Genomic DNA, 56,226 nt, shown 5'->3' on the forward strand with positions numbered 1-56,226 from the left:
ACGCGCCCGCCTTCATCCGCAACGGCCGCCTCGACATCCTCGCCACCAACCGCCTGGGCAGGGCCCTGTATTCGCCGCTGTTCCAGGACCCCGCCCGGCCGGTCAACATGGCCCGCTACCAGTTCCTCAACCCCGGTGCCGAGCAGTACATGACCGAACTGGAGCACCAAAGGGCCGCAGCCGCAGCTCTCTTGCGCACCGAGGCCGGACAAGACCCGTACAACCGCGACCTCAGCGACCTGATCGGCGAACTCTCCACCCTCAGCGAGGACTTCCGTTCGCTGTGGGCCGCTCACAACGTGCGCCTGCACCACACCGGCCTCAAACGCTTCCGCCACCCCGCCGTCGGCGACCTCACCCTCGCCTTCGAAGCCCTGCCCGTACCGACCGACCCCGGCCTGACCCTCACCGCCATGAGCGCCGAACCCGGCACCCCATCGGCCGACGGCCTCAAACTGCTGGCCAGCTGGGCCACCACACTCGACGGGAACCACCAACCGGACAACGAACCCATCGACGACCAAGGCACCGCACACCTGCCCTGAGCGTTCGCCCGGCAGCACGGAATCACTTTTCCTCCTTTCAGGACAAGGAGTCCTGCACCGCACCTGCGGTGATCGCGATGCCGATGTCCTGCGAGAACAGTGCCCTTGTACAGCCCCAACGGGTTGAGATGGGCACGCAAGACGGTAGCGTCCTCGGCGTGCTGGACGGTCCTGATGTGGCGGTGACTCTGCGAGGCGGAGTGCGTGCTCGCTCCCATGCCTGGGAGTTCGTGCGCTGGTTCGCCGACGTATGGATGGGCCGTCCGGTGGAGCCGGAAGACGGTTCCACCGCTGACGAGTTGGCGGCAGTTGAGGCCAACCTGGGCTTCGCACTGCCGGCCGCTTTGCGTGAGGGGTATGCGCTCATCGGCCACAGGGACGACCTGACCCGGCAGCAGGACCCACTGGTCAGGCCACCTGGCCTTTATGTTGATGACGCCCTCGGCGGCGTCCTGGTCTTCCGTCGCGAGAACCAGGACTGCGCCTTCTGGGGCATCCCCCTGAGCCTGATCGACCAGGACGATCCCCCGGTGGTGGTGGAATCACATCAGGGCTGGATTCCCTTTCTCGACCGGATGTCCCTGGCCTGGGTCGAGATGGTGCTGAGCGAGTCGCTCTTCGCCGCAGACAGTCTCTATGACGCCTGCGAGCTGCCCGACGCGCTGATGCCGGATCTCCACGCCCGGTATGCCCGAGTCGGCCTGCCCGACCACCCGATGTGGGCGAGCGCCGACGACTCACCGGTCCGCTGGTACGCAGCTCCCAGCCGGCTGGTTCGCCGGGACGGCCTCCAGGACCAGTCCTGGATCCACGCGCGCGGGCGCACGATGTCCGATCTTGAGATCATCCGTGAAGAGCTCCCTGGCCCTTGGGTCGGCTGACGTCACACCCGCCATCAGCATGTGCAGACAGCGGTTGAGGCAGCCGAGGAGCATGCTGAACAGGTAACCGGCGGAGGCCTTCAAGGTCCGGGGGCCGGCGAACCGCTTCCGGTCCTCGCCGACCTCGGCCAGGACACGGGCTCCGGACATCATCGACAGTCCGGGGAAGCTGGTGATGATCTATGAGTCGGTGGGAAGTGCTCGGGGCACGCCATCTCATGCGCCACTCGGGTGAGCCGTTCGGGTCTCCAGCGACCGGCGGGGACCTCGGTCTGCTGGAGAGCTATGGGCTTGCGAACTTGTGAGAGGCGGCCCCTGCCGGCGGTGGGCTGGGGACACGAAACCTGGCTGGTACCGCCGGGCGGGGCGCGGTCTTGCTGGAGGGATCGTGTCCCCGGATCCACCTAGGCGGTCACTGGACCTGCTTCATGAGGATCATGCGCTGGCTGATGCCGTTGCCCTCGGGGCCGCCCCAGGAGATGTCGGCGAAGACCTCGCCGCCGGGTGAACCGTGGACCTCGGGCGCGGAGTTGGGGTAGGCGCTGCCGTTGGTCGTGGGCGCCCAGCCGCTCCAGCTCGTGCCGGCGGTGGTGGAGCGGTTGACCCAGAGCCGCCCGTCGTTCGGACTGGTGCAGGCGACCGTGTAGTTGTTGAAGGAGAAGAGGTCCGAGATGTCAGGGACGCTTGGGCCGCCACGGCCGAACGCGATGTCCTCGCACTGTCCGCCGCCTGGGAATTCTTGGGCCGGAGTGGTCCTGAACTCAGCCAGGTCAGCGCTGCGATAGCCGAGCACCAGTGCTCGATGACCGCTCCTGTGTGCGATATACGTCTTGATGTCCCGGACAGGCGCCTTGACGTACGGATGGTTCTGGATGATGTCCACGCCGGGTTCCACGGTACCGGCGAACCATTCGGTCCACCCGGAGCGCATGGTGAGCGAGCTGCCGTTGAGCTGCATGGTCTGCACGATGAGACGATTGCCCGTGGTGGTGGCCAGGGTCGACGGGCCCTCGTCGTTGCCGGTGGCGGCGCTGACGTAGCTGTTGGCATTGGCCGTTCCGGGGATCCGTGCCCAGCCGGTCCACACGTTGCCGGCGGCGCCTCCGAGGAAGCTGTAGTAGACCTCGCCCGTGGTGCCGACGTGCAGGGCGGCCAGGCGGTCGGCGCCGTTCGTGTTGTGGATGACCACGATCTCGGGGCGGTGACGGGTGATTCCGGCGCCCGGGTGCACCCGCCATTCCCCGTTGCGGTAGCGCCACCAGATCTGGTTGTCGTTGCCGCGCAGGATCTCGTACAGGTCCCCGGCGAACCAGGTGGCGTTCATCGCGTCCGGGGACCGGGCAGCACCGCCTTCATTGATCCAGCTGCCTTCGGTCGCCACGGCCGGCGAAGCCGAGAACCCGAGCAGCAGGGCGAACCCCGCCAGCAGGGTCATCAGCGCCCGCACGGGACGAGCGCCTACGGCAACGCGTCGCAGGGGTCTTTCTCTGTCCATGGGAACTCCCGGGAGTGGCTGCCTCCGCCTCGCGTACGGAGGGCTGTCGCACGCGCAACTCGCGCGCGCAGCCAGTCTGATGCGCCCTCAGGCCATCGGAGTCGCGGCGCTTGCCCGGCAGCGCACAGTCCCTGACCCGTCCGTGCATCGACCGGCTGGATGCCGGGGGCACTTCACCTTCACCGGTTCGTTCGGGCAGCCGACCAGGCCGTCCGTGAGGGCCTGGCGTTCGGTGTCGTCCACGCTCAGCAGCCACCGCATCTTCACCGCCATCCCAGGGGGCGACGTACGCGCGCCCGAGACCCTCGCGGCGAGAGTCCGACGGTCAACTCAGCCACCACCCCACGGGAGCGTTCGACACGATCTTCCTGGGCAGACCGCCCGCGCAAAAGGCGACGGAGTCGAGCTCCCAGCCGTGATCAGTCACGGGAACGGGAACACGTCGACGGCGGGGGCGGCCGTCCCCGCCCAACGTGCGGGACCGCCGTCAGTCCCCGCCGTCGCCGCCCGGCCCGGCGTCCGGCACCAGCCCCTGCCGGGCCAGGCTGCCGTCCAGCCAGGCCGCGGCCAGCTCCACCCGGGAACGCCGCCCGGTCCGCTGGAACAGCCGCGACAGCCACTGCTCGACGGTCTTCTCACTGCACGCCAGCCGAGCGGCTATCTGCCGATTGGTGGAGCCGTCGCTCACCATGCCGATGAGCCGCACGTCCCGCTCGTCCAGCCCCTCCGAGGTCGTACGACGTCGGGGGAAGGAAACGTTCCGCCGCGCCGCCGCCGCGCCGAGCGGACCGCGGACGGGCCGTCCCATGCCCAGCGCGTGCACGCTCCGCGCCGCCTCGGCCAGCCAACGCGACGGGTCGTCGCCGACATCCGTCAGGCACTGGCAGCAGTCCACGATCAGGGGCAGATCGCCGCGCTCTCGCACCAACCGGTACGCGGTCAGCGCGCTGTCCGCGTCGCCGTGCACCATCCCGCGCCCGATGAGCACCGCCTCGTGCGTCATGGGCGAGGCTGCCTCCTCGTGCAGCGCCTCCAGGTGCCGAAGCGTCTCCCGCGCCGCCTCCGGACTGTCCGCCGCCGTGACCGACACGATCCGCAGCAGCACCCTCTCGATCCCCGCCAGCAGTCCGCTCTCCCGGGCCCGCCGCACGTCGCGCCATGCCTCCGCCAGGGCCTCGTCCGGCTGCCCCGACCAGTACCGGACGCCCAGCCGCACCCGGGCCACCAGCGGATGGCCGACAGACTCGGGGATCAGTTCCAGCCATTGCCGGGCGCGCCCGTACTCGCCGCGCATGAGCTGCATCTCGGCCGCCAGCGCCCGGGCCGGCTGTCCGACGCCGGCCGCGCCGTCGGACCGGCCCCGCGCCTCGATCCGGCGGGCACGGGACAGGGCGCTGTCCCACTGCCCCGTCAGATAGTCGCCCACCATCGCTCGGTACCGCGCGGCCGTGCTCTCACCACCCCCGGTGTACCGCTCTCCGAGCACGGCGTGGAGAGCGCCCGCCAGGTCGCCGTACGCGGCGGCGTTCCGCAGCCGGTCCAGGTCCCCCTCGCCGAGAGTGTGCCGCGGCAGCCCCCGCCCGGCCCGCTGGAACTCGGCGCCACCACCCACGGCTGCGGCCAGCAGCCGGACCTCCGCGGGCGACGGGACGGGCCCGGAGCCGACCTCCCGGCCGGCGTCCGGGACGCGGTCGCCCGCCGGCCCCGGCTGGAAGGTCATCGCCGTGACCGGACCGATCCCGTACGCGCCGCCGAGCGCCGCCAGTCCGACGGCTGCGGGCAATCGTCCGAACGCCGCACGGTAGCGGGAGTCGGCGTCCTCGCTGTGCGGGGACCGGTGTTCGTGCAGCGCCGACAGGGTCCAGGCCTGGGCGACATACCCCAGAGCGCCTCCGATCTCGCTGTCCGACTCGTGCGGCCTGTGCGACCCGGGCGATCCGTCGAGGCGGGCGAGCATCGGCTCGCCGAGCGCGAGCACGCCGATGTGGTCGGAACGCCGCAAACCGAGGGTGGCGGACTCGCGCAGCGCGCCCGGTACACCGATGCCGTACGGCACCGGCCCCACATAGCCGACCGCCCAGGTCCGGTCGGGACCGATGCCGTCGGCCGCGGTCGAACGCTCCAGGAGCGTCTCGACCGGTATTGGGCCCGTCGCTGTCACGTTCCCGAACGGCCATGGCCGCCCGGGGCCCGGCACGATGGCGCCCAGCCGGTCGGCCAGCGTCGTGGTGACCGTGGCATACGTCGGCCGGACACCGCCGGGATCGGGCAGCGCCCGCAGCGCCGCCGCGAGCGCCGGAACAGCGAACGCCACCCTGCCCTCCGGGTCGACGGTCAGGACCCGGTCCCGGACCAGCCCGTCCACCCTGCGCCCGACGGCGTCGAGCAGCCCGTCCGGCGACTTCGCGCAGTGCAGAGCGTCGAGCCGCGGTTCGCCCAGCTCAGCCAGCCGGGCCAGCGCCACCGCCGTCGCGACCGTGTCGGCGTCCGGCGACGCGTCCGGCCAGCCATATCGAAGCAGTTCCGCGACGTCCGCCGCGAGTCGCAGCCCGCCCTCCGGCAGACTGAGACACACCTGGCCGTCGAGTTCGAGCAGGGCGCCGCGCTCCTCCAGCGAGGCGAGCACCGACAGCACGGCCCCCGGACTTCCCGCCAGCGGGCCCAGCGCGTGCGACACCTCCGTCACCAGGTCGGGTTCGACGGGGCCGCCCAGCCGCCGCACGATGAGCGCGCTGACCGCGTCCGACGACAGCGGCTGAAGTTCGAGCACCCGGTCCGCGGCCGCGAGCACCTGCGCTCCGGTGACATGCCCCGGGTTCATCGGCCGTCCGGCCAGCACCACCGGCACGCCGGTGGGGCGGAACGCGCGCAGCAGCAACCCCAGAGCGGAGGCCGTCCGCACCGGCATCAGCCGGACGTCGTCGAGGACCAGGGCCAACGGAACGTATCGGGCGGCGTCCGCCATGACCTCGGCCAGGGCCGACAGCAGGGCGACCTCGCCGCCGGGGTCTGTGGTCCGCGCTCGCATCCGACGTACCTGAGCGATGCGCGCCGGGAGTCGGCCGTCGGGAATCTTGGCGAGTACGGCGCAGACGGCGTTCACGAGGGCGGTCGTGCCGTCCGGGTCCTCGTCGGCGGCTTCCCAGCGGAGCCGCAGGACCCTGCCGCCCTCCTGGACCACCGCCCAGCGCGCCTGCTCCAGGACGGCGGTCTTGCCCGCGCCGACCGCGCCGGTGACCAGTACCGTCCGCGCCGAGGCACCGGTGGCGCGCAACGCCGCTGCCACTTCCTCGACTTCGCGGTGCCTGGCGACAAGAGGCGAACGGTGTCCCTGCATCACGACTCCTCGTCGCACCGTTCCTCCACGCCGAACTGCCGCACGGGAATCCGGAGTTCGGTCGCTTCCCGAACAGAGGTCCGGTACCGGTACGGGTCGTCATGATTGCAGGAGAAGAGAGCAGGCCGTTCGCCAGGGCGGCCCGTGACGGGCGCCCGCCCGGTGCACGTATGTCGTCGAAGGTCGTGGTGAAGACAGTGGCTGCTCGTTCGGACACCGAATGGGTTCTCGGTGGGACGCCCGTACGTCTCGACCGGGTGGACGAGGCGCTGATCGGCCGGGAGCGCGAGTCGGCCGAGCTTGACGGCGGCCTCCGCGACCCGGCCGGCCCGCGCCTGGTCTACGTCCGGGGGGAACGGGGCATCGGGCGCAGCGCGTTCGTGCGAGCCGCCGCCGACCGGCTCACCGCGTCGGGGATCGCGGTCCTGCCCGTGAACTGTGTTCTGGGTGACGGCGAACGGTCGCTGATGTTGGCGTGGCGACTGGTCAAGGCCCTGGAGGAGCACCGGTCCGCGTCGGCGCGACGGCACCCGGCGCGCAAGCCGGGCGCGAAGGCGCTGTCCGCGGTGCAGCGGGGCGACCGGGCGGCGATGGCCGAGGCGCTTGCCGCCGCGCTGGCGCAGTCGACACCCGTGACGGTGCTCGTCGACGACGCCCAGCACGCCGACGCCGATTCCCTCGCCCTTCTCGACCGGGCCGACCTCCGACGCGTCCCGCCCGGCACCCGGCTGCTGGTCACGGCGGTACAGCACGCAGGGCCGGACCCGGTGGAGCCTTACCCTGGGCCCGGCCACACCTCGGACCGGCAGAGTCCGGCGCAACTCCCCGAGCCCGGCCACCCCGAGCAATCGGTGCCCACCCCGACTGTGCGGACGATCGTGCTGTCGCGCCTGGGGCCCGAGGACGTCGCCGCCTGGCTGGCGCAGCGGTTGCGGGCGACACCCGACGCCGATCTGGTACGGCGGGCCCACGGGCTGAGTCGCGGCATCCCCGGGGCACTCGACGCGCTGCTCGCCCAGTGGGTGGCACAGGGCGCCATAGGCATGGTCGACCGGCATGCCTTCCTGGTCACCGGTACGCCGGTGCCAACGCTGCCGGACAGTGATCGCCAGGTGGCGGCGCTGCGGGCGCTGGGCGAGCCCTGCTGGACGGTGGCCGGGGCACTGAGCGTTCTGTGGCCGCTCGGCCGACCGGCCGCGGCGCTGATCGCGGCGTCGACCGGTCTCTCCGCCGAGGCCGTCGGCGACGGCATCCGCACGCTGGTGGACGAGGGCGTCGTGGACGACCTGCCCGGACCGGACGGCGCCGCGTCGCGCGGGTGGATGTTCCGCCTGCCGCTGACGGCACACACCCTCCGGGAGCGGTTGAGCCCCTTCCACCGCGCCCGGCTGTCCGCCGCCGCGGTCGACACGCTGTGGGCGGCCGGGGCCCAGGCGGACGACGCAGCCCGGCCGACGATCCTCGCCGAGGCGGACGCGGTCGCCTACCTTCCGGACCGGATCGCCGACGCCGGCCTCCTGGTCGACCGCGAACGCGCGGTGGCGGAACTGACGGCCGCCGCGGGAGCGCTGTACCCCGATCACGAGCGCCGCGGGATGGTGCGCTGGCTCCTCGGAGCGGTCCGCCTCATCGAGGAGCCGTCGGCCCGCGAACAGGCGGTACTGCGCTGCGGCCAGGCCGCCTTCGGCTGCGGTGACTTCCGGATGGCCCGAACGGCGGCCCAGCGGATCCTCAACGGCCCGGCCGAGGGCCTCGACCCGCTGACGCTCCACGAGGCTGCCACCCTGCTGGTGGCTTCGGCGGCCGTCGAGCAGGACTGGCCGGCGCTGTCCCGGCTGGGTACCGCGGTGTGGTGGGAGGGGCTGCGGCTGCCCGCCCTGGCCACCGTGTCCGGCCGTGTCCAGGCGCTGTTCCAGCTGGAGAGGTGGCAGGAGGCGCTTGCCCTGCTCGCGCGGACCGAGGCGGTGTGGCAGAGCACTCCGGGCACCCGCTCGTTGCTGGAGTTGTTCGGCCGGGTCGGGGAGTTCGTGCTGGGCCGGCCCGAACGGTTCAGACAGGGTCTGGCGCTGCCGGAGGTGCCGGACGTGCCGTCCAACAAGGCGTTCGCACAGAACATCGCCCAGTTCAACGTACTGCTCGGCGTCGGCGACCTACGACGGGGAAAGGCCCTGCTGTCTGTCCGGGGACTGAAACCCGAGCTGCTGCCCGAGCCTTGCCGATTCCTGTGGCATCACCTTGAGGGCCGGTGGGACGAGGCGCTCGCGCTGGCACGTCGGATCCTGGTCAACGGCAGGGTGCTGACGGTAGCCCCCGGGCACCTTCTGCTCCCGGCCCGGACGGCGGCCATCCTGCTGGCGCGGGGGCGCGTCACCGGCGCCGGCCGACTGATCGACACCGTCCGCAGTCAGGTGGACGGGCCGCTCGAGCACGTCCTGGACCACGCCGACTCCGAGGTACTGCGCACCCTGGGCGATCTCGAGGGGGCCGAGCGGGTACTGCGGCGTGGCCTGCGCGCTGCGGACGAGCGCGGATCCGTCTACGGAACAGACGAACTGTGGGCCTCCCTCGCCGCGGTGCACGCAGAGGCGGGGGACGCCGACCGGGCGGCGGCCTGCCTGGCACGCCTCGAACAGCTGGCCGAGCAGATGGGCAGCGGCCGGACGCGGCTGCTGTGCCTGCTGACGTCCGGTACGGCCGTGCGGTCGGGCTCCGCGGACGCCGGCCGGCAACTGCGCGAAGCGGTCGACCTGGCCCGCTCACGCAGCCAGCCGTTCGAGACGGCGGTCACCCTCTTGGCCGTCGCGCGCGCGAACGAGGGCCCGGCGAAGTTGCTGCACGAGGCGTACGAACTGTTCGGCGAGACGGGTGCCACGCTGTGGCGATTCCACACCAGGACCGCGATGCGCGAGGCCGGGCTGGTCGTACCCGGCCGCGGGGAAGCCACGGCGGAGAACCAGCGACTGCTGGCCACCCTGCTTGCCGAGGGCCTCACCAACCGGCAGATCGCCCAGGTGCTGCGGCTGAGCGAGGACGCGGTCGCGAACCGTCTGTCCAGGCTGTTCGCACGTACCGGTATGCGGTCCCGCACCGAGGTCGTGACAGCCGTGCTGACGGGCGGTCCGCTCACCGCGGACGCCCGCTGACCGCTCGTGCCAGTTTTCCCTGCCGTCAACGGACGAAGAACGTCCAGAAGCGGATCGAAGCAATCCCGCATGCCACGATCGGCCTCCAGAACCGCATACCGACTTGAGGATTGGGGGGCCGATGCCTCAGCAGGTACTCACCGAAGCAGTGCGCGTGGCGATCCACTCACCCGACCCCGTCATCCGCGCCGGGCTGGTCAGCTATGTCCGGGACGACCGTCGCACACGTGAGGTCCCTTCGGACAGGCACCAGGAGGCCGACGTCATCGTGGTCGCCGTGGAGAACGCCGACGCCTCCGCGCTGGATCTGCTCAGCGGTCTGTCGGACAGGCCCGACGCGCGATTCGCGCTCGTGGTGGGAGACCAGTGGCAGGCCGACATCTCTGCCGCGGTCGACCGCGGGGTCCGCGCCGTCCTCTGGCGGGAGTCCTTCAGACCCGCCGGTTTCATCCATGTCCTGCTCAGCGTCGCGGAGGGCGGCGGCAGCCTCCCGCACACCCTTCAGGGCGCCCTGATGCAACGCGTCCAGTGGGTGCAGCGGGAGGTCCTCGACCCACACGGTCTGACCCCGTCGGGAATGGCGCGGCGTGAGGTCGACGTGCTGCGTCTGGTAGCCGACGGCAAGGAGTTCGCCGAGATCGCGACGCAGCTCTCGTACTCCGAACGCACCGTCAAACACATCTTGTACAGCCTGATGAAGCGCATGCAGTTGCGCAACCGCGCCCACGCCGTCTCCTACGCCATACGCGCCGGACTCATCTGACCGGCGCGCTGCCAGAAGAACAGCCGCGTCCTGAGCGGCCCGGCTCCGCTCGCAGAAGGGCTGCGGCAAGTGACCATGCCGGCTGGGGACGGCGATCGGCGGGATCGCCGTCCCGTAGTGCCGGTGCCTCAGAGGATCCTGACCTTGTTTATGCGAACCCCACCGGGATGGTTAGGCCACGTGTAAACGGTCCACTTGTCGATCGCCTGAGCGGGCTGCCACCTGCCGTCCCCGTACCACTGGACGCGGTTGTTACCGGTCGAGATCCGGGTGACCCACCAGTTCGTGGAGAGCAGATCGGCCTCTCCCGCGTTTGCGTAACACCGCATCTGCGCGTTCTCGCCGGGCCGGTGGATGGTGATCTGCAGGAAGTCGCTCCGGCTGCACGTGCCTTCGTTGATCGCGAATGCGTTCGTCGCACCGACGGTGAGGGAGGCCGTTACCGCGACGGACGTGAGCGCGGCCAGGCCCGCCCGTCTGGCGATTCGGTTCATGGGGATGATCCACCTTTCAGGAGCAGAGCCGGAGCGACCCGCCGGGACGAACTCGCTCCGCCTGCAACCCCGTTGAGAGCCACTGAGCGCTTGTGCGCAATGAGCACAACCGCGGGCGGCATGCGTGGTACGGCCACCGCGCGGTTTCGTGGATGATCCTCTTCCGCCGGCGTGGTCGCGGACCAGCCCGGGAAGGCGGAACTGCCCGAAAATACGTGAGGAATGCTCGCCGAGCCATCGGCTGTCGCCTGGGAAAAGGGTGGCAGCCGAGCACGTGCGGGATGTGGTGACGAGCGTGCCGTCCTGCTGAGCCTCGCGGGTCCCGACCCACCGCCTCGGCTCCGGGAGCGCGGGCGGCGCCCGTCTTGCGGCTGCACGTCGTCGAGGTGGTGTTGGTGAACTCCCTGCGCAGGTGTCACATATAGGCCTGGATATCGAGCTGCACGTTTCCGAAGTTCCCTTCGGCCAGGTCGCGGGGGTGGATCAGCCAGGATGCGGCGCAACTGAGGGGGGTGTCCACGAACTCGTAGTCCGCGCGCGCCAGCATGATGAATGCTTCGTCATCGGCGACGGGCCAGGGGGCCGGGTCGTGATGTATCACGGACGGGTATCCGCCCAGAGTGAGTTCCCCGTTCCCGGTCTCGTCCACGTGATCCCGCAGGTACGGGTGGATGAGGCGCACGGTTTCCTGGTCGGCGATGTCGTTGTTGGTGTCCGGCATGAACCAGTCGAGCCGACCTCGGAGGGGGTACGGCTCGAGCGTGTACGACGCGTCCTCTGCCGAGGGGACGCGTTCCGTCGTTGCCGTTCCGGCAGGGATGTACACCACCCGGCCTTGCTGTGTGGGCCCGGGAACATGGCTCGGCTCGCTGTTGTCGGCGAAGAACAGCAGACGCCCGTCCTCCGGCAGTTGTATGTCCAGCTCACCGACGGGGACCGCGGCACAGTCGACCGACGCGATGAAGGCCGGGAAGCCGGACCATTCGACGTCCGGCGGAAGCTGGGGATGGCCTCCGTACTGTCCGACGACGGGCGCATCAGAGCCCTCCATCGACCGTAACTCCAGGCGCGGGCGGGCCAGCCGAAGCGCCCTGCCCAGCAGGTCCTCGGGCACGCCTCGCCTGCGAGCAGCCGCACGGTATTCGTCAAGTGCGTTCATGGCCGACAGTCTGCCCCAGCGGTCTGACGCACCCCGCTCGTCTCTTCTGTCTGTTCGGACTCTCTCCAGAGCATCGGACTCTCTCCAGAGCAAAGGAGGACCATGTTCGAGCGGCACGTGGACGACTTCCTCCACCACCGGGGCGTGGCCCACGTGCCGGACCCCGTCCAGCGTTCTCGTGTGCCCGGGTCCAGGCCGCCTGTGGCGCGATCTCCCCGAGCGGTGCGGGCCGTGGAAGACGCTGCACGAGCGCCGTTTACGTCCGCGCACGTGACCCAGCCCGTCGGCAGCGCCGATACTGTCGGTGGTGGCCGGTCGGGGGCCGGGCGTCGCGCCGCCGGTGCGGCTGATGAACCGTCAGTGGAGTCAGCAAGAGGTCGGCATCAGTGCCGTCGGAACCCGCTTCCGGCCGTTGCGGAGTGTCAAGATCGTCAACTGGCCCAACCTTGCCTGACCTGCAAAAATGGGGGTCAAGGTGTCATCTGCTCGTCTCACTAGGAGGTATCCATGAGGATGTTGATCAACGTCCCGGAAACCGTGGTGGCGGACGCTCTGCGTGGTATGGCTGCCGCTCATCCCGATCTGGCCGTGGACGTGGAGAACCGGGTCGTGGTGCGGCGGGACGCGCCGGTGGCCGGGAAGGTGGCGCTGGTGTCGGGGGGCGGCTCGGGGCATGAGCCGTTGCACGGGGGGTTCGTCGGTCCCGGGATGCTCGCGGCGGCCTGTCCCGGGGAGATCTTCACTTCTCCCGTGCCCGATCAGATGGTGCGGGCCGCCGCCGCCGTGGACAGCGGCGCGGGGGTGCTGTTCGTCGTGAAGAACTACACCGGCGACGTCCTCAACTTCGACATGGCGGCCGAGCTCGCCGAGGACGAGGGCATCCAGATCGCGAAGGTGCTGGTCGACGACGACGTCGCCGTGACCGACAGCCTCTACACGGCGGGACGGCGCGGCACGGGCGCGACGCTGTTCGTCGAGAAGATCGCGGGGGCCGCCGCCGAGGAGGGGCAGCCGCTGGAGCGGGTGGAGTCGATCGCCCGGCAGGTCAACGCGAACTCCCGCAGCTTCGGTGTGGCGCTGAGCGCGTGCACGACGCCCGCCAAGGGCTCCCCCACCTTCGACCTGCCCACCGGTGAGCTGGAGCTGGGCATCGGCATCCACGGCGAGCCGGGGCGGGAGCGGCGCGCGATGATGACCTCGGGTGAGATCGCCGACTTCGCCGTCCACGCGATCGTCGAGGACATGCCGCCCCGCGATCCGGTCCTCGTCCTGGTCAACGGCATGGGCGCGACGCCGCTGCTGGAGCTGTACGGCTTCAACGCGGAGGTGCAGCGGGTGCTGGGCGAGCGCGGGGTGGCAGTCGCCCGCACGCTCGTCGGCAACTACGTGACGTCCCTCGACATGGCCGGCGCGTCGGTCACCCTCTGCCAGATCGACGAGGAGCTGCTGCGGCTGTGGGACGCTCCGGTGAAGACGCCCGGGCTGCGGTGGGGTGTGTGACACAGGGACGCACAGGGGCACACAGGGGCACAAGCAGCCTCGACGTACCTACCAGGCAAGGAGTTCCAGTGCTCGACGCCGATTTCTTCCGCCGTTGGATGGCGGTGACCTCCGCGTCCATCGATCGTGAGGCGGAACGGCTCACCGCCCTCGACTCGCCCATCGGGGACGCCGACCACGGCAGCAACCTCCAGCGGGGGTTCACGGCCGTGCGCGCCACCCTGGAGAAGGACGCGCCCGCGACTCCCGGCGCCGTGCTGGTCCTCGCGGGGCGGCAGTTGATCTCCACCGTCGGCGGGGCGTCGGGCCCGCTCTACGGCACACTGCTGCGCCGCACCGGGAAGGCGCTCGGCGACGCGGCCGAGGTGAGCGAGGAGCAGTTCGCGCAGGCGCTGCGCGCGGGCGTGGAGGCGGTGATGCAGCTCGGCGGGGCGGCGCCCGGCGACAAGACGATGATCGACGCGCTGTCGCCCGCCCTGGACGCTCTCGACGACGGCTTCGGCGCGGCCCGCACCGCGGCCGAGCAGGGTGCCGAGGCGACGACGCCCTTGCAGGCCCGCAAGGGCAGGGCGAGCTACCTGGGCGAGCGCAGCATCGGGCACCAGGACCCGGGGGCCACCTCGGCGGCGCTGCTCGTCGCCGGGCTCGCGGAAGCCAATGGGGAGTAGGGGAGGGTGAGTTCGTGAGCGACGACAAGCCGGTCGGGATCGTCCTCGTGTCGCACAGCGCGCAAGTGGCCGCCTCGGTGGCCGAGTTGGCCCGAGGGCTCGCCGGCGGCGCGAGCGACGTGCCGGTCGCCCCGGCGGGCGGCACCGAGGCGGGCGGGCTGGGGACGAGCGCGGAGCTGATCTCGGCCGCCGCCGCCTCCGTGGACCGCGGGGCCGGGGTCGCCGTCATCACCGACCTCGGCAGCGCCGTGCTCACCGTGAAGACGCTGCTCGCCGAGGGCGACGAACTGCCCGACGGGACACGGCTCGTGGACGCGCCGTTCGTGGAGGGCGCGGTGGCCGCGGTCGTGACGGCGGCGACGGGAGCCGACCTCGACGCGGTGGAGGCGGCGGCCACCGAGGCGTACACCTACCGGAAGACGTGACGGAGGGTCAGGTATGGTCCTGCGGCGCGCTGTTGAGGGGCGAGCGGACGCAGGGTCTCGGCGTCGGTCTCGTCGCGGTCGCCCCGGTCACTCCCCCTCGCTCCGCCCCTCCGCCCCCTCGACGAACGCGCGCGCCAGCCGCTCCCCCACCTCGACGGCGGACGCGTGGCTCTCGATCGGGGTCGCCCGTGAGTCCTTGAAGACGATGTAGGTGACGCCGGACGCCACACCGCCGGTGCGCGGGTCGGGCGAGATGCCGAGCGCCTCGGCGGTGGCGTACGACGCCTCGCCGATGGTGTTGCTCGGGCCGACGTCGCCGACCACCGCGTACTGCACCCGGTCCTGGTGGACGACGGCCGCGACGGATCCTCCGGACACCCCGTGCGCGCGGTAGTCCCAGACGGCGCCGGCGGCGGGAACGACGATGAACGGCAGGGTCTCGGCGCTCAGATAGCGGCCGTCGGACTGCTGGTAGGCCGTGGTGGGCAGGAACGAGGGGTCGGTGGCGCTGTTGCAGCGGATGCCGGGGCGGCCGTCGCAGTCGATGTCCATGTCGGCCTTCCAGAACACCGCCCCGTCCGCACCGCAGACCGGGATCGTGGCGGCGGCGCCGGCGTCGCTGCGGTAGAGGCCGGCGGAGACGGGGGCGCAGTCGCGCACGTGGGCGAGCAGATCGGCGGCGGACACGGAGCCCTCGTACCGCCCGGCCGGCCTCCGGGGGACGTCGGAAGCCGGCCGGGCGGGGTCGGCGAGAGTGGCGGCCGGGGCCAGCAAGGCGAGGCCGGCCGCGGCCAGCGTCAGGGACGGGACGTGCACGTTGGGGGACCTTCGCGTGGGGGACGGGGGACGAACACCGAGCCCAATCTGAGGCCGACCGCACCTCCCGGCCATCCCGACACGCCCGTCCGGATCACGCGGCTCCCCGACACGCCGTCCGGATCGAGCGGCAACCCCGTCACCCCGTACGCATCGAGCGGCAACTATTGATGTGCTCACGCCGACGCGCCATATTGGTCCGGACCAATACAGCCGTCGGCCGGGCCGGGAGGCGAGTCGTGCGACGCGTCGTGCTGGGCGGGTGGGTGCTCGTGCTGTGCTGCGGGTGTGCGGGGGCGGGCGGTGGCGAGGGGCGTGCGCCGGGCGCGCCCACCGGGGTCACCGCGGAGGCCGGGAGCGCGACCAGCGTGCACGTGATGTGGAACGCCGTCTCCGCCGACCCGGCGGTCCGCGCGTACGAGGTCTACCGGGACGCCGTGAAGGTGGCCGAGGTGCCCGGCTCGACGCGCATGGCGGACGTCTCCCGCCTCGCGCCGTCGACGACGTACGTCTTCAGCGTGCGGGCCCGGGACGCCGAGGGACGGCTCGGACCGGCCGGCCGGGAGGTGCGGGCGACGACGCCGGCGGCGGTGGCGGCGGACCGCTCAGCCCCGGCCAGGCCCGGCGGCCTCGTCGGCCGGACCGTGGGGAGCCGCGCGGTCCAGCTGTCCTGGACGGCCTCCACCGACGACCGGGGGGTGGTGTCGTACGAGGTCCACCAGGGCGGCACGAAGATCCACAGCGTCGGCGGGAACCAGACGGCGACGGTCGTCACGGGGCTGCGGCCCGGCATGCGGTACTCCTTCACCGTCCGGGCGCGCGACGCGGCCGGCAACCTCTCCCCCGCCGGTCCGCCCGTGGTCCTCACCACCGCGCCGGGCGACGACGAGGGCCGGGACACCGCGCCCACCGGGTTCCGGGCCACGACCCGGCTCGCGGACGGGGCGTATCACCTGGACCTGTCCTGGACCGCGCCGCGCGTCGACGGCGTGGTCACGGAGTACGAGATCGAGCTCGACGGGAAGCCGGCCACCTCGCTGGTGTGGGGCGGGACGCCTCCGCGCGGCACGGCCGCCCACAGCCTCTACCTGGGGCGGGAGGCCGGGGTCGGTCACCGGGTGCGGCTGCGGGCGCGGCTGCCCGACGGGACCTGGGGCGCGTACTCGGCGGAGCGCACGGTGACGACCGGCGAGAACCGCGACACCGGTTCGTGACGGGGCGCACCCGGGGTGGGCCGTCCGGAGGATTCCGTCACCTGGCCGGGGGCCGCCGGGGTGCGCGCCGGGTCGGGGGCACGTTGGCTGCGTCTGAGGCAGCACGGGCGTACCCGATCCTCGGCGGCGCAAGGGATGTACCGCCAACCGTGCCGCCGCCGGAGGACATCCGATGCGCACTTCCCGCTTCCTCGTGCACGGCGGACTGACCGTGGCGGCCGCCGCCGCGCTCCCGCTCGCCGTGACCGTCCCACCCGCCGCCGCCCGTGTCTCGGGCATCTCCGTCAGCACGACCGGCTCCACGGTGTCCGTGGTGACCAGCGCGTGCACCCAGATCAACGGCAGCTGGGGCACCGCGGCGCTGCTCGGCAGCGGCCAGACGAGTTTCGCCCAGGGGCGCCAGGTGGCGCTGTCGGGCACCACCATCAGCCAGTCCGCCGCCTGGTCGGGCGTGAACCCGGGGACGTACACGGTCACCGTGGTGTGCGCCAGCGGCTCCACGGCGGGCACCCAGTCGGTGATCGTGTCCACCGCGTCCACCCCGACGATCTCCACCACGTCCTCGCCCTCGCGCGGCGTCATGGGCGGTACGGGCGGCACGGTACGGGACTTCGGCACGGTCACGCTGGTCGTGGGCGGCGCGCTGGTGGGCTCGGGCGTGATCGGCGCGGCCTGGTTCCTGCGCCGCCGCTCGAAGCCGTACCGGTTCTAGGCCGCCCGTACCCTCACACGTCGCCCGTACCTTCACAGGCCGCCCGTACCGGCCGTCGGCTCTACGGCGTGTGCTCCACCGGGCCCTGGATGTCCGGCAGTTGGTCCAGGGCCTCGGTGAGCCACTGGGTCCAGAAGGTCTCCAACTCGATGCCCGCGCGCAGGACCAGGTGCTGGAGCCTGACCTGCGCGCTGTCGTCGCCGGGCGGGAAGTCCCGCTTCTCGATCTCCTCGTACTCGGCCAACTGCCGTCGGTGCAGGTCGAGATGGCGGCGCAGGTCGGCTTCGAGGCCGGCGGTGCCGACGACGGCGGCGGCGCGCAGCCGCAGCAGCATGGCGTCGCGGTGCGGCTTGGGATCCTGCGCCGCGGCGGTCCACCGCGCCAGTTCGGCGCGGCCCGCGGGCAGGACCTCGTAGCTCTTGCGCTGCCCGCGGGCCGGCTGCTGCCCCGGCAGGGCGCGGATGTGGCCGTCGGCCTCCAGTTTTCCCAGCTCGCGGTAGATCTGCTGGTGCGTCGCCGACCAGAAGTAGCCGATCGACTTGTCGAAGCGGCGGGTCAGATCCAGCCCCGAAGAAGGCTTCTCCAGTAGGGCGGTGAGGATCGCGTGCGGGAGTGACATGGGGCCATCCTAGGGACGCGCCCGGCCGCTCTAGAGCGCCGCCGCCAGCTCGGTGCCCTGCTTGATCGCGCGCTTGGCGTCGAGCTCGGCCGCCACGTCGGCGCCGCCGATGAGGTGCGCGTTCACGCCGGCGGCGACCAGCTCCTCGTACAGGTCACGGCGGGGGTCCTGGCCGGTGCACAGCACGATGGTGTCGACCTCCAGGACGGTGCTCTCCTCGCCGACGGTGACATGGAGGCCGGCGTCGTCGATGCGGTCGTAGCGGACGCCGGGGACCATGGTGACGCCGCGGTGCTTGAGCTCGGCGCGGTGGATCCAGCCGGTGGTCTTGCCCAGGCCGGCGCCGACCTTGCTGGCCTTGCGCTGGAGGAGGTGGACCGTGCGGGGCGCGGTGGGCCGTTCGGGGGCGGCGAGGCCGCCGGGCGCCACGTAGTCCATGTCGACGCCCCAGTGGCGGAAGTAGGTCGCGGGGTCCTCGCTCGCCTTGTCGCCGCCGTCGGTGAGGAACTCCGCGACGTCGAAGCCGATGCCGCCGGCGCCGAGGATCGCGACGCGGTCGCCGACGGGCGCGCCGTCGCGCAGCACGTCCAGGTATCCGACGACGCTGGGGTGGTCGACGCCGGGGATCTCGGGGGTGCGGGGGGTGACGCCGGTGGCGACGACGACTTCCTCATAGTCCGTCAGATCGGCTGCGCCGACAGGGGTGTTGAGGCGTACGTCGACGCCGTGCGCGTCGAGCTGGTGGCGGAAGTAGCGTAGCGTCTCGTCGAACTCCTGCTTGCCGGGGACCCTGCGGGCCACGTTGAGCTGGCCGCCGATCCGGCTCGCCGCGTCGAACAGGGTGACCTCGTGGCCGCGTTGGGCCGCCGAGACCGCGCACGCCAGGCCCGCCGGGCCCGCGCCGACGACGGCGACGCGCTTGCGCCGTCGGGTCGGGGAGAGGATCAGCTCGGTCTCGTGGCAGGCGCGCGGGTTGACCAGGCAGGAGGTGATCTGCCCGCTGAACGTGTGGTCCAGGCAAGCCTGGTTGCAGCCGATGCAGGTGTTGATGGCCTCGGGGACGCCGGCGGCGGCCTTGTTGACGAAGTCGGGGTCGGCGAGCATCGGCCGGGCCATGGACACCATGTCGGCGCAGCCGTCGGCGAGCAACTGCTCGGCAAGTTCGGGGGTGTTGATGCGGTTGGTGGTGACGAGCGGGACCGACACCTCGCCCATGAGCCGCTGCGTCACCCAGGTGTAGGCGCCGCGCGGCACGGAGGTGGCGATGGTGGGGATACGGGCCTCGTGCCAGCCGATGCCGGTGTTGATGATGGTCGCGCCGGCGGCCTCGACGGCCTTGGCGAGGGTGACGACCTCCTCCAGCGTGGAGCCGCCGGGGACGAGGTCCAGCATGGACAGCCGGTAGACGACGATGAAGTCCTCGCCGACGGCCTCGCGGACCCGCCGGACGATCTCGACGGGGAAGCGCATGCGGTTCTCGTACGAGCCGCCCCAGCGGTCGGTGCGGCGGTTGGTCGGCGCGGCGATGAACTCGTTGATGAGGTAGCCCTCGGAGCCCATGATCTCGACGCCGTCGTAGCCGGCCCGTCGGGCGAGCCGGGCGGCGCGGGCGTAGTCGTCGATGGTGCGCTCGACGTCGGCGTCGGTCAGCTCGCGGGGCGGGAAGGGGCTGATCGGGGCCTGGAGGGGGCTCGGGGCGACGAGGTCGCGGTGGTAGGCGTAGCGGCCGAAGTGGAGGATCTGCATCGCGATGCGGCCGCCCTCGCGGTGCACGGCGTCGGTGATCTCCCGGTGCCGGTCGGCCTCGGCTTCGGTGGTGAGCTTCGCGCCGCCCTCGTAGGGGCGTCCCTCGTCGTTGGGGGCGATGCCGCCGGTGACGATCAGGCCCACTCCCCCGCGGGCGCGGGCGGCGTAGAACGCGGCCATGCGCTCGAAGCCGCGCTCGGCCTCCTCCAGGCCGACGTGCATCGAGCCCATCAGGACGCGGTTGGGCAGCGTGGTGAAGCCCAGGTCGAGCGGGCTGAGCAGGTGAGGGTAGCGACTCATGGCAGGCCTCCGTGCGCGGTGTCGTCCCCTCTGTTCTAGAGGACCGCGCACGGTTTATGCAACTAGTTGCACAATGAGGCCCGCATCATGTGCCGCAGGTCACCGGCGTACGGGTGGTCACCCGCCTCCGAGCGCTCACCTGCTTTCCAGCAGGACGTGCAGCTCGCGCTCCTGGTCCCCGGAGGCCGAGGACAGGTCGCGGACGCTGAACAGCGAGTCCAGCGTCGTACGGAGCCGCTCGATCGCCCAGTAACTGCCCTGCGCGTCGGCCTCGACCGACGAGGACAGCCGGGTCGGCACGGCGCAGTCCTGCGCGTCCGTGACCTCGAACGTGCCGAGCCAGACCATCGGGCGGGTCTCGTGGAGCTGCTCCGGGACGTCCTCGGCGCACCGGTCCGACTCGAAGCACGCGCACAGCGCGTCGAACACGACCCGGGCGTCCTCCTTGGTGCAGCCGCTGATCTCGACGGAGACGGACTCCTCGTGCAGTCGCTCACGATCCATCGTGGTCGCTCCTCTCATGACGGTGGCGCGGTAGCGCGAGTTCCCCGCCAACCGCGCCACATCCCAAGAAAAGCACCACTTTCGGGGCGCGGCCCCGTGGTCAGCCGCGGGTGAAGCGGTAGGTCTTGCTGTCGGTGAGCACGCAGAAGCCCGGCGAGAGGACGATCACGCGCAGGGTGCCGGTGCGGCGGTCCCAGTCGACGCCCTCCGTCTCGAACGAGCCCGAGCAGCCGCTGCGCAGAGGCAGCCGGCGCAGGGCGGTGACCCGGCCGGTCACGTCCGACGTGCCGTTCGGAGCCGCCGACAGGTCGATCTGGAGCAGCGGCTTGGTCATGCCGAAGAGGGTGCCCGCGGGATCGTCGGAGGAGCACAGCAGCGTGGTGGGGCCGGAGAAGTCGCAGCCCTGGACGTCGCGCACGGCGCGGTCGAGGCGGACGGTGGCCGCCTGCGGCAGGTTCGCCGAGGGCGAGGTGCTCGGGTTGACGCCGGGGGTCGGGAAGACGAGCAGCCGGGTCATGGTGCCCCACTCCCCCGCCAGCATCCACTGGCCGCCGGGCGCGACGGCCACCCAGGAGTTGTTCATGGCCTCGCCGGAGCTGAGCGTGTGCACGTACTCCGACCAGGCGCCGCCGGGGGCCTGCACGCGGAACATCTTCGCGCCGCCCGAGTCCCGCTGGTACGGCTCGATGTAGTGGCCGTCGTAGGAGGCGTCGGGGTCGCCGACGTGGTTCCAGCCACGCGTGCTCACGCCGATCGGGATGGTGCCGATGCCGGTGTAGCGGTTGGCGCTGTTCGCCGGGACCTCGACCGAGGTCAGGCCCTGGCTCTCGGTCAGCGGGTCGGCGCGGTCGGAGCCGACCTCGGTCCAGGTGTCGGCCGCCGCGGCGGGCGGGGCCGCGGAGAGGGCGGTGACCGTCGCGGTGGCCAGCGCGACGAAGGCGGCGCGGGCCACGCGGGCGGCACGGGCGGCACGGGCGGCACGGGCGGCACGGGCGGCACGGGCCGGGTGACGGCGTCTCCGGGCGGGGCGCAGGGGCATGGGTCTCCTCGATGGGGGGGTGGGTGCGCACTCGGCGGACAGTCTGGCCACAATCCGTGGTCATGTACAGACCAATCCGATGGACGGGTGCGGACGGTGAGGAGAACGGCGGGCGGGGCCGTACGGGAGGAGCATGGGAGACGGCGCCCGAGGCGTGGGAGAAATCGGTCGTGCGCGGTAGAACAGGGGAGTCGGCACGGGGGCGGCGTGCCGCGTGAACGAGCGGAGGCGGTGCGTGGCATGAGTGCAGCCGGAGCGGCGGCGCCCGAGGGCGGCGGCGGTCCCACCGGACCCAGCGGTCTCCTGGACGTGATCAACGTGGCGTCGGTGGTGCTCGACACCCAGGGCCACATCGTGCTGTGGAGCCCGCAGGCCGAAGATCTGTTCGGCTACCCGGCGCGGGAGGCGCTGGGGCGGTACGCCGCGCACGTCATGGTCCACGAACGCCACGTCGATCTCGTCGTGAAGCTGTTCTCCGACGTCATGGAGACCGGCCAGAGCTGGGCCGGGGCGTTCCCCGTCCGGCGCAAGGACGGCACCACGCTGCTGGTGGAGTTCCGCAACATGCGGCTCGTCGACGACGAGGGCGACGTCTACGCACTCGGTCTCGCCGCCGACCAGACGACGGTGCGCCGGCTGGAACGGGATGTGGCGCTCTCCACCCGGATGGTCACCCAGTCGCCCATCGGGCTCGCCGTGCTGGACACCGCACTGCGGTTCGTGTCGGTCAACCCCGCCCTGGAACGGATCAACGGCGTCCCTTCCGAGGACCACCTCGGCCGGACCGCCCGCGAGGTGCTCCCGCTGCTCGACGCCGACGGCGTGGAGGAGGCGGCGCGCCGGGTGCTGCGCACCGGGGTGCCGATCGTCGACCGCTCCACGGTCGGGCGCACTCCGGCCGACCCCGGGGAGGACCACGCCTGGTCGGTGTCGCTGTACCGCCTGGAGGACACCCGGGGCACCGTGCTGGGCGTCGCCGTGTCGGTCGTGGACGTCACCGAGCAGTACCGGGCGGGCGTGGAGGCGGAGACGGCGCGCCGGCGGCTGGCCCTGATCGCCGACGCCTCGGCACGTATCGGCACCACCCTCGACCTGGAGCGGACGGCCTGTGAACTGGCCGAGGTGGCGGTGCCGGAGCTGGCCGACATCGCCGCCGTGGACCTGCTCGACGCGGTGGTCGCGGGCCGGCGCAGCGGTCTGGGGCCCGCCGAGCCGGCCCTGATCCGCGTCCTGGCCGTGCGGGCCGCCGACGAGCCGGACACGCCGTGCGAGGGCGCTCCGCCCGGCCGGGTCGCCCGCTACGCGCCCGACCGGCTCGTCACGGAGTGTGTGCGCACGGGCCGCCCCGTGATGGTGGCCCAGGTCGAGGACGAGGACCTGGCGCGCATCGCTGAATCGCCGGAGGCGGCCGACGCGCTGGCCCGCGCCGGAGTGCACTCCTATCTCGCCGTGCCGCTGATCGCGCGCGGCGAGGTGCTGGGCGCGCTCGACCTCAAACGGACCCGCAACCCGGTGCCGTTCGGCCGGGACGACCTGCTGCTCGCCCGGGAGCTGGCCGCCCGCGCGGCCGTGCAGATCGACAACGCGCGCTGGTACCAGAACGCCCGCACCACGGCGCTCACCCTCCAGCGCAGCCTGCTGCCCAGCCACCCGCCGGTGACCGGCGGCCTGGAGGTCGCCTCCCGCTACCAGCCGGCCGGGGCCACCACCGAGGTGGGCGGCGACTGGTTCGACGTCATCCCGCTGGAGGGCGGCAAGACGGCGCTCGTCGTCGGCGACGTGATGGGCAGCGGCATCGACGCCGCCGCCACGATGGGCCGGCTGCGCACCGCGACGACCACCCTGGCGTCGCTCGACCTCGAACCCTCGGTGCTGCTGGAACACCTCGACCGCATCACCTCGGGCCTGGACCACTCCATCGCGACCTGTGTGTACGCCGTCCACGACCCCGGACTCGGACGGTGCCGGATCGCCAACGCCGGGCATCTGCCGCCCGCGCGCGTACGGCCCGGCAGCGCACCGGAGTTGCTCGACCTGCCCACCGGAGCGCCGCTGGGCGTGGGCGGGGTGGAGTTCTCCACCACCGACGTCGACTTCACACCCGGCGACCAACTCGTCTTCTACACGGACGGGTTGGTCGAGACGCGCCGGCACTCGCTCGACGAGCGCCTGGACGCGATGCTCGCCCTGCTCGACGGCCCGGTACGTCCGCTGGAGGCGCTGTGCGACCATCTGCTGCGCGCGCTGCACCATCCGGACAACCATGACGACGTGGCCCTGCTGGTGGCACGGGCCCTGGAGTGATCCGCGGCCGGTCGGGCGAGGTCAGGGGTTCCTGGTGCCTGCCACCACGTGGGCGTACAGCTCCTCGTCGACGGCCGGCCGGGTGGTCAGTCCGCCTTGGGTGAACGCCTCTATGGCCGCGGGCGCTTGGCGCTCGCTGGTCTCGACGAGGAGGCAGCCGCCCGGCGCGAGCCAGTCCCGTGCCCCGGCGGCGACCCGGCGCAGCACGTCGAGTCCGTCGGCGCCGCCGTCGAGGGCGGACAGCGGTTCGTGGTCGCGTGCCTCCGCGGGCAGCAGGGAGACCTCGCCGGTGGGGACGTAGGGCACGTTGGCGGCCAGGACGTCCACCCGGCCGCGCAGTTGGGCGGGCAGCGCCTCGAACAGGTCGCCCTCGTGGACCTGTCCGCCGTGCGCGGCGAGGTTACGGCGGGCGCAGCGCACCGCCGCCGGGTCCAAGTCCGCGGCGTGCAGCTCGACTTGGCCCAGCGCGGCGGCGAGGGCCACGCCGACCGCGCCGGTGCCGCAGCACAGGTCGACGACGACGCGGGCCCGCGGGGCCTGGGCGAGGGCCTCGGCGACGAGGAACTCGGTGCGGCGGCGGGGCACGAAGACACCCGGCTCGACGACGACCCGACGGCCGTAGAACTCCGCCCAGCCGACGACGACTTCGAGGGGGTGGCCGGCGGCCCGGCGCTCCACCATTGCGGTGAGCTCGTCCGGGGTGCGGGCGGCGGCGAGGATCAACTCCGCCTCGTCCTCTGCGAATACGCACCCGGCGGCGCGCAGGGCGGCGACGACGGCGTCACGGGACAGGGCAACGGAAGGAGACGGGGACGACGTGCGGGGAACTGGGGCCATGGAAGCCGAGAGCCTTTCGGGGAGCCGAAGGGTGCTCTCGCGGTCGCCTACCGGCGGCGGTCCGCGCCGTCCTGAGGTGAGAGCACCCGACCTGACACAGCGGTAATGGGTCTCACCTCCTCGGTCGTTCGGGGCCGGGAACCTCCGCGGCCGACGGTCACCCTACCCGAACCTCCGCTCGGACGAGCCGTTCGGGGGGCGACCTGAAGTTGTACCGTACAACTATGAGTGCGAGGGAGGACGAGGGAGGTCCGGGGCCGGTGGAGACGACGGAGGCCGTGGAGACGATCCAGCGTGAGATGACGGTGTTCGCGCGGCGCGCCCGTGCGGCGGCGGGGCGGCTGCACCCCGAGTTGTCGCTGGTGTCGTACACGCTGCTCGGCCATCTGGAGGAGTTGGAGGAGCGGGACCGGGGTGGGGAGGAAGGCGGGCGCGGGGAGGGCGGCGGCTGCCGGGCCACCGACCTCGCCGCGCACTACGCGCTGGACAAGTCCACCGTCAGCCGCCAGGTCTCCGCGCTGGAGCGGGCCGCCCTGATCGAACGCCGTCAGGCTCCGGACGACCACCGCGTCATGCTGCTCCGACTCACCGACGCCGGCCGGCGCATCCTCGCCCAGGTCACCGGGAGCCGCCGCACCGCGTTCCGGGAGCGGCTGGCGGGGTGGCCGGCGGAGGATCTGGAGCGGTTCGCGGAGTATCTCGCCCGGTACAACGCGGTGGCGACGGCACCGGATTGGCCGCCGCCCTCGCCCCCGTCCCCGCCCTCGCCCCCGTCCGGCGCTTCTGCCGAGTGAACGTCGGCCGTCACGCCACCGGCGTCGCCTCCCGCTCCGGCACCCGTGCCGCCAGGAACGCGGTCCTGCGGCGCAGACGGAAGCCCAGGGACTCGTAGAGGCGGATCGCGTTGACGTTGGCGGCGCTGGTGTGGAGGAACGGGGTCTCGCCGCGTTCCCTGATGCCGTGGGCGACGGCGAGGATCAGCCGGGTGGCGAGGCCCTCGCCGCGGACGGCGGGGTCGGTGCAGACCGCGCTGATCTCGGTCCAGCCCGGCGGGTGGAGCCGCTCCCCCGCCATGGCGACGAGGGCGCCGCCGCGGCGGATGCCGAGGTAGGTGCCGAGTTCGATGGTCCGCTGCTCGAAGGGGCCGGGCTGGGTGCGGGCGACAAGGTCGAGCATCTCAGGTACGTCGGCGGGGCCGAGGCGGACCGCTTCCGCGTCGGGTGCGGCGGCGAGCCCGTCGTCGACGAACTGCACGCCCTCGACGCGCTGGGTGATCTCCCAGCCGGCCGGGACCTGACCCCGGAAGCCGGGCAGCGGGACCTCGGCCCCGGGCCCGGCGAGCGCGGCGAGGTCCGCCCAGTCGTCGGCGTCCGGCTCTTCGGGCAGGGCCAGCCAGGGCGACACGTCGACGGGGTACCGCAGCACCCGCCCCCGCCCCTCGGCGAACCGAGCGTGCGGCCCGGTGAGGGAGGCGAGCGCGGGGTTGTCGAGAACGTGCGCGTCACCGACAGCGCGCGGGATACCGAGAGCTCGCGCATCGCCCGCAGCGTGCGGGTTACCCAGAGCTTGCGCATCGCCGTGAGCTTTCGCGCTGCCGGGAGCGTGCGCGTCGCCGAGAAGGGGTGCGCCGTCCGGAAGGCGCACATTGTCGAGTGAGCGCGCGTTGTCGAGAGGGCGCGGAGAGCCGCCGCCCCCGACCGCCGCGCGGCGCACGGCGCCACCCGCGAGCACGGGCCCGGCATCGACGCCGACCCCGGCACCGGCCCCGACCGCCGAGCCCCCATCGCCCGCCACCCCGGACCGGGCCTCGGGCGCGACGATCCCGGCCCCTCCGTCAGCCCCGCCCCCGGCCACGACCCCGCGCCCAGCCGCAGACTCCTCGCCGACCACGACACCTCCAGCCACAGCACCGGCACCGGCCTCGTCAGCCGACCCAGGACCCGCCCAGACCCCCTGCTCGTTCTCCCCGTAACTCATATCCCCACCCCGCTCTCGATCTCGATCACGACCTTGCCCAGGGCGTGGCCGTTCTCCACCTCTCGTAGGGCCTCGGCTGCCTGTGTGAGGGGGTAGGTGCGGGTGACGTGGGGGGCGAGGGCGCCCTTGGCCACGAGGTCGGCCACCGCTCGTAGGACCGCCGCGTCGCGGGCGCGGACGACCCGGGCACCGCCTAGGCGTTCGACCTCCTCGGCCGGGGCGCCGGCGGTGATCAGCTTGGTGCGGTCGGTCACCAGGGCCGCCGCCTCCCGGAGGACCTCGCCGCCGACGAGGTCGTAGACGCCGTCGACGCCGTCCGGGGCGGCCGTCCGGGCGCGCTCGGCCCAGCCGGGGCCGGAGGGGACGTGCACGACGCCGAACGATTCGAGGAGTTCCCGCTTGCCCTCGCTCGCGACGCCGACGACGCGCAGCCCGGCGGCACGGGCGATCTGCGCCACCGCCACCCCGACCCCGCCGCCCGCACCGGTGACCAGCAGCGTCGCCCCGGCGGGCAGGCCGATCTGGCGGACGCCGTCGTAGGCGGTCGCGGCGGCCACCGGCAGGGTCGCCGCGTCCACGAAGGTCACGCCGGCCGGCTTGTGCGCGGTGATGCCGGCCGCCAGCAGGGCGTACTCGGCGTAGCCGCCGGCGACGGCGGTGCCGAACACCTCGTCGCCGGGCGCGAAGCCGATGACGCCCTCGCCGGTCGCCTCGACGACGCCGGCGACCTCGTTGCCCAGCACGGAGGGGAAGACGCGCTCACCGCTCTCGCCGGGCCGCACGTAGCCCGTGCGCTGTTTCCAGTCGACGGGGTTGACGCCCGCCGCCCGCACGGCGACGAGCACCTCGCCGGGGCCGGGCACAGGCCGGTCGACGTCGACGAACGCCTCGGTCTCCGGGCCGCCGTACCGCGTGAAGACGTACGCCTTCGGCATTGCTCCCACTCTCCTTCGCTGCCACCGGACCGCCGGCCACCGCTGGTTCCGGAACGACACGTGCAAGGGAGATCGCCGGGCCGCTATTCCCACCTCTCGGGAGTGTTCATACGGGCTTAACGATCGAGCGGGCGGCCTCCCGCGCGGACGCGGTCGGCCGGCCCGTACGGTTGACGGTGCAACCACCCGTCACCTCACGCTGGACCCATATGAACGTCACCCGAGGCTTCGCCGGACGCCCGCGCGTCCACAATCCGGGGCTGCCGCCCGGCCAGTACGACGCGGGCGAGGACTGGCCCGTGCTGTCCGCCGAGGTCACGCCCGACCTCGCGCCCGCCGACTGGACCTTCCGGATCGACGGGCTGGTGGACGAGCCCCGCGACTGGAACTGGGAGCAGGCGCACGAACTGCCCGCCTCCGCCTACGCGGGCGACATCCACTGTGTGACCGGCTGGTCCAAGTTCGGGGTCCGGTTCGGGGGCGTGTCGCTGGACGCCTTCCTGGACGCCGTCCGGCCGCAGGCGAAGGCGACGCACGCCGTGGCCTACTCGCACACCGGCTACACCGCCGACCTGCCGCTCGCGGACCTGACCGGCGGCCGGGCGTGGATCGCCTTCACCTACGGCGGCGAGCCGCTCGCCCCGGAGCACGGCGGCCCGGCGCGGCTGCTCGTGCCTCACCTGTACTTCTGGAAGAGCGCCAAGTGGGTCGCCGGCCTGCGGCTGCTCGACCATGACGAGCCCGGGTTCTGGGAGCAGAACGGCTACCACGCGCGCGGCAACCCCTGGAAGGAGCAGCGGTACTCCGGTGACTGAGACCTTCGCTCCCCCGACCCGGTTCGCCGTGCCGGGCCGTATCGCCGTGAGCGGCCGGGCGGCGGCGGTGTGGCAGACGGCGACGCTCACCGGGATCCGCCGCGAGACGCCGTACGCGTCCACGTTCCGGTTCGCGGTGCCCGACTGGTCGGGGCATCTGCCGGGCCAGCACCTGGCGCTGCGGCTCAGGGCCGGCGACGGGTACACCGCCCAGCGGCACTACTCGATCGCCTCCGCCCCCGACGACTCGGGGCACATCGAGCTGACCTTGGACCATGTGATCGGCGGCGAGGTCTCCGGCTGGTTCCACACCGTCGCCGAGCCCGGTGACGTGGTCGAGGTGCGCGGCCCGCTCAGCGGCTTCTTCGCCTGGCCCGGCGACCGGCCCGCGCTGCTGATCGGCGCGGGCTCCGGGGTCGTACCGCTGATGTCGATGGTGCGCCACCGCCGGGCCCGGGGGCTGTCGGTGCCGCTGCGGCTGCTGGTGTCCGCCCGCAGCCCCGAGGAGCTGATCTACGCGGACGAGTACGGCGCGGAGACCACGCCCGTGTTCACGCGCAGCGCGCCGGAGGGCGGGCCGGTGGGCCGGCTCTCCGCCGCTCACCTGGCGCCCCTGCTCGCCGGGGAGTCGGCGCCGGCGGGCGGCTGGGAGGCTTACGTGTGCGGCTCCAACGGGTTCGCCGAGCACGCGTCGCGGCTGCTGGTCGCGGCGGGAGTGCCGGTGGACCGGATCCGGGTCGAGCGGTTCGGCTGAACGGTCGAAGCCGTCAGCGGTGAGCGATCTTCGCGTGACTGGGTATCTCCTTTTTGTGGGCACTCGTCCGCGTGACGGCGAGGAGGTCGACATGCGAACCGGGGTGCGCGGCTGGCGCTGGCGGAAGAACCCGCTGCGACGCCGGTCGGACGTGGTGGAGGCCTGGACGGCGCTGGTCGTCGCCGTCCTGCTGCTGGTCGCCGCGCCCCTGGCCGGGGCGTTCGTCGGCCGGTGGGCGCACGACGACGCACGGGCGGAGGCCGCCGAGCAGCGGGCCGCACGGCAGCTGGTGCGGGCGCAGGTGGTGAGCCGGCCGCCCGAGACGCTGCCGACGGCGGAGGGCGTCCGGGAGCACGCCTACCGGGTGAAGGTGCGCTGGACGGAGCCCGGTGAGGGCGCGCGGACGGCCACGGCGCGGGTGCCGGCCGGCACGGAGCGCGGGGACACCGTCGACGTGTGGTTCGACGCGCGGGGGCGCAGCGTCGCCCCGCCGCCGGACGGCGCGACGGTGTGGCAGCACACCCTCACGCTGGGCGTGTGCACGGCGGGCGGCGCTGCCGCGACGGTGCTGCTCGGGCACGCCGTCGTCCGCCGGGTGGCGCTGCACCGCCGGCTGGACGAGTGGGGCCGGGAGTGGGCGCGCACGGGTCCCGAGTGGAGCAGGCGCAGCGCCTGAGGGGCGGCCGGTGGCGGCGGGGGCGTCGCCGGACAACGGTCTGGCCAGCGGTCCCGCACGCACGTACGGTGTGATCATTCGTTCGGCCACTTAACAAAAGGCGGTTGTTCATGCCCCTGTTCGACCTGTCCCTGGAGGAGCTGCACGAGTACCGCAGCGCGTCCGCCGAGCCGCAGGACTTCGACGCGTTCTGGTCGAAGACCCTCCAGGAGGCCCGCGAGCACGACCTGGACGTCCGTTTCGAGCCGGTCGACACGGGGCTGTCCACGGTCTCGGTGCACGACGTCACGTTCGCGGGGTTCGGCGGTCACCCGGTCAAGGGCTGGCTGACGCTGCCGGCGGGCGCGGCGGAACCGCTGCCGCTGGTCGTGGAGTTCGTCGGCTACGGCGGGGGGCGCGGTCTGCCGCACCAGCACCTGCTGTGGGCGTCGACGGGGCGGGCGCACTTCATCATGGACACCCGCGGACAGGGCAGCGCGTGGGGCGGCGGGGGCGGCACCGCCGACCCGGTGGGCGGCGCGCCGTCGTACCCGGGGTTCATGACCCGTGGCGTGGACGCGCCCGAACACTACTACTACCGCCGGGTGTTCACGGACGCGGTGCGCGCCGTGGAGGCGGCCCGTTCGCATCCGCTGGCCGACCCGACGCGAACGACGGTGCTCGGCGCGAGCCAGGGCGGCGGCATCTCGATCGCGGTGGGCGCCCTGGTGCCGGACCTGGCGGCGGTCGCGCCAGACGTGCCGTTCCTGTGCGACTTCCCGCGCGCGACGACGCTGACGGACCGTCACCCGTACCGTGAGATAGGCCTGTTCCTCAAGACGCACCGGGGCCGCACGCAGGACGTGCTGCGGACCCTGTCGTACTTCGACGGCGTCCACTTCGCCGCCCGCGCCTCGACGCCCGCCCTCTTCTCGGCGGCGTTGGAGGACCAGACGTGCCCGCCGTCGACGGTGTTCGCCGCGTTCAACGCGTGGGCGCACGAGGACAAGGCGATCGAGGTGTACGACTTCAACGACCATGAGGGCGGCGGCCCTTACCAGGAGGCGGCGAAGCTGCGCTGGCTGCGGTCGTACGCCTGAGACGCCCCCGGGGGCCTTCGCCGCCCTTCCGTGCTGTCCGACCAGTCGGTATGTTCGGGGTGCCCGGGCCGCGGCGTCGCGGTCCGGGGTTCCGGCGGATCACGGAGGGCCCATGTCCGAGCAGGTGCCGCAGGTGCACGGCCATTGCGACGAGCGGTTCACGGCGGTACGCGCCGCGTTCGAGGAGAACTTCCGCGAACGCGACGAACTGGGGGCCGCGGTGAGCGTCTTCGTCGACGGGACGCCCGTGGTGGACCTGTGGGGCGGCTGGGCCGACGCGGCGCGCACGCGCGCGTGGGAGCGGGACACGCTGGTCAACGTGTGGTCGACGTCGAAGGGGCCGACGGCGCTGTGCGCGCACATCCTCGCCGACCGGGGGCTGCTCGACCTGGACGCGCCGGTGGCGGCGTACTGGCCCGAGTTCGCCGCGGCGGGCAAGGAGGGGGTCCTCGTGCGGCATCTGCTGTCCCATCGCGCGGGGCTTTCGGGGTTGCGCGAGCCGCACACGCTGGAGCAGCTGTACGACTGGGAGCTGACCGTGGCCCGTCTCGCGGCGACCGAGCCGTGGTGGGAGCCGGGCACCCGGTCCGGCTATCACGCCCTGACGTACGGCTTCCTGGTCGGGGAGGTCGTGCGGCGGGTGTCGGGGCTGCTGCCGGGCGCGTTCCTGGAGCGGGAGGTGACGGGGCCGCTCGGCATCGACTTCACGATCGGGCTGCCGGAGAAGGAGGCCGGCCGGGCCGCCGAGCTGGTGCATCCGCCTGCCGCCACGAGCAGTGAACAGGCCGCCGTCTTCAGCCAGTTGGCGCCCGCGGCGCTCGCCGCCCTGACGAACCCCATGGCGGGCGCCCGGGAGGCGAACACGCCGCAGTGGCGGGCCGCCGAGATCCCGGCGGCGAACGGTCATGGCACCGCGCGGGCCGTCGCCGCGCTCTACGGCGTGTTCGCCGGCCGGGGCACGCACGACGGCCGCCGGGTGCTGTCCCCGGACGCCGCCGAGCGGGTCCGCGAGGGGCAGGGCGGCTGCCGGGACCTGGTGCTGGGCGCCGGCTTCGCGCACGAGACGGAGATCGGGCTCGGGCTGTGGCTCAGCGGGCCGAACGGCTCGTACGGGCCCAATCCGCGGGCGTTCGGGCACGACGGCTTCGGCGGCTCCTGCGGCCTCGCCGACCCGGACGCCGGGACGTCCGGGGTCTCGATGGGCTACGTCATGAACCGCATGGGCCCGCACATCGCGGACGACCCGCGCAAGACGGCGCTGGTGGCCGCGGTGTACAGCGCGCTGTGAGGGGACGGCCGACTGTGCGCTGTGAGGGGGCGCCCGGCCGTGCGCTGTGACGGGGAGCCCGGCCGTGCACTGTGAGTCGATCGCCGTGCACTCTCGGTCGGTCCGCGCGCCGCGTCCGCTGCCAGCATCGGGCCATGACCACGCATGACATACAGCAGATTGAGGCCGCCAACGCCACCGACCGGATCCCGGTCGTCTTCGTGCACGGACTGTGGCTGCTGCCGAGCAGTTGGGACCGCTGGGCGGCCCACTTCGAGCAGGCCGGGTACGCACCGGTCCAGCTGTCCTGGCCGGACGACCCGGAGACGGTGGAGGAGGCCAACGAGCACCCCGAGGTCTTCGCGGGCAAGACGGTCGGCCAGGTGGCCGACCACCTCCAGGCGCTCATCGCCACGCTCGCGCGCAAGCCGGTGCTCGTCGGACACTCCTTCGGCGGGCTGCTCGCCCAGATCCTGGCCGGACGCGGACTGTCCGCCGCGTCGGTCGCGATCGACCCCGCGCCGTTCCGGGGCGTGCTGCCGCTGCCCGTCTCCTCGCTGCGCGCGGCGGCGCCCGTGCTGACCAACCCCGCAAACCGGCACCGGGCCGTCCCGCTCACCTTCGACCAGTTCCGCTACTCCTTCGCCAACGCGGTGAGCGCCGAGGAGGCGAAGGAGCTGTACGAGACCTTCGCGGTGCCCGCGCCGGGCGCTCCGCTGTTCCAGGCGGCGACGGCGAACCTCAACCCGTGGACGGAGGCGAAGGTCGACACGGAGAACCCGGACCGCGGCCCGCTGCTGATCATCTCGGGCGAGAAGGACCACACGGTGCCGTGGGCGCTGTCCCACGCCTCCTTCAAGCGGCAGCAGCACAACCCGGGGGTCACCGAGATCGTGGAGATCAAGGACCGCGGGCACGCGCTGACCATCGACCACGGCTGGCAGGAGGTCGCGGACACCGCCCTGTCGTTCGTACGGCGCTTCTGCTGAGCCGCGGAGTCGCCTCAGCCCGCCCGGCGCGCCTCGACCAGCCGCACGCGTGGACTTCCGTCGCCCCTCGTCCCGAACTCGGGCAGGGCGCGGAGGTCCACGCGGAACCCGGCGCGCTCCAATTCCCTTCGCACCTCGCTCAGTCGGAACGCCCGGTAGTACATGACGAACGGCGGCCGCCACACGGCGTTGCGCGCCCGCATCACGGCGTCGAAGCCGAGGAGCATCCAGAAGGCCCGGGAGGTCGCGCGGGGCGGGGCGACGACGGGGAACGCGAAGCGGCCGCCGGGCCGCAGCACACCGTGCACCTGCCGGAAGAGGCCGGGCAGTTCACGGGGCAGGAAGTGCCCGAACGCACCGAAGCTGACGACGAGGTCGAAGGCGGCGGTGAAGGGCAGCGCGCGGGCGTCCGCACGCACCCAGGACACCCGCGCCGATGCCGTCGGTTGCGGCTTCACCCGCTCGCGGGCCACGTCGAGCATGCCCGCGCTGAAGTCGACGCCGGTGACGCTGCGCCGGCACACCGACGTCAGGACGTCGACGCCCGCGCCCGTGCCGCAGCACAGGTCCAGGCCGTCGTCGTGGGGTCCGGTGCGGCGCAGGGCCGAACTCACCGCGGCCAGCACGGAGTCGGGCGTGCGGAAGGGCGTGTGGTCGAACTTCGGCGCGAGCAGGTCGTAGCCGTGCTCGACGGACGACAGTGCCTGGACGGCGAGTTCGCGCAGCGTGGGGCCTTCGGGGCTGAACATCGGCGTCAGCCTATCCGCGCCGGGTGAGCGGGGCACGGCGCTTCAGCAGGGTGAGGACGCGCTCGCACCAGCGCAGGTTCTCCTCCTCGAAGGCGATGCCGGCCATCAACGTCAGGTAGGGGCCGATCCGCTCGGCCTCGGCCAGGTGGACGTCCTCGGTGCGCCCGTCCAGCAGGCGTTCGCGGACGCGCTCGTAGCGGGCGAGTTTGCCGCGCGCCCAGGACATGCGCTCCTCGATCTGCGCGCGGGTCGCCTCGGGGTCCGCGCCGTCCATCGCCTGGATCTTGATGAGGAGTTCGTCGCGGATGGCGGTGGGGCGGCGGGGCGGGGCGGCGGCGAAGGCGCGCAGGTCCGCGCGGCCGGTCTCGGTGAGCGTGAACATCCGCTTGTTCGGCCGGCGTTCCTGCTCCACGACCCGCGCCGCGATCAGGCCGTCCTGCGCGAGGCGCTCCAGCTCGCGGTAGAGCTGCTGCGGAGTCGCGGGCCAGAAGTTCGCGAGGGAGACGTCGAAGACCTTGGACAGCTCGTAGCCCGAGGCCTCGCCCTCCAGGAGGGCGGCCAGGACGGCGTACTTGAGGGACATGTGGACAGCGTACGGGCCGGTGATTACTCTCTTCAGCACCTATTCAATAAATTGACTATGAGGTGATCCGATGCGCGCCTTCCGTGAGGCGGTCGAGGCCGGCGATATCGACGCGGTGGAGGCCCTGCTGGCCGAGGACGTGGTGTTCACCAGTCCCGTCGTCTTCAAGTCGTACCCGGGCAAGGCGATCACCACGGCGATCCTGCGGGCCGTGTCGCAGGTCTTCGAGGACTTCCGGTACGAGAAGGAGCTGGCCGGGGCGGACGGCCGGGACAGCGCCCTGGTGTTCGCGGCGCGGGTCGGCGACCGGGAGCTGAGCGGCTGCGACTTCATCCACGTCGACGAGAACGGCCTCATCGACGAACTGACCGTGATGGTGCGGCCGTTGTCGGGCGCGCAGGCGCTGGCCGCGGCGATGGGCGCGCGGTTCGACGAGATCCTGAAGGAGGCCGAGGCGCGGACCGTGTGAACTGCCGCGCGCCTCACGGCGATCAGAGCGCGTCAGCCGCCGAGTTCCTCCAGGGTGGCCCTGGTGTCCGTCTTGAGCCAGCCGACCACCTCGTCGAGCTCAGGCGGGTCCTTGTCCTCGTCGTACGAGGAGAGGTAGATGCTGTAACTCATCTCGTACGTCACCCAGCCGTCCCGGACGGCGAGGGTGGCGTCCATCGAGCCGCTGGAGGAGCTGCCGGTGGTGTCCTTGCTGACGAGGTAGGCCTCGTCACCGATGCCGGTGACGCTGTCCACGTCGTAACCGGTGCGGCCCTCCGCGTAGTTCTTCCAGCGGGCGGTGAACTCGGGCCCCGGGTCGGTCTTCTTGTGCAGCTCCAGCCGGATGGAGAGGTAGGCGTCCGTGTACGTGGAGCCGGACTTCTTGAGGCTGACGCTGCAATAGCTGTCGTCGAGGGCCGGGTCCTCCAGCTCGTTGTGGGTCGGGGTGCCGGCGTCTCCGGTGTACTCCGCCTCGAACGACGAGTAGTCGGCGCCGGTGCAGAGGTTCGCGGGCGCGGTGTAGCCCCGCAGGACCGGCTCGTCCTGGTCGCCCCACAGGAGGAACACCCCCGCCGCCCAGGCCGCGGAGGCGACGACCGCGCCGACGACGGCCCACAGGACCGCCCGCCCGGCGCCGCCCCGCCCACCGCCGGAGGGCGGGGCGGGCGCGGGACCGTAGGGGTTCTGCTGAAGGTAGGGATTGCCCGGCTGCGGCTGCGGCTGCGAGGGCAGACCGGCCAGCGTCGGCTGGTGATAGAAGCCCGGCTGACCCGGCTGAGCGCCGGGGGCGGGAGCGGGCTGAGGCTGCCCCGCCGCCGCGCCCGGTCCCGGCGACTGCGGATGCGGGTACGCGCTCGGCTGCGCGGGCGCGTCGGACGGCTGTTCCGGCTGCTGCGGAGGCTGCGGCGGCGACGTGGACATGACGTGACGATACCCATCGATGGCGGTCAAGTCCCTTGTCGTCACGGATCGTTATGGTCTGGGGACATCTGCCGAGGAACCAGTGATCACCGTTCCGCTCGCCGCGGTCACGAGCCCTGTGCTACGCTGATGCTGGCATTCGTGTAAGTCGTCTCTTCGACGCCGATGCCGGTCTCACTCTCTCTCGCCGGTTCCGCCGCCGTTTCCCGGCCGGTCGGAGCGTCGGCTTTCTCGCACCAACTCCTCGTGAGCAGGCTCTTGTGCCCTGCCCGAGGCGGGCGTTCTCGCCGTCGGAGGCGTGGGGGCATCACCCCTCCCCTCGCGGCTTCTCCCCCCTTCTCTTCCTTCTCTTCGCTCTTCGCATGCCTCATGCCTCATGCCTCCCGTCCTCGAAAGGACCCCGCACCATGACCACCACACTCGAACACCCCCCTGTCCGCAGCCAGTCCCCGGTCCAGCTCGTCAGCGGCGTCCTCGACATCGACGGGCACGGGAAGGGGCACCTGCGCGGCGAAGACCTCCTGCCCTCCCCCGCCGACCTCCCGGTCCCGCCCGCGCTGATCCGCCGACTGGGCCTGCGCAAGGGCGACTTCGTCGAGGGGACGCGGAACGACTCGCGTACGCTCACCGACGTCGCACGGATCAACGGCCGTACGCCGCAAGAGACGCGCGACCGCCGGAAGTTCGCCGACCTCACCCCGCTGCACCCGCACGAGCGGCTGCGTCTCGAGCACCCGGCGGCGGGGCTCGCCGGGCGGGTCGCCGACCTGATCGCCCCCGTCGGGAAGGGCCAGCGCGGGCTGATCGTCGCGCCGCCCAAGACCGGCAAGACCGTGCTGCTCCAGCAGCTCGCCGCCGCCGTGGCCGGCAACCACCCCGAGGCACGGCTGATGGTGGTGCTGCTTGACGAGCGTCCCGAGGAGGTCACCGACATGCGGCGCTCCGTGCGCGGCGAGGTCCACGCCTCCACGTTCGACCGGACCCCCAAGCAGCACATCGCCCTTGCCGAACTGGTCGTCGAGCGGGCCAAGCGGCTCGTCGAGGCCGGTGAGGACGTCGTGATCCTGCTCGACTCGCTGACCCGGCTGTGCCGGGCCCACAACAACGCGGCCGGCGCCGGGGGCCGCACCCTCAGCGGCGGTGTCGACGCGACCGCGCTCATCGGCCCCAAGCGTTTCTTCGGCGCGGCGCGGGCCGCCGAGGAGGGCGGCTCGCTCACGATCCTCGCCACCGCCCTGGTGGAAACCGGCTCCCGCGCCGACGACTTCTACTTCGAGGAGCTGAAGAGCACCGGCAACATGGAGCTCCGCCTCGACCGCGAACCGGCCTCCCGCCGCCTCTTCCCCGCCGTCGACGTCGACGGATCCGGCACCCGCCGGGAGGAACTCCTCTTCCCTCAGGGCGAGTTGACCGCCGTGCGCGGTCTGCGCCGGGCCCTGCGGACGCGGGACGGCCACGCGAACCTGGAGACGCTCCTCCAGCGGATGCGCGAGACCCCGGACAACGCGACGTTCCTGCGCCGCATCCAGCCCACGCTGCCCACGGGCTGACCTCGCGGACGGCCGCCCCTCCCGGACGGGCGGACGTGCGGCATCCGGGTGCTCCGCGCCGATGTCCGGCACGGGCAGCGCCGGGAACCACGGCGGAGTTCCTAATTTGATCGTATGACGATCGGATTCTCCTCTCGGGCTGTCGCGCAGACGTGCGCGATCTGTGTGGCGAGCGTGCTGGCCCTCGGACCCACCTCCGTCGCCGGCCCCGCCGAGCGCGCCGCCGTCGCCTCCCCCGCCGAGCCGGACCCCGCCGAGCCGGACCCCGCTCCGCGCGGCGGAGCGCGGGCCACCGCGCCGCGGCCGTCCCTGCTGTACCGCTCCGGCACGCAGGTCAGGCCCCGCCCCGGAGCGCCGGAGGTGCCCGACGTCTCCGCGCTGTCCTGGGTGGTGGCCGACGCCCGCTCCGGCGATGTGCTCGCCGCGTCGAACGCGCACCGCAGGCTGCCGCCCGCCAGCACCCTCAAGACCCTGTTCGCGCTCACCGTGCTGCCCGTCCTGCCCGGCGGGATCCGGCACCGGGTCACCGAGGAGGAACTCGCCGGGATCGGGGCCGGCAGCAGTCTCGTGGGCGTCGCCGAGGGGCGGACGTACTCGGTGGCCGACCTCTGGCGCGGGGTGTTCCTCAGCTCCGGCAACGACGCCGTGCACGTCCTGGCCGCGCTCAACGGCGGCTGGCGCACCACGGCCGCCCTGATGCAGGCCAAGGCGCGGTCGCTGGGCGCCCTGGACACGCACGTGGTGTCGCCCGACGGGTACGACGCGCCCGGCCAGGTGTCCTCGGCGTACGACCTGGCGGTGTTCGGGCGGGCGGGGCTGCGCAACGCCGACTTCGCGCGCCACTGCGCCACCGTGCAGGCGCGGTTCCCCGGGCGCGACGGCTGGCGGTTCAGGATCGTCAACACCAACCGGCTGCTGAGCGGCGAGGACGGCGTCGAGCCGTACCAGGGGCTGATCGGCGTCAAGAACGGCTACACCACCGAGGCCGGGCACACGCTCGTCGCCGCCGCCCGCCGCGGCGGGCGCACCCTCGTGGTGACGGTGATGAACCCTCAGTCGGGCGGCGCCTACGCCGTCTACGGGGAGGCGCGCGAGCTGCTGGACTGGGGGTTCGACGCGGCCGGGCGGCTCGAACCGGTGGGCTCGCTGGACGGGCTGCGCGAGCGGCGGCGTCCGGCGTCGGGGCCCGAGGTGGCGCCGGTGACGGCGGCGGCCGCCTCCCCCGGCGGCCCCGGCTGGGCGGACGCCGCCCTGATCACGGGCGCGGCCCTCGTCGGCGCGGCGGCCGTGGCGCTGGCGCTGCGGCCGAGGAGGCGACGCACGCCGTCGGGAGCGTGACCCGCCGGCAGCCCCACGAGCAGGCCGAGCGTGATCCAGGTGTACAGGTTGCCGCCGAGGAAGCCGTCGACGCCGGACGCGTCGTCGAACCACAGCCACACCACGCTCGTGCACAGCACCGCGTACAGCGCGGCGGCCACGCGTGCGTGCCCGGCGCGGAGCAGCACCGCGAAGGACGGCAGCAGCCAGACCAGGTGGTGCACCCAGGTGATGGGGCTGACCAGGCAGGCCGTCAGACCGGTCAGGGCGAAGGCCGCCGGCCAGTCCCCGTCGGCCGCCGCCCGCCGCGACCGCCACGCCCACACGCACAGCACCAGCGCCGCCAGCGCCGCCCACACCGGCCGGCTCTCCACGCCGAGCCGGGCCAGGACGCCCTGGAGCGACTGGTTGGAGACGTAGTCGAGCCGGCCGACCCGGCTGGTGTCCCACAGGGCCCGCGTCCAGTAGAAGCGGGAGGCGTCCGGGGCGACCAGGGCCGCGAACGCCGTCGCCGCGAAGGCCACGCCGGAGGCGACCGCCGCCGCCCGCCGCCGGCCGGCCACGAGCAGCAGGCCGATGAAGAGCGCCGGCGTCAGCTTGATCGCCGCCGCGAGGCCGATGCCGACGCCGGCCCAGCGGGAGCGGCCGGCTGCGAGCAGCGCGCAGTCCGTCAGGACCAGGGCCAGCAGCAGGACGTTGACCTGGCCGAAGCTGAAGGTGTCCCGCAGCGGTTCGAACAGGGCGAGGACGCAGGCGGCGAGGGCGACGCCGTACCAGCCGAGCCGGTGCCGGCCGGGGCCGGCGAGGACGCGGAGGGCGACGGCGAGGGCCGCCAGGTTGAGCAGCAGGGCCGCCGCGATCGCCGTGCGCAGCCCCACGAGGGCCATCGGCAGCATGACGACCGCCGCGAACGGCGGGTAGGTGAACCCGTACGGCGTGCCCGGCACCCGGTAGTCGTAGACGCGTCCGCCGTCGTGGATCCAGTTGGTGACGGCGCCGTGATAGACCCGCAGGTCGAACCAGTCGCGCAGCAGGGGCACCGTCGCGGTGAAGACGGTCACGGCGGCCGCGAGGGCGAAGAGCAGCAGCAGACGGTTGCGGTCGGTGGACGTGCGGGTCATGCCGTACGCCCCAGGGCGGCCGGGGTCCGGGCGGCGAGGTGGGCCTGCCACAGGAACACCGCCGCGAGCGCGCCTCCGCAGAGCGCGAGGACGAGTCGTCCGGCGTCGGCCGGGCCGCCGTCGGGGAGGACGGCGAGGGCGAGGACGCCGGCCACGGCCGCCGTCCGGTGCCGTACGGAGGTGCTGGGGGCCGCGGCGGCGATGAGGAAGAGCCCCCACAGCGCGTACCAGGGGCGGATGGCCGGGCCGAACGCGGCGACCGCGGCGAGGCTCAGGCCGAGCGCGTACACCGGGCGCGGGCGCAGCCGCCACCAGATGGCGACCAGGGCCACGGCGGTGACGGCGAGGCCCAGTGTGTGCCAGACGGGGACGGCCAGCGGCGCGAGGTCGCTGCCGAGGCCCTCCAGCAGGGCGCGGGTGGCGCGGCCGAGCAGGGTGGTGAGGGCCCAGTTCTGCGGGGAGACCGGGGTGTCCAGGGCGCTGATCCAGCCGTAGCCGGTGCCGGCGACGGCGGTCGCGGTGACCGTGGTGACGGCGCAGGCCGCCGTCGTCGTCAGGACGGCGCGCAACGGGTGGTGTCCGGCGCGCAGTTGGAGGGCCAGGACGGCGGCGAGGCCGAGCGCCGCGGGGGCCTTGACCAGGGCGGCGAGGGTGACCAGGACGGCGGCGAGGACGAATCTGCGGCCGAGGGCGGCGACGAGGCCGACGCCGAGCAGGCCCAGCATGATCGCGTCGTTGTGGGCGCCGGCCACCAGGTGCAGCAGGACCAGCGGGTTGAGGACGCCCAGCCACAGCGCGGCGGCCGGGTCGGCGCCGCTGTGCCGGGCCAGCCGAGGCAGGGCGGCGGCCATCAGCGCCACCCCGCACAGCGCGACGCACCGCATCCCGATGAGCCCGGCAGGCAGTTCGCCGCTGGTGAGGGCGGACAGCGCGGCGGCGACGGCGAGGAACACCGGGCCGTAGGGGGCGCCGGTGTGCTGCCACAGCGGGGCGACCTCCCCGGCGAGCGGGCCGCCGAGCCGGGCCGGGCCGTGCGCGTACACGTCCATGTGGGCGTCGACCATCGCGCCCTGGGCCAGGTAGCTGTAGACGTCCCGGCTGAACAGCGGCGGCGCGATCAGCAGCGGGGCCGCCCACACGGCGAGGACGACGATCAGGGCGCGCGGGGTGGGCGGGTCGCCTTCGCGCACCAGGCGGCCGAGCAGCAACCAGGCCGCGGTCAGCAGCACCAGCCCGAAGTACACCGCGACCAGGCCCAGCACGGCGTGCGGCGAGGACGGGGCGATGAGTTCGCGGACCGGCAGCGCGCCGGCCGTCTCGCCGCCCAGGGCGAGAGCGGCGGTGGCGGCCAGGCCCAGCACCTGACAGCGACGGAGATCGACGGGAAAAGCCTTGGCCAGCACGCGGTCAGCGTGTCAACGCCGGATGTCCGGAAGGCGACGTCCCGCCTGCGCGACGACGGCCTGCGCGTGACCGCCGCGTGAGCGGCCCGAACGGCCGGCGGAACGGGACGACGGAAGTCGGCGTCAGGAGCCCTCGACGGCCGCGGACGAGGCGTGGGGAGCGGTCAGAGGAAACGGGAACTGGGCACCGGTCCGGAGGACTTCACGCGGGCCCGGTCGCCGTGCAGCCAGGTGCCGCGGACCGCCGCGACGAAGTCCGTGAGCCGCTCGACGGGGTCGGCGGGCGTCTGCCCGTCGCCCTCGTCCGGCGTCGGGTCGGCGGCCACGATCTCGGCGGCGATCTCCGCCTCGGGCCGTCCGTCGGGCTCGCCGCGCTCCACCCCGCCGTCGGCGCCCTGCCGCAGCCCGGCGCCCCAGGGTGCCACCACGGTCTGGTGGAGCAGGGCGACGCTGTCCGGGGCGACGGCCGGGGTGTCCGTCCAGCAGCTCGCGTGCTCGTGCAGCACCTGCCCCGGCGTCCTGCCTACCAGCTGGCCGATCACCACGGGCCCCCGCGAGACCTCCAGCGTCTCGTTCAGGTCGTAGGCGATGACGACGGTGTCCTCGCGCTCCGGGTCGAAGTGCTCCGCCGGCAGGCCGAGCACCTCGGCGGCGGCCAGGCCCAGGATGCGGCTGTCGCGGTCGGGCAGCAGGGACACCGAGCGCGGGCGCAGCCCGGCGGCGGCGAGCACCGCCTTCAGCCGCAGCAGGCCCCGCAGACAGTTGTCGTGGGTGTCCTGGAGGTAGGCGAACCGGCCGGTCATGCCCGCGTCGAAGCCGTACGGAGAGAGCGTGCCGAGCACGGTGCCACCCGTGACGTACTGCCAGCCGCGCAGGTCGGCGCGGTCCAGGGGGCTCGCCGGCCCGGCGGCGGCGGCCCGCTCCAGGACGAGGTTCTGGCGCTCGCGGGCGGGCAGCCACATGTCGTCGTCGGGGTCGGGCAGCAGCGCGTGGTGACGGCGGGCCAGCTCCAGGTCGCCGGCCAGGACGGCGTTGAACACCAGCAGGTAGCGGTCCGGCCAGGCGGCGAGTCCGCTCTCGTGCGCGGCGAGCACGTCGGCCGCCTCGCGGTGGCGCTCCTCGTCCTCGTACGCCGAGACCAGTTCGCGCAGGACCGCCGGGGAGTCCTGGGCCAGGCGGAGCGCCTCGCGCAGCGCGGGCACCGCGAGGTAGGAGACGCCGCGCTCCACGCACGCGTACCCGAATCCGTACAGCGTCTGCGCCTGGTCGGGCTGTGCGGTCACGGCGGTCGCGGCCTGGCGGAGGTCGTCGAAGCCGGCGGCCTCGGCGGCGCGGGCGACCACGAGGGCGACCTCGGCGAGCGGGGCGTCGGGCGCCTGCCGGAGTTGGCGCAGCGCTCCGGGGACGTCACCTGCGTCGAGGCTCTCCCAGGCCTTGAGGAGTTCGGGGGACTTGGGGCGGCGGGGCTTGCGCGAGAACATGGGGACGATCTTCGCGGTGACCGGACACGCACTCAACCGGATTGATCCGGTGAGCGGCAGACCGGTTCAGAACACCGACAGGCCGGTCAGGGTCGTGAAGCGGTCCAGGGCCGCGACGCCGGCCACCGAGTTGCCGCGCTCGTCCAGGCCGGGGCTCCACACGCACAGCGTGCAGTGGCCGGGGACGACGGCGATGATGCCGCCGCCGACGCCGCTCTTGCCGGGCAGGCCGACACGGTAGGCGAATTCGCCGGCCGCGTCGTAGGTGCCGCAGGTCAGCATGACGGCGTTGACCTGTTTGGCCTGGCTGCGGGTGAGCAGCCGACTGCCGTCGGCGCGGACGCCGTGCCGGGCGAGGAAGCCGGTGGCCTGGGCGAGGGCGGCGCAGGACGCGGTGATGGAGCACTGGCGGAAGTACTGGTCGAGGAGGACCGGCACCGGGTTGTCGATGTTGCCGTACGACGCCATGAAGTGGGCGAGGGCGGCGTTGCGGTTTCCGTGCGCGGACTCGGAGGCGGCGACCTCCAGGTCGAAGTCGAGGGCGGGGTCGCCGCTCTCGGCGCGCAGGAACGCCAGCAGTTCGCCGGCCGCGTCCCCGGTACGGGTGTGGAGGCGGTCGGTGACGACGAGGGCGCCGGCGTTGATGAACGGGTTGCGCGGGATGCCGTTCTCGTACTCCAGCTGCACCAGGGAGTTGAAGGGGTTGCCGGAGGGCTCGCGGCCCACGTGCTCCCAGAGCGCGTCGCCCTCGCGGGCCAGGTCGAGGGCGAGGGTGAACACCTTGGTGATGGACTGCGTGGAGAACGGCTCGCGCCAGTCCCCCACCCCGTACACCGTGCCGTCCGGTTCGGCGACGGCCATGCCGAACCGGCGGGGGTCGCGGGCGGCGAGCGCCGGGATGTAGTCGGCGGACCGGCCCCGGCCGGGCGTGCGCTCCATCTCCTCGGCGATGCGCTCCAGGACCGGCCGGAAGCTGGAGGAGGACGTCGTCGTCATGATCGCCATTGTGCCTGCTCGGCCCTCCTCGGGGCCGGTCAGGCGAGGGACTGCGGGGCGAGCGGCGAGCCGCTGCCGGCGAGGACCTCGGGGCGGAGCAGGGCGGTGAGGATCTCGGCGGGCAACAGGCCCTTCTCCAGGACGAGTTCGGCGACGCCGCGGCCGGTGGCGAGGGCCTCCTTGGCGATGTCGGTGGCCGCCGTGTAGCCGATGTGCGGGTTGAGGGCGGTGACCAGGCCGATGGAGTTCTCGACCGTCGTGCGCAGCACCTCGGTGTTGGCGGTGATGCCGGACACGCAGCGCTCGGCGAGGGTCAGGCAGGCCGCGCGCAGATGCGTGATCGACTCCGAGAGGGAGTGCAGGATGATCGGCTCGAAGGCGTTGAGCTGGAGCTGACCGGCCTCCGCGGCCATGGTGATGGTCACGTCGTTGCCGATCACCTCGAAGGCGACCTGGTTGACGACCTCCGGGATCACCGGGTTGACCTTGCCGGGCATGATGGACGAACCGGCCTGCACCGGCGGCAGGTTGATCTCGCCGAGACCCGCGCGCGGTCCCGAGGACAGCAGCCGCAGGTCGTTGCAGCTCTTGCTGAGCTTCACGGCGATCCGCTTGAGCACGCCCGACATCTGCACGAACGCCCCGCAGTCCTGGGTCGCCTCGACCAGGTTGGCGGCGGTGACCAGCGGCAGCCCGGTGATCTCGGCGAGGTGGCGGCGCGCCGACTCGGCGTACCCGGCGGGGGCGTTGAGGCCGGTGCCGATCGCGGTGGCGCCGAGGTTGATCTCGTGGATCAGCTCGACGGCCTCCGCGAGCCGGCTGCGGTCCTCGTCCAGCATCACGGCGAACGCCGAGAACTCCTGGCCGAGCGTCATCGGCACCGCGTCCTGCAACTGCGTGCGGCCCATCTTCAGCACGTCGCGGAACTCCACGGCCTTGCGGCCGAACGCGTCCTGGAGGACCGCCATCGCCTTGAGCAGCCCGCGCACCGCGAAGACGGTGGCGACCTTGACGGCGGTCGGGTAGACGTCGTTCGTCGACTGCCCGAGGTTGACGTCCTCGTTGGGGTGCAGGAACCCGTACTGCCCCTTCTCGTGCCCGAGCAGCTCCAACGCCCGGTTGGCCACGACCTCGTTGGCGTTCATGTTGGTCGAGGTGCCGGCGCCGCCCTGCACCACGTCCACCACGAACTGGTCGTGCAGCCCGCCGTCCCGTATCTCCCGGCAGGCGGCGACGATCGCGGCGGCCTTCTCGGGCGCGAGCAGCCCGAGCTCCTCGTTGGCGAGGGCGGCGGCCTCCTTCACGGCGGCGAGGGCGTCGATGAGGTGCGGATAGGCGGAGATGGGGGTGCCGGTGATGGGGAAGTTCTCGGTGGCGCGCAGGGTGTGGACGCCCCAGTACGCGTCGGCGGGAACATCCCGGTCGCCGAGCAGATCGTGTTCACGACGGGTGACGACGGTCATGAGATTCCGGGTCCTCTTCCAGAAGGGGGGAGGGGAGGCGCCCCAAAGGGGCGCGGGGCGGTGTCGATGTGCGGCTACCGCCGCGGGGCGCGACCAGCCACAACAGGCCCGCAGACGAATTCGGCCCGACCAGCGGAGCTACACGCAGGCCGCCTCCGGCACAGGATCCAGCGCACGGACCACCCGCACACACCCCACCGGTTCACCCCCGCCGAGCAGCGGCTCACCCGCGAACTCGGCAAGGAGAGCACCCTCAACGCCGGCGCGAGCAAGTGCCGCCGCGGTCACGGGAATCCTCGCCCGGTTCGCCCCGTCGGCGATCTTCACGGCGACCGCGCGGCCGTCGGGCAGCGCGGCGACCTCGACGCCCTCGAAGCCGTCCTTGGCGAGCAGCCCCGGCACGGCCCGCATCAGCGCGGCGACGTCCCGGTCGGCGCCGGAGGCCATCTCGGCGTGCTCGCGCATCGCGTCGGCGACGCGGGCCTCCGGGGTGCCGGGGGCCGCCGTGGTGATGCGGGCGGCGGCGCGGGCGAGGCCGTGCAGGGAGACGGAGAAGAGGGGCGCGCCGCACCCGTCGACGGTGACGGCGGCGATCCGCTGCCCGGTGAGGTCCTCGACGATCTCGGCGATCGCCTGCTGGAGGGGGTGCGCCGGGTCGAGGTAGCCGTCGAGGGGCCAGCCGTTGAGCTTGCAGGTGTAGAGCATGGCGGCGTGCTTGCCGGAGCAGTTCTGGGCGAGGCGGGAGGGCCCGCGCCCGTCGCGGATCCAGGTGTCGCGGATCGCCGGGTCGAACGGCATGTCGGGGACGTTGCGCAGGTCGTCCTCGGCGAGGCCGGCCAGCTCCAGGATGCGCCGGGCGCCGTCGAGGTGGCGTTCCTCGCCGGAGTGGCTGGCGGCGGCGAGCGAGAGCAGCTCGCCGTCGAGCGGGAGTCCGGCCCGCACCATGGCGACGGCCTGGACGGGCTTGAGCGCCGAGCGGGGGTAGAAGGCGACCTCGATGTCGCCGAGCTGGAAGCCGACCTCGCCGTCCGGGCGGAGGACGACGACGGAGCCGTGGTGGACGCCTTCGGTCACCCCGCCTCGGACGAGGTGGGCGACGGGGGCGTGGAGGGGTTCGCGGACGGCGGGGGCCTGGACGAGGGAACTGCTGTACATCACTGCCTGATCACTGGTCGGTGGGCGTGGGCCTGCGTGGGGTTCACGCGTCGGCCCCGGGCATGGTGCGCACGATGTCGGCGAGGGTGGTCGAGACGCGGTCCAGGTGGTGGCTCATGGCCTCGACGGCGTCGCGTTCGGAGCCGTCGATCAGCGCCTCGACGATGGCCCGGTGCTCGCGGTCGGACTGCTCGCGACGGCCGCCCAGCTTGTCGAGGAAGGCCGACTGGCGTGCCAGTGCGTCGCGGATCTCCTCGATGACCCGGCGGAACACCGGGTTCTGGGCGGCTTCGGCGACGGCCAGGTGGAAGAGGGTGTCCATCGCGACCCACGCGGTGGTGTCCGTCTCCCGCTCCATGCGGTCCAGGAGGTGGGCCAGGTGGTCCAGGTTCTCCGGGGTGCGGCGCAGGGCCGCGTACCCGGCGACCGGGACCTCGATGTGGCGGCGCACCTCCAGCAGGTCGCTGGCCGCGTAGTCGCCGAAGGTGGGGTCCTCGACGGTGCTCGCGATGACGAAGGTGCCCTTGCCGGTCCGCGACATGGTCAGGCCCATGGTCTGGAGGGCGCGCAGGGCCTCCCGCAGGACGGGCCGGGAGACCTCCAGCGTGCGGCAGAGCTCCGCCTCGGAGGGGAGCTTGTCGCCGATGGCGTACTCGCCGCGTTCGATGGCGCCGCGGAGGTGGCCGAGGACCGCTTCCATCGCACTCACGCGACGCAGCGCCGGGCCACCTGTCTGGCTGTCTGACAGGTTCACGGAACCCGATGTTCCGGGAGGCCCGGGGTGGATGTCAAGGCCGGCCCGCAGCTCACCCCTCCAGCACCCCCGCCCCCAGCAGCCCGAACAGCAGCACCCCCACCGCGAGCCGGTAGATCACGAACGCGGTGAAGGTGTGCTTCGCGACGTAGCGGAGGAGCCAGGCGATGGAGGCGTAGGCGACGGCGAACGAGACGGCGGTGCCGACGATCAGCGGGGCCGCGCCCGCGCCCGTCCCGAGGGCGTCCTTCAGTTCGTACAGGCCCGCGCCGGTGAGGGCCGGGATGCCGAGGAAGAAGGACAGGCGGGTGGCGGCGACGCGGTCCAGGTCGAGCAGGAGGGCGGTGGACATGGTCGCGCCGGAGCGGGAGAAGCCGGGGAAGAGCAGCGCGAGGATCTGCGAACCGCCGACCAGCATCGCGTCCTTGAAGGACGTGTCGTCCTCGCCGCGCTTGTGCCGGCCCAGGCGGTCGGCGGCCCACATCACCGCGCTGCCGGCGATCAGCGAGCCGGCAACCACCCAGAGGGAGGCGAGCGGGCCGTGGATGAGCGGCTTCGCGGCCAGGCCGACGACGACGATCGGGATCGTCGCGAAGATCACCCACCAGGCGAACCTGTAGTCGTGGTGCTGCCGCTCCTCCGCCCGGAAGAGGCCGCGCGTCCAGGCGGAGACGATCCGCGCGATGTCGGAGCGGAAGTAGACCAGCACGGCGGCGATCGCCCCGACCTGGATGACGGCGGAGAAGCCGACGACCGCGTCGTCGTCGACCGGGATGCCCATCAGCCCCTCGGCGATCTTGAGGTGACCGGTGGAGGAGACGGGGAGGAACTCGGTCACTCCCTCGACGGCTCCGAGGATGACGGCCTGGCCGACGGAGATGGCGCTCATTTGATCCAGTCCTGGCGGTGGTACGACGGGGCGGTGCCCAGTCCTACCAGGCGCGGGTGCGGATCCCGCGCATTCACCGCGTCCGGCGGATCTTAAGGCCACACGGACTGCCCCAGGGCGAACCCTGCGAACGCCGCGGCGAGGCCCGCCGCCACGCTCCCGACGACGTTGACGAAGGCCTGCGGCCCGGCACCCGTCTCGGTGAGCCGGAGGGTCTCGTAGGAGAAGGTGGAGTAGGTGGTCAGCGCGCCGCACAGCCCCGTGCCCAGGAAGAGCCGCAGGTCGGGGCCGACGGCGGCGGAGCCGGTGAGCACGCCGAGGACGAGGCAGCCGGTGACGTTGACCGCGAAGGTGCCCCAGGGGAAGGCCGAGGCGTGCCGGGACTGCACGAAGCGGTCGGTCAGATAGCGCAGCGGGGCCCCGATCACGCCGCCGGCGACGACGATCAGCCAGTTCACGTCGACCTCTTACCTTCTGTGCCCGAATTGCCGGGATCGTCCTCGACCGGGTCGTCCGGTCCCGGCGTGCCCGCGGCGGCGAGGCCGCTCGGCAGGCGCAGGGCGCGGCGGGTCGCCGTCGCGGTGAGCCACACCGCGGTGAGCGCGGCGAGCGGGGTCGCGGCCAGGTAGACGAGGGCGGTGCGGGTGCGGCCGGTGTCGAAGAGGTGCTGGAGGTCGACGGCGTACGTCGAGAAGGTGGTGAAGCCGCCGAGGACGCCGGTGCCGAAGAAGGGGCGGACCAGGCGGTGGGCGGTCAGCGCCTCGGTGACGACCACCATGAACAGGCCGATGACGGCGCAGCCGGCGGCGTTGACCCAGAACGTCGTCCAGGGGAAGCCGCCGGCCGGCGTGGGCCATCGCAGGGCGGCGGCGTAGCGGGCGGCGGCGCCGAGTCCGCCGCCGGCGGCGACCGCGGCGAGCACCGGGAGCGTCCCCGCGCCGCCGGTCCCCGCGCCGCCGCTCCGCTTCCCGGCCTCCGGGGCTGTCATGTCGTACGTCTCCCGCCTGCGCGACCATGTGACCCGTGGCTGGCGGGTCAGGGCTGGTCGACAGGGTAACGCCGGATCATCGGGGCGCGGGCGCCTCGCAGATCGCTATGCCGCGCTCCCACAGGCTGCCGAGGACCAGCCGGCCGCGGGCCTCGCAGACGCTGGTGACCATGCGGAAGCCGGAGCGGCGGCGGGTGAGGTGGTGGACGGTGCGGCCCTCGTCGTCGACGGCGAGCACGCCGATGAAGCCGGAGGGCCGGAACGGCGCGCGCAGCGCGAGTCGGGCGGCGCGGCGGCGGACGTCGGGGGCGGCCCGGTGGAGGAGGTCGAGCGGGGGGACGCGCGCGCCGGCCAGGGCGACCCAAACGGGGCCGTCGGGGGTGCCGCGCCACAGGTTGTCGGGGAAGCCCGGCAGGTTCTCGACGAGGGGTTCGGCGCGGCCCGCGCCCGGTCCGGTGAGCCGGTAGCGGGTGAGGCGGCGGGCGCCGGTCTCGGCGACGACGACGCTGGAGCCGTCGCCGCTGAGGGCGAGGCCGTTGGCGAACTGAAGGCCCTCCAGGAGGACTTCGGGTTCCTTGTCGTCGGGGGCGAGGCGCAGCAGCCGGCCGGTGCCGGTGTGTTCGACGAGGTCGCCGAGCCAGTCCTCCAGGGGGTGGACCTGGCTGGAGACGGTGAAGCAGACGGAGCCGTCGGGCAGGGCGACGACGTTGGAGCAGAACCGCAGCCGCTCCCCCGCCGCCCATTCCGCGAGGACGCGCACGGTGCCGGAGCCGGTGTCGACGCGCAGCAGCGCGCCGTCGGCGTCGCACACCAACAGGTCGCCGTCGGGGAGGAGTTCGAGGCCGAGCGGGCGGCCGGCGATCTCGGCGATCTCCTCGACGCGGGCCGTCACGGGATCCTCCAGGCCGTCGATGCGCAGGATCCGTCCGTCGGCCAGTCCGGTCAGCACGCGTCCTCGGCGGTCGGCCACGACGTCCTCGGGGCCGTGGCCGCCGAGGGAGAGGTATCGGAGGGGGACGAGATCCGTGGGACGGTCCATGGGTGGTGCCTGCCCTTCGCTCGGGGGTGTCACTGCCGGGGTGCGGGTTCCCTGCGGGGCGCTACCACCCCTTCTCGAACATCCTGGCCACCTCGGCGATGCGCATCTCGTCGCGCCGGTAGTGGGTGCGGCGGCGGATCCGCTTGGCGCGCAGCAGACCGAGGTCGGCGAGGAGGGTGAGATGGGTGTCCGCGACTCTGCGGTGCACGCCCAGTTTCGCCGCGACGGCGTCCGCGGTGACGCCGTCGTCGACGAGGTCGGCGTGCCGTTGCGGCGGGAAGTGCCGGGTCGGATCCTTCAGCCACTCCAGGATGGCCAGACGCCGTTCGCTGACCGGAGTCCTCAGCATGTCGTCCCCTCCGTCCCTGGGATCGGGGCCCTGGTTCCGCGTCCCTCCCACTCTTCCGCAGCCGGGGCCGCCGTGTCCCGGACTCCGTCACCCTTGGCCGGGATCGAACACCCTTGCCCACTACGGCAGTTCGAGGATGTCGCCGGGATCGCCTCCGGGAAGCGGGAGGGGCCCGGCCGCACGACGGCGACCAGGCCCCTCCCCCGCGAGGTCAGCGGGTCAGCGGTGGCTGAACCACGCCGTGGAGGACAGCGCCCTGTCGTCGTAGCCGAACAGGGCCTGGTTCTCCCAGCCGTTGCCGGAGGCGGCGTCGGTCGGGTCCCAGCCGTTGCCGGGGACGGCGGTCCACGTCGCCTCCCAGTAGAAGACGCCGAGGCCCCGGCCGCCGGGGACGGCCTCCACGATGTCGGCCACGGTGTTCATCCAGGCGAGCTGCCCGGCCGGGGTCGCCGGGTAGCCGGGGACGAGCTCACCGGGGAGGTCGATGATGTTCTCGTGCGTGTCCTTGCTGTCCAGCCGGAACGGGTAGGCCGTCTCGGCGAGGAAGACGGGCTTGCCGTAGCGGGCGGCCGCGTCGTCCAGGGTGGTCTGGAAGTCGGCGAGGGCGCCGTGCCAATAACCGTAGTAGGACAAGCCGATGGCGTCGAAGCGCACGCCGTTGGCCACCGCGCTGTCGAACCACCAGCGCGTGCCGGCCAGGTCGCCGCCCTTGGCGAGGTGCAGGGCGACGGCGGTGGACGGGGCGACCGCCTTGACGGCGGCGTAGCCGGAGTTGAGCAGACCGGCGAGCTGCGCCCAGTTGTCGGTGGAGCCCTCGGACCACAGCATGCCGCCGTTGATCTCGTTGCCCACCTGGACCATGTCGGCGGTGGTGCCCTGCGCCTTCAGCGCGTTCAGCACGTCGTAGGTGTGCTGGTACACGTCGGTCTTGAGCTGACTGTACGAATGGCCCGCCCAGGCGGTCGGCTTGCTCTGCGCGCCCGGGTCGGCCCAGGTGTCGGAGTAGTGGAAGTCGACCAGCAGCTTCTGGCCCGCCGCCTTGACCCGCTTGGCCAGTGCCAGCACCCGCGCCTTGCCGTGGTAGCCGTCGGCCGCGTCGACCCACACCTTCACGCGCGCGTAGTTCATGCCGGCGTTCTTCAGGATGCCGATCGCGTCGCCGGTGCTGCCCGAACTCGTCCGGTACACACCGCCCTTGGCCTCGCTCTTGGGGAGGGAGGAGATGTCGGCGCCCTTGACGGCCAGTCCGCCCGTGCCGGAGGCGGGAGCGAAGGTGAGGTCGTCGACGTTGATCCAGTTGCCGGCGTTGGCGTCGCTGCTGACGCTGATCGTGCACTGGTTGTTCGTCACCCGGACCGGTGTGACGATGCGGATCCAGCCGCCGGCGGAGACCGGCAGAGCGGTGCGCTGCTCGGCGCCGCCGCAGTTCTTGAGGGCTATGTGGGCGGAGTTCTGGCCGCCGCCGGAGCGCACCCACGCGGTCAGCCGGTAGGCGCCGTTGGCGAGCCCCGACAGGTACTGGTACGTCTCCACCTTGTACGCGGTGGACGCCCAGTGGGACAGGCGGTGGCTGCCGCCGTGTCCGCCGGCCTCCGTGAACGAGGCGGCGGTGCTGCCGTACTCCGACCAGCCGCTGGGCACGGCCGCGCCGGCGCCGTCGGCCTCGAAGCCTGCGTTGGTGAGCGTGGCGGCGGCCTGCGCGGTCTGCGCCGGGAGGGCGGTGAGGGCGAGTCCCGCGGTGAGCGGGAGCAGCAGGGCCCTGAGCGTGCGTCTGGGATGGAACATCGTCGTCCGTCGTCCCTTCGACGTGGTGGGGTGGGAATTCCGGGGGCGGTCTCCCCGGGTGAGAGCCCCCTCCGCCCGCGGCTCGTGGCTCCACGGGCGAAGGGGGAGCCGGTTCAGCCGTCGAGTCGTACGACCCGCACGGCTCCCGCCGGGACCGCGAGGCGGCCCGCGGCGCGTTCGCCCGTCAGCAGTTCGGTGCCGGGCGCGTCCAGCGGCACCTTGGCGTCGGCGTCGGTGTGGTTGATCGCGAACAGATAGGTCCCGGTGTCCCCGGAGCGCCGGACGACCTCCAGGTCGCGCGGCAGGTCGGCGCGCGGGGCGAGGCGGGCGTCGGCGGCGGCCAGGTCCAGCAGGGCGGCCAGGCCGTCCTGGCCGAGACGGGTGGAGACGTACCAGGCGCTGCCCTCGCCGAGGCGGTGGCGGGTGACGGCCGGGCGGCCGGCGGTGAGGCCGTCGGCGTACGTCCAGACGGTCTCCGCGCCGCGCGGCACCACGAACTCGCTCCACACGTCGCCGCTCAGCTCGGCCCCGTCCGGGCCGGTCACGCGCACGCGGTCGCCCTGGAGCAGGGGGGAGAACTCCTCGACGGTCAGGCCGAGGACGTCGCGCAGCGCGCCCGGGTAGGCGCCCTCGTGGACGGCGTCGTGCTCGTCGACGATGCCCGAGAAGTAGGAGACGACCAGGGTGCCGCCGTTCTCGACGTAGCGTCGGAGGTCGTGCCCGGCGGCCTCCGTCATCAGGTACAGGGCGGGCACGACGACCAGGGGGTAGCGCGACAGGTCGGCGTCGGGGCGGGCGAAGTCCACGGTGAGGTGGCGGTCGTAGAGCGCCTCGTAGAAGGCGTCGGCGCGCTCGCGCGCGTCGTGGTCCTCGCTGGGTCGCCAGGCGAGGTTCTGCGCCCACCAGGAGTGCCAGTCCCACAGGACGGCGACGTCGGCCTCGGTGCGGGTGCCGCGGATCGTGCTCAGGGAGTCGAGGGCGGCGCCGAGTTCGACGACCTCGCGCCACACGCGCGTGTCGGTGCCGCCGTGCGGGACCATCGAGGAGTGGAACTTCTCGGCGCCGCGCCGGGACTGCCGCCACTGGAAGAACATGGCGCCGTCGGAGCCGCGGGCGACGTGCCCGAGGGAGTTGCGGGCCATCTGTCCTGGGGCCTTGGCGGGGTTGCGGGGCTGCCAGTTGACGCCCGAGGTGGAGTGCTCCAGGAGGATCCAGGGAGCGCCGCCGGCGACGGAGCGGGTGAGGTCGGCGGCCATCGCGAGGTTGACGTGGGTGCGGCGGCCGTCGGTGATCAGGTAGTGGTCGTTGGAGACGATGTCGACCTCGCGGCCCCAGGCCCAGTAGTCGACGGAGTCGCACTGGCTGAGGGCGGTCATGAAGTTCGTCGTGACCGGGACGCCGGGCGCGTGGCGGTGCAGGACGTCGCGCTCCATGACGAAGTTCTCGCGCATGGTGGCGTCGGCGAACCGCTTGTAGTCGAGGGCCTGGCCGGGGTTGCCGACGGTCGGGGCGGTGCGCGGCGGGTCGATGTCGTCGAAGCTCGCGTAGCGCTGGCCCCAGAAGGCGGTGCCCCAGGCCTCGTTGACGGCGTCGACCGTGCCGTAGGCGGTCGTGAGCCAGCGGCGGAAGTGGGCGGCGCAGGAGTCGCAGTAGCAGGCGGAGACGGGGACGCCGTACTCGTTGTGGACGTGCCACATCGCCAGGGCGGGGTGGTCGCCGTAGCGCTCGGCGAGCCGGGTGGTGATGTTCGCGGCGGCGGCGCGGTAGTCGGCGTTGCTGTGGCAGATCGCGGCGCGTGAGCCGAACGCGTGGCGTACGCCGTCGGGGGTGACGGGCAGCGCCTCGGGGTGTGCGCGGTAGAACCAGACGGGCGGGCAGACGGTGGGGGTGCCGAGGTCGACGCGGATGCCGTTCTCGTGGAGCAGGCCGAGGATCCGGTCCAGCCAGCCGAAGTCGTAGACGCCCGGCGAGGGTTCCAGGAGCGCCCAGGAGAAGATGCCGACGCTCACCATGGTGACGCCGGCCTCCCGCATCAGCCGGACGTCCTCCTGCCAGACGCTTTCCGGCCACTGCTCGGGGTTGTAGTCCCCACCGAAGGCGAGCCTGGTGAGGCCCGTGGGGGTGGTCTCCGGCATGGATCTCTCCCGTTGAGTCGACCTTTTGGGAACGTGCACACATCAGATCAGCGGTGCGAGCCCAACATAACCGCACAGCAACAACCATTGACAAGTGTCCGGGATGTTTCTCTACTGTGAACGCTCACAGAAGCATGGCAGGTTCTCGCAGCAGGCGGGAACCCCAGGTCAGGGGAGAGATCCATGCCCAACGCGAAGCGCCGTCGGCTGTTCAGAAGCACGGCCGCCGCCGTCGCCGTCACCCTCGGCGGCACCGCCCTCGCCGCGTGCGGCTCGTCCGACGACGGCGAGGCACAGTCGGGACCCGTCTCGCTGACGTACTGGAGCTGGACGCCCGGCATGGACAAGGTCGCCGACCTCTGGAACAAGGGGCCCGGCAAGACCGACCAGATCACGGTCACCGTGAAGAAGCAGGCGTCCGGCGACGATCTGGTCACCAAGATCCTCACCGCGCACAAGGCCGGCAAGGCGCCCGACCTCGTCCAGGCCGAGTACCAGGCGCTGCCGACGCTGGTCAGCAATGACGCGCTGGCGGACATAGCGAAGGACGTCGGCGACGCCGAGAGCAAGTTCGCCGAGGGCGTCTGGCAGCAGACGACGCTGGGCACGGACGCGGTGTACGCGGTCCCGCAGGACATCGGGCCGATGATGTTCTACTACCGCGAGGACCTGTTCAAGCAGTACGGCCTGACGGTTCCCACCACCTGGGAGCAGTTCGCCGAGACCGCCCGCGCGCTGAAGAAGAAGGCCCCGGACACCGACCTGACCACGTTCTCCGCCGCCGACTCCGGGCTGTTCGCGGGGCTCGCGCAGCAGGCCGGCGCCAAGTGGTGGACCACCTCCGGCGACAAGTGGAAGGTCAGCATCGCCGACGACGCCACCAAGAAGGTCGCCGACTTCTGGGGCGGCCTCGTCAAGGAGGGCGTCATCGACAACCAGCCGATGTACACCCCGGCCTGGAACAAGGCGCTCAACACCGGCAAGCAGATCGCCTGGGTCAGCGCCGTGTGGGCCCCCGGCACCCTGACCACCGCCGCGCCCGACACCGAGGGCAAGTGGGCCATGGCCCCGCTCCCCCAGTGGTCGGCGAGCGAGAACGTCACCGGCAGCTGGGGCGGCTCCTCCACCGCCGTCACCACCGACTCCAAGCACAAGGCCGCCGCCGCCAAGTTCGCCGCCTGGCTGAACACCGACGGCGAGGCCCTCAACGCGCTGGCCAAGGAGGGCGGCATCTACCCGGCCTCCACGTCCGCCCAGCTCAGCGGCGCGTTCACCACCCCGCCGGCGTACTTCTCCAACCAGCCGGACTTCTACACCAAGGCCGCCGCGGTCGCGAAGACGACCGCGCCCTCCGCCTGGGGTCCGAACGTGAACGTCGCCTACACGAGCTTCAAGGACGCCTTCGGCGCCGCCGCGAAGAACAAGTCCGACTTCGCCGCCGCCCTGGCCACGATGCAGACCACGACGGTCGCCGACCTCAAGAAGAACGGCTTCGGGGTCTCCGAGTGACAAGCGCACGCCGGACGTCGTACGGGGTCAAGGGGGCCCCGTACGCGTTCCTCCTCCCCGCGACGATCCTCTTCGCGTTGTTCTTCGCGCTGCCCATCGGCTACGCGGTCTGGCTCAGCTTCCGCAAGGTGAAGGTGTCCGGGCTCGGCCTGGGCGCCGGCGCCCGCAAGGAGGTGTGGGCCGGCCTGGACAACTACACGGCCGCCTTCACCGACAGCGAGCTGCTCGACGGCACACTGCGTGTGCTGGGCTACGGCTGCATCGTCGTCCCGGTGATGCTGGGCCTCGCGCTGCTGTTCGCGCTGATGCTCGACTCCGAGAAGGTGCGGCTGGCCCCGTTCACCCGGCTCGCGATCTTCCTGCCGTACGCCATCCCCGGCGTGGTGGCGGCGCTGCTCTGGGGCTTCCTGTACCTGCCGGACGTCAGCCCCTTCTACTACGTGCTCGGCGAGCTGGGCCTGCCGCAGCCGGACCTGCTGGACGGCGGCCCGCTGTACCTCGCCCTGTCCAACATCGCGGTCTGGGGCGGCACCGGCTTCAACATGATCGTCATCTAC

49 protein-coding genes and 2 pseudogenes (2 of these 51 running past the window's edge) are annotated in these 56,226 nt (G+C 72.8%); 22 read left to right on the forward strand and 29 right to left on the reverse strand.

Annotation, left to right across the window (positions count from 1 at the left end; genetic code table 11):
- Together ACFYX4_RS32805 and ACFYX4_RS32810 are read left to right on the forward strand one after the other, a co-directional pair.
- Positions 1 to 545, forward strand: the 3' portion of a protein-coding gene (locus ACFYX4_RS32805) for a helix-turn-helix transcriptional regulator (protein WP_389340991.1). Its footprint begins 358 nt before the window's first position; only the last 545 of its 903 coding nucleotides appear in the window; its start codon lies off the left edge, out of view; it ends in the stop codon at positions 543 to 545.
- Between the two features lie 68 nt (positions 546 to 613).
- Entirely contained in the window at positions 614 to 1,426 is an 813-nt protein-coding gene (locus ACFYX4_RS32810; protein WP_389340994.1) for an SMI1/KNR4 family protein, read from the forward strand.
- Between the two features lie 412 nt (positions 1,427 to 1,838).
- Here ACFYX4_RS32810 and ACFYX4_RS32815 read toward each other — a convergent pair whose 3' ends face one another.
- A complete protein-coding gene (locus ACFYX4_RS32815) occupies positions 1,839 to 2,921 on the reverse strand; it encodes a hypothetical protein (protein WP_389340997.1) in 1,083 nt (360 codons plus the stop codon).
- A 487-nt stretch (positions 2,922 to 3,408) separates the two neighbouring features.
- Positions 3,409 to 6,258, reverse strand: a complete 2,850-nt coding sequence (locus ACFYX4_RS32820) for an AAA family ATPase (protein ID WP_389341000.1) — start codon at positions 6,256 to 6,258, stop codon at positions 3,409 to 3,411.
- 197 nt (positions 6,259 to 6,455) lie between these two features.
- Here ACFYX4_RS32820 and ACFYX4_RS32825 point away from each other — a divergent pair, with 197 nt between their 5' ends.
- On the forward strand, positions 6,456 to 9,401 hold the full coding sequence (locus tag ACFYX4_RS32825; protein WP_389341003.1) for an AAA family ATPase: 2,946 nt from the start codon (positions 6,456 to 6,458) through the stop codon (positions 9,399 to 9,401).
- 121 nt (positions 9,402 to 9,522) lie between these two features.
- Positions 9,523 to 10,164 (forward strand): LuxR C-terminal-related transcriptional regulator, encoded by a 642-nt coding sequence (locus ACFYX4_RS32830; RefSeq protein WP_389341006.1) that lies wholly within the window; start codon positions 9,523 to 9,525, stop codon positions 10,162 to 10,164.
- Positions 10,165 to 10,292: 128 nt separating this feature from the next.
- On the opposite strand, the gene ACFYX4_RS32835 is transcribed toward ACFYX4_RS32830, so the two are convergent.
- The gene (locus tag ACFYX4_RS32835) at positions 10,293 to 10,658 is read right to left on the reverse strand and encodes a beta/gamma crystallin domain-containing protein (protein WP_389341009.1); all 366 of its coding nucleotides are present in this window, start codon (positions 10,656 to 10,658) and stop codon (positions 10,293 to 10,295) included.
- Positions 10,659 to 11,073: 415 nt separating this feature from the next.
- A complete protein-coding gene (locus ACFYX4_RS32840) occupies positions 11,074 to 11,772 on the reverse strand; it encodes a DUF1963 domain-containing protein (protein ID WP_389341012.1) in 699 nt (232 codons plus the stop codon).
- Between the two features lie 552 nt (positions 11,773 to 12,324).
- Between ACFYX4_RS32840 and dhaK the strand changes: the two genes are divergently transcribed.
- The 3 genes from dhaK to ACFYX4_RS32855 all read left to right on the forward strand — a co-directional run bounded on the left by dhaK (position 12,325) and on the right by ACFYX4_RS32855 (position 14,410).
- Positions 12,325 to 13,317, forward strand: a complete 993-nt coding sequence (dhaK, locus tag ACFYX4_RS32845) for a dihydroxyacetone kinase subunit DhaK (RefSeq protein WP_389341014.1) — start codon at positions 12,325 to 12,327, stop codon at positions 13,315 to 13,317.
- A 68-nt stretch (positions 13,318 to 13,385) separates the two neighbouring features.
- Positions 13,386 to 13,985, forward strand: coding sequence for a dihydroxyacetone kinase subunit DhaL (dhaL, locus tag ACFYX4_RS32850; protein ID WP_389341017.1), 600 nt, complete (start codon positions 13,386 to 13,388; stop codon positions 13,983 to 13,985).
- A 14-nt stretch (positions 13,986 to 13,999) separates the two neighbouring features.
- The gene (locus tag ACFYX4_RS32855; RefSeq protein ID WP_389341020.1) at positions 14,000 to 14,410 is read left to right on the forward strand and encodes a PTS-dependent dihydroxyacetone kinase phosphotransferase subunit DhaM; all 411 of its coding nucleotides are present in this window, start codon (positions 14,000 to 14,002) and stop codon (positions 14,408 to 14,410) included.
- A gap of 87 nt (positions 14,411 to 14,497) precedes the next feature.
- Here the strand turns inward: ACFYX4_RS32855 and ACFYX4_RS32860 are convergent, their stop codons facing one another.
- Positions 14,498 to 15,226: a glycoside hydrolase family 75 protein gene (locus tag ACFYX4_RS32860; RefSeq protein WP_389341023.1), complete on the reverse strand. Its 729-nt coding sequence runs from the start codon at positions 15,224 to 15,226 to the stop codon at positions 14,498 to 14,500.
- 239 nt (positions 15,227 to 15,465) lie between these two features.
- Between ACFYX4_RS32860 and ACFYX4_RS32865 the strand changes: the two genes are divergently transcribed.
- Positions 15,466 to 16,440 carry a fibronectin type III domain-containing protein gene (locus tag ACFYX4_RS32865; RefSeq protein WP_389341026.1) on the forward strand — a complete coding sequence of 325 codons (975 nt, stop codon included), beginning with the start codon at positions 15,466 to 15,468 and terminating at the stop codon, positions 16,438 to 16,440.
- Positions 16,441 to 16,612: 172 nt separating this feature from the next.
- Positions 16,613 to 17,152 carry a hypothetical protein gene (locus tag ACFYX4_RS32870; RefSeq protein WP_389341030.1) on the forward strand — a complete coding sequence of 180 codons (540 nt, stop codon included), beginning with the start codon at positions 16,613 to 16,615 and terminating at the stop codon, positions 17,150 to 17,152.
- A gap of 61 nt (positions 17,153 to 17,213) precedes the next feature.
- On the opposite strand, the gene ACFYX4_RS32875 is transcribed toward ACFYX4_RS32870, so the two are convergent.
- The 4 genes from ACFYX4_RS32875 to ACFYX4_RS32890 all read right to left on the reverse strand — a co-directional run bounded on the left by ACFYX4_RS32875 (position 17,214) and on the right by ACFYX4_RS32890 (position 21,360).
- On the reverse strand, positions 17,214 to 17,771 hold the full coding sequence (locus ACFYX4_RS32875; RefSeq protein WP_389341033.1) for a PadR family transcriptional regulator: 558 nt from the start codon (positions 17,769 to 17,771) through the stop codon (positions 17,214 to 17,216).
- A 30-nt stretch (positions 17,772 to 17,801) separates the two neighbouring features.
- Positions 17,802 to 19,817, reverse strand: a complete 2,016-nt coding sequence (locus ACFYX4_RS32880; protein WP_389341036.1) for an FAD-dependent oxidoreductase — start codon at positions 19,815 to 19,817, stop codon at positions 17,802 to 17,804.
- A gap of 135 nt (positions 19,818 to 19,952) precedes the next feature.
- Positions 19,953 to 20,321 (reverse strand): hypothetical protein, encoded by a 369-nt coding sequence (locus ACFYX4_RS32885; protein WP_389341039.1) that lies wholly within the window; start codon positions 20,319 to 20,321, stop codon positions 19,953 to 19,955.
- 100 nt (positions 20,322 to 20,421) lie between these two features.
- A complete protein-coding gene (locus ACFYX4_RS32890) occupies positions 20,422 to 21,360 on the reverse strand; it encodes a hypothetical protein (RefSeq protein WP_389341042.1) in 939 nt (312 codons plus the stop codon).
- Positions 21,361 to 21,600: 240 nt separating this feature from the next.
- On the opposite strand from ACFYX4_RS32890, the gene ACFYX4_RS32895 reads away from it, so the two are divergent.
- Positions 21,601 to 23,664: a SpoIIE family protein phosphatase gene (locus ACFYX4_RS32895; protein ID WP_389341045.1), complete on the forward strand. Its 2,064-nt coding sequence runs from the start codon at positions 21,601 to 21,603 to the stop codon at positions 23,662 to 23,664.
- A 21-nt stretch (positions 23,665 to 23,685) separates the two neighbouring features.
- Here ACFYX4_RS32895 and ACFYX4_RS32900 read toward each other — a convergent pair whose 3' ends face one another.
- Positions 23,686 to 24,501 (reverse strand): putative protein N(5)-glutamine methyltransferase, encoded by an 816-nt coding sequence (locus ACFYX4_RS32900; protein ID WP_389341048.1) that lies wholly within the window; start codon positions 24,499 to 24,501, stop codon positions 23,686 to 23,688.
- 224 nt (positions 24,502 to 24,725) lie between these two features.
- Between ACFYX4_RS32900 and ACFYX4_RS32905 the strand changes: the two genes are divergently transcribed.
- The gene (locus ACFYX4_RS32905; protein WP_389341051.1) at positions 24,726 to 25,295 is read left to right on the forward strand and encodes a MarR family winged helix-turn-helix transcriptional regulator; all 570 of its coding nucleotides are present in this window, start codon (positions 24,726 to 24,728) and stop codon (positions 25,293 to 25,295) included.
- 10 nt (positions 25,296 to 25,305) lie between these two features.
- Here ACFYX4_RS32905 and ACFYX4_RS32910 read toward each other — a convergent pair whose 3' ends face one another.
- The gene (locus tag ACFYX4_RS32910; protein ID WP_389341312.1) at positions 25,306 to 26,022 is read right to left on the reverse strand and encodes a GNAT family N-acetyltransferase; all 717 of its coding nucleotides are present in this window, start codon (positions 26,020 to 26,022) and stop codon (positions 25,306 to 25,308) included.
- 452 nt (positions 26,023 to 26,474) lie between these two features.
- Positions 26,475 to 27,413 carry an NADP-dependent oxidoreductase gene (locus ACFYX4_RS32915; protein WP_389341054.1) on the reverse strand — a complete coding sequence of 313 codons (939 nt, stop codon included), beginning with the start codon at positions 27,411 to 27,413 and terminating at the stop codon, positions 26,475 to 26,477.
- Between the two features lie 209 nt (positions 27,414 to 27,622).
- Between ACFYX4_RS32915 and ACFYX4_RS32920 the strand changes: the two genes are divergently transcribed.
- From ACFYX4_RS32920 to ACFYX4_RS32945, 6 genes are all read left to right on the forward strand, one after another.
- A complete protein-coding gene (locus tag ACFYX4_RS32920; RefSeq protein ID WP_389341057.1) occupies positions 27,623 to 28,228 on the forward strand; it encodes a sulfite oxidase-like oxidoreductase in 606 nt (201 codons plus the stop codon).
- Complete coding sequence (locus tag ACFYX4_RS32925; protein WP_389341060.1) at positions 28,221 to 28,982, forward strand: ferredoxin reductase; 762 nt, start codon at positions 28,221 to 28,223, stop codon at positions 28,980 to 28,982. The genes ACFYX4_RS32920 and ACFYX4_RS32925 overlap by 8 nt, the downstream gene beginning before the upstream one ends.
- 91 nt (positions 28,983 to 29,073) lie before the next feature.
- Positions 29,074 to 29,658, forward strand: a complete 585-nt coding sequence (locus ACFYX4_RS32930) for a hypothetical protein (protein WP_389341063.1) — start codon at positions 29,074 to 29,076, stop codon at positions 29,656 to 29,658.
- 110 nt (positions 29,659 to 29,768) lie between these two features.
- A complete protein-coding gene (locus tag ACFYX4_RS32935) occupies positions 29,769 to 30,737 on the forward strand; it encodes an acetylxylan esterase (protein WP_389341066.1) in 969 nt (322 codons plus the stop codon).
- Between the two features lie 112 nt (positions 30,738 to 30,849).
- The gene (locus tag ACFYX4_RS32940) at positions 30,850 to 32,025 is read left to right on the forward strand and encodes a serine hydrolase domain-containing protein (protein WP_389341069.1); all 1,176 of its coding nucleotides are present in this window, start codon (positions 30,850 to 30,852) and stop codon (positions 32,023 to 32,025) included.
- A gap of 134 nt (positions 32,026 to 32,159) precedes the next feature.
- On the forward strand, positions 32,160 to 32,993 hold the full coding sequence (locus ACFYX4_RS32945; protein WP_389341072.1) for an alpha/beta hydrolase: 834 nt from the start codon (positions 32,160 to 32,162) through the stop codon (positions 32,991 to 32,993).
- A gap of 14 nt (positions 32,994 to 33,007) precedes the next feature.
- Here ACFYX4_RS32945 and ACFYX4_RS32950 read toward each other — a convergent pair whose 3' ends face one another.
- Positions 33,008 to 33,742 (reverse strand): class I SAM-dependent methyltransferase, encoded by a 735-nt coding sequence (locus ACFYX4_RS32950; protein ID WP_389341075.1) that lies wholly within the window; start codon positions 33,740 to 33,742, stop codon positions 33,008 to 33,010.
- Positions 33,743 to 33,752: 10 nt separating this feature from the next.
- Positions 33,753 to 34,325 (reverse strand): PadR family transcriptional regulator, encoded by a 573-nt coding sequence (locus ACFYX4_RS32955; protein WP_389341078.1) that lies wholly within the window; start codon positions 34,323 to 34,325, stop codon positions 33,753 to 33,755.
- A 70-nt stretch (positions 34,326 to 34,395) separates the two neighbouring features.
- On the opposite strand from ACFYX4_RS32955, the gene ACFYX4_RS32960 reads away from it, so the two are divergent.
- On the forward strand, positions 34,396 to 34,794 hold the full coding sequence (locus ACFYX4_RS32960) for a nuclear transport factor 2 family protein (protein WP_389341081.1): 399 nt from the start codon (positions 34,396 to 34,398) through the stop codon (positions 34,792 to 34,794).
- Between the two features lie 32 nt (positions 34,795 to 34,826).
- Here ACFYX4_RS32960 and ACFYX4_RS32965 read toward each other — a convergent pair whose 3' ends face one another.
- Positions 34,827 to 35,735 (reverse strand): hypothetical protein, encoded by a 909-nt coding sequence (locus ACFYX4_RS32965; RefSeq protein ID WP_389341084.1) that lies wholly within the window; start codon positions 35,733 to 35,735, stop codon positions 34,827 to 34,829.
- Between the two features lie 407 nt (positions 35,736 to 36,142).
- Here ACFYX4_RS32965 and rho point away from each other — a divergent pair, with 407 nt between their 5' ends.
- Together rho and ACFYX4_RS32975 are read left to right on the forward strand one after the other, a co-directional pair.
- The gene (gene rho, locus ACFYX4_RS32970) at positions 36,143 to 37,285 is read left to right on the forward strand and encodes a transcription termination factor Rho (RefSeq protein ID WP_389341087.1); all 1,143 of its coding nucleotides are present in this window, start codon (positions 36,143 to 36,145) and stop codon (positions 37,283 to 37,285) included.
- A 114-nt stretch (positions 37,286 to 37,399) separates the two neighbouring features.
- Positions 37,400 to 38,278: pseudogene (locus tag ACFYX4_RS32975) on the forward strand (D-alanyl-D-alanine carboxypeptidase family protein); the annotation flags it as partial.
- A gap of 83 nt (positions 38,279 to 38,361) precedes the next feature.
- Here the strand turns inward: ACFYX4_RS32975 and ACFYX4_RS32980 are convergent.
- The 14 genes and pseudogenes from ACFYX4_RS32980 to ACFYX4_RS33045 form a co-directional block, all read right to left on the reverse strand.
- A complete protein-coding gene (locus ACFYX4_RS32980) occupies positions 38,362 to 39,723 on the reverse strand; it encodes a glycosyltransferase 87 family protein (protein WP_389341090.1) in 1,362 nt (453 codons plus the stop codon).
- Positions 39,720 to 41,126, reverse strand: a complete 1,407-nt coding sequence (mptB, locus tag ACFYX4_RS32985) for a polyprenol phosphomannose-dependent alpha 1,6 mannosyltransferase MptB (RefSeq protein ID WP_389341093.1) — start codon at positions 41,124 to 41,126, stop codon at positions 39,720 to 39,722. Before mptB ends, ACFYX4_RS32980 begins: the two co-directional genes overlap by 4 nt.
- Positions 41,127 to 41,290: 164 nt before the next feature.
- On the reverse strand, positions 41,291 to 42,607 hold the full coding sequence (locus tag ACFYX4_RS32990) for a hypothetical protein (RefSeq protein ID WP_389341096.1): 1,317 nt from the start codon (positions 42,605 to 42,607) through the stop codon (positions 41,291 to 41,293).
- A gap of 66 nt (positions 42,608 to 42,673) precedes the next feature.
- A complete protein-coding gene (locus ACFYX4_RS32995) occupies positions 42,674 to 43,612 on the reverse strand; it encodes a glutaminase (RefSeq protein ID WP_389341099.1) in 939 nt (312 codons plus the stop codon).
- A gap of 29 nt (positions 43,613 to 43,641) precedes the next feature.
- Positions 43,642 to 45,066: an aspartate ammonia-lyase gene (gene aspA / locus ACFYX4_RS33000; protein ID WP_389341102.1), complete on the reverse strand. Its 1,425-nt coding sequence runs from the start codon at positions 45,064 to 45,066 to the stop codon at positions 43,642 to 43,644.
- A 138-nt stretch (positions 45,067 to 45,204) separates the two neighbouring features.
- On the reverse strand, positions 45,205 to 46,221 hold the full coding sequence (locus ACFYX4_RS33005; protein WP_389341105.1) for an asparaginase: 1,017 nt from the start codon (positions 46,219 to 46,221) through the stop codon (positions 45,205 to 45,207).
- A gap of 43 nt (positions 46,222 to 46,264) precedes the next feature.
- The gene (locus ACFYX4_RS33010) at positions 46,265 to 46,975 is read right to left on the reverse strand and encodes a FadR/GntR family transcriptional regulator (RefSeq protein ID WP_389341108.1); all 711 of its coding nucleotides are present in this window, start codon (positions 46,973 to 46,975) and stop codon (positions 46,265 to 46,267) included.
- 52 nt (positions 46,976 to 47,027) lie between these two features.
- Positions 47,028 to 47,864, reverse strand: a complete 837-nt coding sequence (locus ACFYX4_RS33015; protein ID WP_389341112.1) for an undecaprenyl-diphosphate phosphatase — start codon at positions 47,862 to 47,864, stop codon at positions 47,028 to 47,030.
- A 92-nt stretch (positions 47,865 to 47,956) separates the two neighbouring features.
- Positions 47,957 to 48,322 (reverse strand): fluoride efflux transporter CrcB, encoded by a 366-nt coding sequence (gene crcB, locus ACFYX4_RS33020; RefSeq protein ID WP_389341115.1) that lies wholly within the window; start codon positions 48,320 to 48,322, stop codon positions 47,957 to 47,959.
- Between the two features lie 95 nt (positions 48,323 to 48,417).
- Positions 48,418 to 48,852 (reverse strand): annotated as a pseudogene (locus ACFYX4_RS33025) (fluoride efflux transporter FluC); the annotation flags it as partial.
- A 76-nt stretch (positions 48,853 to 48,928) separates the two neighbouring features.
- Complete coding sequence (locus ACFYX4_RS33030; protein WP_389341118.1) at positions 48,929 to 49,891, reverse strand: SMP-30/gluconolactonase/LRE family protein; 963 nt, start codon at positions 49,889 to 49,891, stop codon at positions 48,929 to 48,931.
- Between the two features lie 61 nt (positions 49,892 to 49,952).
- Positions 49,953 to 50,240: an ArsR family transcriptional regulator gene (locus ACFYX4_RS33035; RefSeq protein WP_389341121.1), complete on the reverse strand. Its 288-nt coding sequence runs from the start codon at positions 50,238 to 50,240 to the stop codon at positions 49,953 to 49,955.
- Between the two features lie 219 nt (positions 50,241 to 50,459).
- Positions 50,460 to 52,025 (reverse strand): arabinogalactan endo-beta-1,4-galactanase, encoded by a 1,566-nt coding sequence (locus ACFYX4_RS33040; protein ID WP_389341124.1) that lies wholly within the window; start codon positions 52,023 to 52,025, stop codon positions 50,460 to 50,462.
- A gap of 113 nt (positions 52,026 to 52,138) precedes the next feature.
- Positions 52,139 to 54,160 (reverse strand): beta-galactosidase, encoded by a 2,022-nt coding sequence (locus ACFYX4_RS33045; RefSeq protein ID WP_389341127.1) that lies wholly within the window; start codon positions 54,158 to 54,160, stop codon positions 52,139 to 52,141.
- A gap of 183 nt (positions 54,161 to 54,343) precedes the next feature.
- Between ACFYX4_RS33045 and ACFYX4_RS33050 the strand changes: the two genes are divergently transcribed.
- Positions 54,344 to 55,669 (forward strand): ABC transporter substrate-binding protein, encoded by a 1,326-nt coding sequence (locus ACFYX4_RS33050; protein ID WP_389341130.1) that lies wholly within the window; start codon positions 54,344 to 54,346, stop codon positions 55,667 to 55,669.
- On the forward strand, positions 55,666 to 56,226 hold the 5' portion of the coding sequence (locus ACFYX4_RS33055) for a carbohydrate ABC transporter permease (RefSeq protein WP_389341133.1). Its footprint extends 363 nt past the window's final position; only the first 561 of its 924 coding nucleotides appear in the window; the start codon lies at positions 55,666 to 55,668; the stop codon falls past the right edge of the window. The genes ACFYX4_RS33050 and ACFYX4_RS33055 overlap by 4 nt, the downstream gene beginning before the upstream one ends.

This window comes from Streptomyces sp. NPDC002328, assembly GCF_042890065.1.
GTDB lineage: Bacteria > Actinomycetota > Actinomycetes > Streptomycetales > Streptomycetaceae > Streptomyces.

Coding starts and splice junctions, on each gene's coding strand:
- aspA (WP_389341102.1), bottom strand. CDS start 45,066: ATGACCGTCGTCACCCGTCGTGAACACGATCTGCTCGGCGACCGGGAT.
- ACFYX4_RS32990 (WP_389341096.1), bottom strand. CDS start 42,607: ATGTTCTCGCGCAAGCCCCGCCGCCCCAAGTCCCCCGAACTCCTCAAG.
- ACFYX4_RS32815 (WP_389340997.1), bottom strand. CDS start 2,921: ATGGACAGAGAAAGACCCCTGCGACGCGTTGCCGTAGGCGCTCGTCCC.
- ACFYX4_RS33050 (WP_389341130.1), top strand. CDS start 54,344: ATGCCCAACGCGAAGCGCCGTCGGCTGTTCAGAAGCACGGCCGCCGCC.
- ACFYX4_RS32915 (WP_389341054.1), bottom strand. CDS start 27,413: ATGCCGAAGGCGTACGTCTTCACGCGGTACGGCGGCCCGGAGACCGAG.
- ACFYX4_RS32905 (WP_389341051.1), top strand. CDS start 24,726: ATGAGTGCGAGGGAGGACGAGGGAGGTCCGGGGCCGGTGGAGACGACG.
- ACFYX4_RS32835 (WP_389341009.1), bottom strand. CDS start 10,658: ATGAACCGAATCGCCAGACGGGCGGGCCTGGCCGCGCTCACGTCCGTC.
- ACFYX4_RS32960 (WP_389341081.1), top strand. CDS start 34,396: ATGCGCGCCTTCCGTGAGGCGGTCGAGGCCGGCGATATCGACGCGGTG.
- ACFYX4_RS32830 (WP_389341006.1), top strand. CDS start 9,523: ATGCCTCAGCAGGTACTCACCGAAGCAGTGCGCGTGGCGATCCACTCA.
- ACFYX4_RS33035 (WP_389341121.1), bottom strand. CDS start 50,240: ATGCTGAGGACTCCGGTCAGCGAACGGCGTCTGGCCATCCTGGAGTGG.
- ACFYX4_RS33015 (WP_389341112.1), bottom strand. CDS start 47,864: ATGAGCGCCATCTCCGTCGGCCAGGCCGTCATCCTCGGAGCCGTCGAG.
- ACFYX4_RS32945 (WP_389341072.1), top strand. CDS start 32,160: ATGACCACGCATGACATACAGCAGATTGAGGCCGCCAACGCCACCGAC.
- ACFYX4_RS32965 (WP_389341084.1), bottom strand. CDS start 35,735: ATGTCCACGTCGCCGCCGCAGCCTCCGCAGCAGCCGGAACAGCCGTCC.
- ACFYX4_RS33045 (WP_389341127.1), bottom strand. CDS start 54,160: ATGCCGGAGACCACCCCCACGGGCCTCACCAGGCTCGCCTTCGGTGGG.
- ACFYX4_RS32900 (WP_389341048.1), bottom strand. CDS start 24,501: ATGGCCCCAGTTCCCCGCACGTCGTCCCCGTCTCCTTCCGTTGCCCTG.
- ACFYX4_RS32895 (WP_389341045.1), top strand. CDS start 21,601: ATGAGTGCAGCCGGAGCGGCGGCGCCCGAGGGCGGCGGCGGTCCCACC.
- dhaK (WP_389341014.1), top strand. CDS start 12,325: ATGAGGATGTTGATCAACGTCCCGGAAACCGTGGTGGCGGACGCTCTG.
- ACFYX4_RS32935 (WP_389341066.1), top strand. CDS start 29,769: ATGCCCCTGTTCGACCTGTCCCTGGAGGAGCTGCACGAGTACCGCAGC.
- ACFYX4_RS32980 (WP_389341090.1), bottom strand. CDS start 39,723: ATGACCCGCACGTCCACCGACCGCAACCGTCTGCTGCTGCTCTTCGCC.
- ACFYX4_RS32875 (WP_389341033.1), bottom strand. CDS start 17,771: ATGTCACTCCCGCACGCGATCCTCACCGCCCTACTGGAGAAGCCTTCT.
- ACFYX4_RS32940 (WP_389341069.1), top strand. CDS start 30,850: ATGTCCGAGCAGGTGCCGCAGGTGCACGGCCATTGCGACGAGCGGTTC.
- ACFYX4_RS32820 (WP_389341000.1), bottom strand. CDS start 6,258: ATGCAGGGACACCGTTCGCCTCTTGTCGCCAGGCACCGCGAAGTCGAG.
- rho (WP_389341087.1), top strand. CDS start 36,143: ATGACCACCACACTCGAACACCCCCCTGTCCGCAGCCAGTCCCCGGTC.
- ACFYX4_RS32920 (WP_389341057.1), top strand. CDS start 27,623: ATGAACGTCACCCGAGGCTTCGCCGGACGCCCGCGCGTCCACAATCCG.
- ACFYX4_RS32950 (WP_389341075.1), bottom strand. CDS start 33,742: ATGTTCAGCCCCGAAGGCCCCACGCTGCGCGAACTCGCCGTCCAGGCA.
- ACFYX4_RS32890 (WP_389341042.1), bottom strand. CDS start 21,360: ATGCCCCTGCGCCCCGCCCGGAGACGCCGTCACCCGGCCCGTGCCGCC.
- ACFYX4_RS32930 (WP_389341063.1), top strand. CDS start 29,074: ATGCGAACCGGGGTGCGCGGCTGGCGCTGGCGGAAGAACCCGCTGCGA.
- ACFYX4_RS32885 (WP_389341039.1), bottom strand. CDS start 20,321: ATGGATCGTGAGCGACTGCACGAGGAGTCCGTCTCCGTCGAGATCAGC.
- ACFYX4_RS32870 (WP_389341030.1), top strand. CDS start 16,613: ATGCGCACTTCCCGCTTCCTCGTGCACGGCGGACTGACCGTGGCGGCC.
- ACFYX4_RS32955 (WP_389341078.1), bottom strand. CDS start 34,325: ATGTCCCTCAAGTACGCCGTCCTGGCCGCCCTCCTGGAGGGCGAGGCC.
- ACFYX4_RS33005 (WP_389341105.1), bottom strand. CDS start 46,221: ATGTACAGCAGTTCCCTCGTCCAGGCCCCCGCCGTCCGCGAACCCCTC.
- ACFYX4_RS33040 (WP_389341124.1), bottom strand. CDS start 52,025: ATGTTCCATCCCAGACGCACGCTCAGGGCCCTGCTGCTCCCGCTCACC.
- ACFYX4_RS32880 (WP_389341036.1), bottom strand. CDS start 19,817: ATGAGTCGCTACCCTCACCTGCTCAGCCCGCTCGACCTGGGCTTCACC.
- ACFYX4_RS33030 (WP_389341118.1), bottom strand. CDS start 49,891: ATGGACCGTCCCACGGATCTCGTCCCCCTCCGATACCTCTCCCTCGGC.
- ACFYX4_RS32995 (WP_389341099.1), bottom strand. CDS start 43,612: ATGGCGATCATGACGACGACGTCCTCCTCCAGCTTCCGGCCGGTCCTG.